This is a genomic window from Aromatoleum diolicum, from assembly GCF_012910955.1.
In the GTDB taxonomy this organism is placed as follows: Bacteria; Pseudomonadota; Gammaproteobacteria; order Burkholderiales; family Rhodocyclaceae; genus Aromatoleum; species Aromatoleum diolicum.
The window spans coordinates 1-56,651 of record NZ_WTVQ01000027.1; the positions used below are offsets into that span (position 1 = coordinate 1).

Below are 56,651 nucleotides of genomic sequence, written 5' to 3' on the forward strand. Positions count from 1 at the left end.
CGCAAGCGCCGCCACGACGCTGCCGACGACAAACAGCATCAAGCCGAAAACAATCACCGGCTTGCGCCCGAAGCGGTCCGATGCAGCACCGTAGGCGATCTGCAGAAACGCCTGCGTCAGTCCGTACGCACCAATCGCCAAGCCCACCAGGGTCAGGTTATCGCCGCCGGGAATCGTGTGGGCGTGCACCGCAAACACCGGCAGGATCAGGAACAGCCCGAGCATGCGCAAGGCGAAGATCGCTGCGAGGCTCGCGCCGGCCCGTTTCTCGGCGGACGTCATGGAATCGTGCTCGGGTCGGGACATAAGGGAAAGCAGCCAAGCAAATCGGAGATTCTAGCATCCACCGCCGGCCGGTTTGGCTTGCGTCGGCGAACTCTCGTATAGTGGCACGTTACCCCTTCGTCAACCCCGGCCCATGGACGAAATCCGCATTCGCGGCGCGCGCACCCACAACCTCAAGAACATCAGCCTCGACCTGCCGCGCAACCGGCTCACCGTGATCACCGGCCTGTCCGGCTCCGGCAAGTCCTCGCTAGCCTTCGACACCCTCTACGCCGAAGGCCAGCGGCGCTACGTCGAATCGCTGTCGGCCTACGCCCGCCAGTTCCTGCAGTTGATGGAAAAGCCGGATGTCGATCTGATCGAAGGCCTGTCACCTGCCATTTCCATCGAACAGAAGGCCACCAGCCACAATCCCCGTTCCACTGTCGGCACCATCACCGAAATCCACGACTACCTGCGCCTGCTCTACGCCCGCGCCGGCACGCCGCACTGCCCCGACCACCCCGAACATCCGCTCGAGGCGCAGACCGTCTCGCAGATGGTCGACCACGTCCTCGCCCTGCCCGAAGACACCCGCCTGATGATCCTCGCGCCGGTCGTCGCGCACCGCAAGGGCGAGCAGCACGACCTCTTCGCCGAACTGCGCGCCCAAGGCTTCGTGCGCGTGCGCGTCGATGGCCGGGTCGCCGAACTCGACACACTGCCCGCGCTCGAAAAGGGTCGTCGCCACACCGTCGAGGTCGTCATCGACCGCCTAAAGGTGCGCACCGACCAGCGTGGACGCATCGCCGAATCCTTCGAGACCGCCCTGACCCACGCCGATGGCCGCGCCATTGCCGTCGAGATGGACTCCGGCCACGAACACCTGTTCTCCGCCCGCTTCGCCTGCCCGGTGTGCAGCTACGCCCTGGCCGAACTCGAACCGCGCCTGTTTTCGTTCAACAATCCGGCCGGCGCCTGCCCGAAATGCGACGGTCTCGGCCAGGTCGACGTCTTCGACCCGATGCGCGTCGTCACGCACCCCGAACTGTCGCTCGCTGCCGGCGCCATCCGTGGCTGGGACCGGCGCAACCAGTTCTACTTCCAGATGCTCGCGAGTCTCGCCGATCACTACGACTTCGACACCGACACCCCGTTCGAAACCCTGCCGACCGACATACGCAACGTCGTCCTGCACGGCTCCGGGCGGCACAAGATCGCCTTCCGCTACCTGTCGGACAGCGGCCGCATGGTCGCCAAGGAACACCCGTTCGAAGGCATCATCCCCAACCTCGAACGCCGCTACCGCGAAACCGACTCCACCGCGGTACGCGAAGAACTCGCCAAATACCGCGCCACGCAGGCGTGTCCCGCTTGCCACGGCACACGCCTGCGCACCGAAGCGCGCCACGTGCTGATCGGCGAACGCTCGCTGCATGCCGTCAGTCGCATGCCGTTGGGCGAGTGCAAGGCCTTCTTCGACGACCTCGCACTAACGGGGCAGCGAGGCATGGTTGCGGCAAAGATCGTCAAGGAAATTTCCGACCGCATCAGCTTTCTCATTAATGTCGGCCTCGACTACCTCTCGCTCGACCGCTCCGCCGACACGCTCTCCGGCGGCGAAGCCCAGCGCATCCGCCTCGCCAGCCAGATCGGCTCCGGCCTCACCGGCGTCATGTACGTCCTCGACGAACCCTCGATCGGCCTGCACCAGCGCGACAACGATCGCTTGCTCGGCACCCTGCGCCAGTTGCGCGACCTCGGCAACACGGTCATCGTCGTCGAGCACGACGAAGATGCCATCCGCAGCGCCGACTACGTCGTCGACATGGGCCCCGGCGCTGGGGTGCACGGCGGCGAGATCGTCGCCCGCGGCACCCCTGCCGAGATCATTGCGAACGAAGCCTCGCTCACCGGCGCCTACCTCGCGGGCCGCCGCGCGATCGCCCTTCCGGCCCGGAGAAAGACCCCCGATGCGGAACGCCTGTTCAAACTCGGCGGCTGCAGCGGCAACAACCTCAAGAACGTCAACCTCGAACTCCCGGTCGGCCTGCTCACGTGTATCACCGGGGTATCCGGATCGGGCAAGTCGACCCTCATCAACGACACCCTCTACGCAATCGCGGCGAAGCACCTGTACGGTGCGAACGCCGAGCCAGCGCCCTACGCCGCTGTCGAAGGGCTCGATTTCTTCGACAAGGTGATCAACGTCGACCAAAGCCCGATCGGCCGCACGCCGCGCTCCAACCCGGCCACCTACACCGGCCTGCTCACCCCGGTGCGCGAACTCTTTGCCGGCGTTCCCGACGCGCGCGCCCGCGGCTACGGCCCCGGCCGCTTCTCGTTCAACGTCAAGGGCGGCCGCTGCGAAGCCTGCCAGGGCGACGGCATGATCAAGGTCGAAATGCACTTCCTGCCCGACATGTACGTCCCCTGCGACGTCTGCCATGGCAAACGCTACAACCGCGAAACCCTCGAAATCCGCTACAAGGGCAAGACCGTATTCGAAGTGCTCGACATGACGGTCGAAAACGCCCTGGAATTCTTCCGCGCCGTCCCCGCCGTCGCCCGCAAACTTGAAACGCTGACGGACGTCGGCCTCGGCTACATCCGCCTCGGACAGAGCGCCACCACGCTATCCGGCGGCGAAGCCCAGCGCGTCAAACTCGCGCTTGAACTCTCCAAACGCGACACCGGACGCACCCTATACATCCTCGACGAACCCACCACCGGCTTGCACTTCCGCGACATCGAACTGCTGCTCGGGGTCTTGCATCGTCTGCGTGACCACGGCAACACCATTGTCGTCATCGAACACAACCTCGACGTCATCAAGACCGCCGACTGGCTGGTCGACCTTGGCCCGGAAGGAGGCGGACGCGGCGGCGAAATCCTGTGCAGCGGCCCCCCTGAACGGATTGCAGCTTCCCCCGCCAGCCATACGGGCCGTTACCTCAAAAAGGCCCTCGACACCGCCCCGATACAGTGAAACAGGCAAGCGCCGCCGATCGCGCTTACAATTTGTAGCGGAGACGTCCTTGCAGTCCGGAAAACGCGGCCAGATCATCGCCGCCACGCCGAATACAGGAGAGCACCATGGCCGAAGTGCCCAGCGACATCCAGAGCGTCTTTCTCGATCGCATCGAGCGACGCGTCAAGATCCTTAAAACCCTGCTCGATGCCGGACTGGGCGTGTATCAGTCGGCCGAGGAACAGCAGCGCAGACGCGCCATTGATCAGGTCGTACGAATGACTGCGCGACAGAGCGAACTACCGCAGCTCAAGCCGGAAACCCTCGCAAAAGCCTATGACATCGTGGCAAGCCACCTTGAAGCCATGCAAAAGGTGCTGCCCCACGATGTGCAGTATCGCAACCGCGTCCGGAAGTCCTGGTAGGCGCTCGCGCCGCGGCGGGCCATACGCGCCCGCTTGCGAGCGGTTTGCCCGCCAGTCAACACCCTATCCCGGATAGCCGTCCGGGTTCTGAGATTGCCAGCGCCACGCGTCGCGGCACATCGCATCCAGATCGAAGTGCGGCATCCAGCCCAACACATTCTCCGCACTCGTCGGATCAGCCCAGCACGCCGCAATATCACCCTGCCGCCGCGCCACCACCCGATACGGGACCGCACGCCCCGAAGCCCGCTCGAACGCACGCGCGACGTCCAGCACGCTGTAACCGCGCCCCGTACCCAAATTCAGACAAGTCACCCCGGGCAGGTCGGCAATACGCTCGACCGCCCTGACGTGCCCTGCCGCCAGATCCACCACGTGAATGTAATCGCGGACCCCCGTCCCGTCCGGCGTCGGATAGTCCGCACCGAACACCTGCAACTGCGGCAAACGCCCGACCGCCACCTGGCTCACGAAAGGCATCAGGTTGTTCGGTATCCCGTGCGGATCCTCACCGATACGTCCGCTGGCGTGGGCCCCCACCGGGTTGAAATAGCGTAGCAACACCACACGCCAGCGCGGATCCGCTGCCGCCACATCGCGCAAGACCTGCTCGGCCATCAGCTTGGTCCAGCCATACGGATTTGTCGGCGCCGTCGGAAAATCCTCACGGATCGGCACGGTCGCCGGATCCCCATACACGGTCGCCGACGAACTGAAGACTAGCCCGAATACTCCGGCCGTCGCCATCACCGACGCCAGCGCGACCAACCCGCCGATATTATTGTCGTAATACGCAAGCGGCTGCTGCACCGACTCCCCGACAGCCTTGAGCGCTGCGAAATGAATCACCGCATCGACGCGGTGCGCCGCAAAAACCCGTGCGAGGGCGTCACGATCACGCACGTCCACCCGATGGAAACCCGCAAGCTTTCGCCCGGCGATCTCCTCAACCCGCGTCAGCGCCTCGACCTTGCTGTTGCAAAGATTATCAACCACGACGACGTCGTGCCCTCCGCCCAGCAACTCGACACAACTATGCGAACCGATGTAACCCGCCCCGCCGGTAACCATTACGGTGCTCAAGACCACCCCCCATGCGCCCGCTGCAGCGCAAAAAAATACGATGCTACCAGCAAAAAAAAATGGGCCGTAAAACGGCCCATTTCTGCTCATTCCGCGAACTTAAAACACCTTACGCGGCAGAAGCTTCCTTTACTTCGACAACTTCACCAGCGTCGTTCTCGGCCGGACGATCCACCAACTCGACCAACGCCATCGGAGCATTGTCGCCGTCGCGGAAACCGAACTTCAGAATACGCAGATAGCCCCCGTTACGGGCGGCGAAACGCGGACCGAGTTCATCGAACAGTTTGACCACCATGTCACGATCGCGCAGGCGGTTGAATGCCAGGCGACGATTCGACAGGCTGGGCTTCTTGCCCAGGGTGATCAGCGGCTCTACCACACGGCGCAGTTCCTTGGCCTTGGGCAGGGTCGTCTTGATGACTTCGTGACGCAGCAGCGAGTTGGCCATGTTGCGGAACATCGCCTGACGATGGCTGCTGGTACGGTTAAGCTTGCGAAGACCGTGGCGGTGACGCATTTTTATTCCTCACTCAACTGATACGTCTCAACCGAGCTTTTCCAGCCCGGCCGGCGGCCAGTTTTCCAGTTTCATGCCGAGCGTCAGCCCACGCGAGGCCAACACTTCCTTGATTTCATTCAGCGACTTGCGACCGAGGTTCGGAGTCTTCAGTAGTTCCGTTTCAGTACGCTGGATCAGGTCGCCAATGTAATAGATGTTCTCGGCCTTGAGACAGTTGGCCGAACGCACCGTCAGCTCGAGATCATCCACCGGGCGCAACAGAACCGGGTCAATGACCTGTGCCGCCGACTGCTCGACGACCGGCGCCGTTCCTTCCAGATCGGCGAACACCGACAACTGATCCATCAGCACGCGCGCCGCATAGCGGATCGCCTCTTCAGGATCCACGGCACCATTCGTCTCGATGTCGATCACCAGGCGATCCAGGTCGGTACGCTGCTCAACGCGCGCGCTCTCGACCAGGTAGCTCACCCGACGCACCGGGCTGAACGAAGCATCCAGAACGATGTGCCCGATGCTCTTCGTCTCGCCGGCAGCGGGACGGACGTTGCCAGGCACGTAGCCGCGACCTTCCTCAACCTTGATCTGCATGTCCAGCTTGCCACCCGGCGCAAGATGAGCGATGACGTGATCGGGATTGATGATCTCGACGTCGTGACCTACTTCGATGTCACGCGCCGTCACGACGCCATCACCGGACTTCGACAGCCGAAGCGTTGCCTCGCTGCGACTGTGGAGCTTGAGCACCACGCCCTTCAGATTCAGCAACAGGTCGACGATGTCCTCGCGCACACCGTCAAGCGTCGAGTACTCGTGCAGCACGCCCTCGATAGCGACTTCGGTCGGCGCATAACCGGGCAACGAGGAAAGGAGGATGCGCCGCAGCGCATTCCCCAGGGTATGACCGAAACCCCGTTCGAACGGCTCCATCGTCACGCGCGCCTGGACGGGCGACACGCTCTGGACGTCGATGATACGGGGTTTCAGCAGTGAATTGCTTTGCATCAGCAGTTCCTCGGATCTTTGAGTCTTCAGGCGAGCCTGTTAGCGGGAATACAGTTCGACGACCAGGCCTTCGTTGATCGTCGGCGGCAATTCCGCGCGCTGCGGGTAGGCCTTAAACACACCCTTGCCAGCCTTCGCATCGACTTCGATCCACTCGGGGAAGCCGCGGGACGCTGCCGCTTCGAGCGCCGCCTTGACGCGCAGATGACCACGCGAACGCTCGGTCAGCTCAACCACGTCACCCGGGCGCACGACGTACGACGGAATATTCACGCGCTTGCCATTGACCAGGATGCCGTTGTGGCGCACCAGCTGACGGGACTCGGCACGCGAAGCGCCGAAGCCCATGCGGTACACGACGGAGTCGAGACGACCTTCCAGCAGCTGCAGCAGGTTTTCACCCGTCTGCCCGCGGCGACGGTCGGCTTCGGCGTAGACCTTGCGGAACTGCGCCTCAAGCACGCCGTACAGGCGACGGATCTTTTGCTTTTCGCGCAACTGCACGCCATAGCCGGACAGACGCTGACCGGAACGCTGGCCGTGCTGGCCGGGGGCGTAAGCACGCCGTTCGACCGCACACTTGTCGGTGAAGCACTTCTCACCCTTCAGGAACAACTTTTCGCCCTCGCGACGGCACTGACGGCACTTGGGATCCAGATTACGAGCCACGTTTCAACTCCTTGTCAGATACGACGCTTCTTCGGCGGACGGCAGCCGTTATGCGGAATCGGCGTGATGTCGGTAATGCTGGAGATCTTCATACCCAGCGCATTGAGCGCGCGCACAGCCGACTCGCGACCGGGACCGGGTCCCTTGATGCGCACTTCCAGGTTCTTTACACCACACTCCTGAGCAGCCTTGCCGGCAGCTTCGGCAGCGACCTGCGCCGCGAACGGAGTGCTCTTGCGCGAACCCTTGAAGCCCGCGCCGCCAGAAGTAGCCCACGACAGGGCATTGCCCTGGCGATCGGTAATCGTGATGATCGTATTATTGAAGCTCGCATGCACGTGGGCGATACCCTCGGCCACGTTCTTCTTGACCTTCTTGCGAACTTTCGCAGCAGTTTTAGCCATTATGTATCCCTATCACTTCTTACCGGCGATGGCCTTGCGCGGACCCTTGCGGGTACGGGCATTGGTCCGGGTGCGCTGACCGCGCAGCGGCAGGCCGCGACGATGGCGGACACCGCGATAGCACCCGAGATCCATGAGGCGCTTGATGTTCATCGTCGTCTCACGACGCAGGTCACCCTCGACAACAAACCGCGCCACCTCATCACGCAAGCGCTCCATATCCGACTCGGTAAGATCCTTCACCTTGACGGAACGCAGAACGTTGGCGGCATCACAAATTTTCTGAGCACGCGAACGGCCAATTCCATAGATGGCGGTCAGCGCAATCTCGGCATGCTTGTGGTTGGGAATGTTTACCCCAGCAATACGGGCCATTCGATTACCCCAAAAAGCGAAACATTAAATAATAATCCCTGAGCGCCCTAAGATCAACCCTGGCGCTGCTTATGCCGCGGATCCGCGCAGATGACACGAACCACACCCTTGCGGCGAACGATCTTGCAGTTGCGGCAAAGCCGCTTTACCGAAGCCTGAACTCTCATGTTGTTGCTCCTGTTTCTTGATTACTTGGTCCGGAAAACTATCCGGGCCTTGGTCAGGTCGTAGGGCGTCAGTTGCACAGTGACCTTGTCACCAGGAAGGATGCGAATGTAATGCATGCGCATCTTTCCGGAGATGTACCCGAGGACCATGTGTCCGTTTTCAAGTCGGACGCGAAACGTTGCGTTGGGGAGATTTCTATAACCCCGCCCTGCATCTCGATTACGTCTTCCTTCGCCATAACTTACCTGATCGGAAGCCCTGCCCCCTTGAAGTTTGCCTTCTTCAGCAGGCTCTCATACTGATGGGACATCACGTAGGCCTGAACCTGTGCCATGAAGTCCATCGTCACCACCACGATGATCAGCAGCGACGTCCCACCAAAGTAGAACGGCACATTCCACTTGAGGATAAGGAACTCCGGCAGCAGGCACACCAAAGTGATATATACGGCGCCCACGAGTGTCAAACGCGTCAGGATCTTGTCGATATAGCGCGCCGTCTGATCTCCCGGACGGATTCCGGGCACGAACGCACCGCTCTTTTTCAGGTTATCCGCCGTCTCACGGGCATTGAACACCAGCGCCGTATAGAAGAAACAGAAAAACACGATCGCGGCCGCATACAGCATCACGTATATCGGCTGCCCTGGCGCCAGCGTCGACGAAATGTCACGCAGCCACGTCAGGCTTTCCGACGCCCCGAACCACTGCCCCAGCGTCGCTGGGAAGAGGATGATACTGGACGCGAAAATCGGCGGAATTACTCCAGCCATATTCAGCTTGAGCGGCAGGTGCGAGCTTTGTCCGCCGTAAATCTTGTTTCCGACCTGACGCTTCGCGTAATTGACCAAAATCTTCCGCTGCCCACGTTCGACAAACACGACGAATGCCGTCACCAGCACAACGAGGACACAGATCAGCAGGGCGGTGAAAGGATGCATCGCCCCCGTACGCACCAACTCGAACAGCCCTGCGATTGAACTCGGCAAGCCCGCCGCGATACCGGCAAAAATGATCAACGAAATGCCATTACCGATCCCGCGTTCCGTAATTTGCTCACCGAGCCACATCAGAAACATCGTGCCGGTGACCAGCGTCGCAACCGTTACGAAACGGAAAGTCAGCCCCGGATCGAGCACCAGGCCCGCCTGCCCTTCCAGCGCGATCGCAATACCGAGCGACTGAGCGAACGCCAACACCAGCGTCCCATAACGCGTATATTGGGTAATCTTGCGCCGCCCCGCCTCGCCTTCCTTCTTTAGCGCCTCGAGTTGCGGCACGGCGACGGTCATCAACTGCATGATGATCGACGCAGAGATGTACGGCATGATCCCCAGCGCAAAGATCGTGAAACGCGACAGCGCCCCGCCCGAAAACAGGTTGAAGACGCCGAGAATCCCTCCGGCCTGCGACTGGAACAGCTCCGCCAGACGCTCCGGATCGATTCCCGGGACCGGGATATGCGCCCCGATGCGATAGACGATCAGAGCGCCGACCAAGAACATCAGCCGACGCTTAAGATCGCCGAAGCGCCCGGGACTTCCCAACGTGGCAGCAGGATTGGCCACTGTCTTGTCCCTTGCTTACTCGGCGACCACGACCGAGCCGCCAGCGGCCTGAATGGCAGCCAACGCACCCTTCGTAGCACCAACGCCGCGCAGCGTGATCTTCCGTCCGATCGAACCGGACAACACAACCTTCGCCGCGAGCGCATCAGCCGGCACGACACCAGCCTGCATCAACACCAGGAGGTCGATCTCATCAACCGGAAGCTTGTCCAGCTCGGACAGACGGACTTCAACGTTGCGCGAACCGGTCAGGGACACGAAACCGCGCTTCGGCAGACGACGCTGGAGCGGCATCTGACCACCCTCGAAGCCAACCTTGTGGAAGCCGCCGGCACGGGACTTTTGCCCCTTGTGACCGCGCCCGCAGGTCTTGCCCAAGCCGCTACCGATTCCGCGCCCGACGCGCCTGGCCGCGAACTTGGCACCAACCGCAGGTTTAATCGTATTGAGTCGCATATCAACCCTCACACTTCAGCAGGTAGGACACCTTGTTGACCATCCCACGCACTTCAGGGGTATCCTGAATTTCGACAGTATGGTTCAGGCGGCGCAAACCGAGCCCGCGCACCGTTGCGCGATGCGACTGCTTGGTACCGATCACGCTTTTGACAAGCGTGACTTTGATCGTCTTCTCGGTCATTGCTTACCCCAGAATCTCTTCGACGCTCTTGCCACGCTTGGCGGCAATCTCGGCCGGCGTATTAACCGCCAGCAGGCCGTTCAGCGTTGCACGCACGACGTTATACGGATTCGACGAACCGATGCACTTGCACGTCACATCGGTCACACCCATCACTTCGAACACGGCGCGCATCGGCCCACCCGCGATGATGCCGGTGCCGCTCGGCGCCGGCTGCATCAGCACCGAAGATGCGCCATGCTTGCCGACAACCGAATGCTGGATCGTGCCGTTCTTGAGCGAAATTTTGACCAGCTTGCGCCGGGCCTCGTCCATCGCCTTCTGCACCGCCACCGGAACTTCACGGGACTTACCTTTGCCCATGCCGATCCCGCCATCGCCGTCGCCAACCACGGTCAGCGCGGCAAAGCCCAGAATCCGACCACCCTTCACAACCTTGGTGACGCGATTGATGGCAACCATCTTCTCGCGAAGGCCGTCGTCGCGCTCCTCGGAAGCTTGCGGGCGCTTGCTTTGTTGCTTAGCCATACGATTCCTCGCTTAGAACTTGAGTCCGCCTTCGCGGGCGGCCTCGGCCAGCGCCTTGACGCGACCGTGATACTGGAAGCCGGCGCGATCGAACGCGACGGACTCGATCCCTGCCGCTTTTGCGCGCTCGGCAATCAACTTGCCCACGACCTGTGCTGCCGCCTTGTTGCCACCATTGGCAACCTGCGAGCGCACATCCGCCTCGACCGTCGAGGCCGCAGCAAGCACCCGAGACCCGCAACCATCGATCACTTGGGCGTAGATGTGGGAGTTGGAACGGAACACGGTCAGACGAACCGCCTTCAGCTCCGCGATTTTGGCTCGGGTTTTACGAGCACGACGCAGACGAACCACTTTCTTGTTCATATCGAACCGCCCTTACTTCTTCTTGGTTTCCTTGAGCACAACCACTTCGTCCGAATAGCGGACGCCCTTGCCCTTGTAGGGCTCGGGTTCGCGGTATGCACGCACCTCGGCTGCCACCTGACCGACTTGCTGCTTGTCGATACCCTTGATGACGATTTCGGTCTGGGTCGGCGTTTCCACCTTCACACCGGCTGGCATCTGATGAACCACCGGATGCGAGAAACCGAGCGTCAGGTTGAGCTTGTCGCCTTGAGCCTGGGCGCGATATCCCACACCAACCAAGGTCAACTTGCGCTCAAACCCCTTGGTAACCCCCGTAACCATGTTGTTCACGAGAGCACGGACGGTACCGGACATCGCACGGCCATTCTCGACACCATCGACGGCGGAGAACACGAGCGACTCGCCGTCACGCTCGACAGCCACCGAATTGCCAATGAACTGCTTGACCGTTCCGAGCGGCCCCTTGACGGCCACTTCACCGGAAGCCACCGTGACCTCGACGCCCTGGGGGATTGCCACCGGATTCTTAGCTACACGAGACATGAAACCCCCTTATGCGACGTAACAAATGACTTCGCCGCCAACCCGCCCGGCACGTGCAGCCCGATCGGTCATGACACCGCGCGGAGTGGACACGATCGCCACGCCCAGCCCGTTCATGACACGCGGCAGGTCGCCGCTACCCTTGTAAACGCGCAACCCGGGACGACTCACGCGCTCAATGCGCTCGATCACCGGACGTCCGGCGTAATACTTCAGCGCCACATCCAGCTCCGGCTTGCCTTCCGCGTCGCGAACCGAGAAACCGTCAATATAACCTTCGTCCTGCAAAACCCTGGCGATCGCAACTTTCAGCTTCGAGCTCGGCATCGAGACGCTGAGCTTTTGGGCCTGCTGACCATTACGGATGCGGGTCAACATATCGGCGATAGGATCGGACATACTCATCTGATAATCTCCTTACCAACTCGCCTTGGTCATGCCCGGCACTTCGCCGCGGAATGCCAGGTCACGCAACTTGTTACGGCACAGCCCGAACTTGCGGAACACACCACGCGGACGCCCAGTCAGCGCACAGCGATTGCGCTCACGAACCGGACTTGCATTGCGCGGCAACTGCTGCAACTTAAGACGAGCAGCCATGCGCTCTTCTTCAGGCAACTTGAAATCGTTGATCTGAGCGATCAGCGCGGCACGCTTGGCGGCGAATTTCTCCACCGTCTTGCGACGCTTCTCTTCTCTATTGATCAGAGCCAGTTTTGCCATAACACCCTCAATTCTTGAACGGGAACTTGAACGCCGCGAGCAGAGCCCGAGCTTCCTGATCGTTTTTGGCGGTCGTCGTGATGCTGATGTTCATGCCCCGCAGCGCGTCGATCTTGTCATACTCGATCTCGGGGAAAATAATCTGCTCTTTGACGCCCAGGTTATAGTTGCCGCGACCGTCAAACCCCTTGCCGCCAATCCCGCGAAAATCGCGGATACGCGGCATCGCAATCGTCACCAGACGATCAAGAAATTCGAACATCTTCGCGCCGCGCAGCGTAACCATGCAGCCGATCGGATAGCCATCGCGAATCTTGAATCCCGCGATCGACTTGCGAGCCTTGGTCACAACCGGCTTCTGACCGGCAATCTTCTGCATGTCGCCAACGGCATGCTCGAGGATCTTCTTGTCACCAACCGCTTCGCCAACACCCATGTTCAGGGTAATCTTGGAGATGCGCGGCACCTCCATCACCGACTGGTACCCAAACTGCTTAAGCAACTCGGGAGCAATCGTTTCTTTGTAGTACTGCTGCAAGCGCGCCATTGCCACTCCTTACGCGTCGACCAGTTCGCCATTCGACTTGAAGAAGCGCACTTTGCGACCATCTTCAAGCACCCGAATACCCACGCGATCACCCTTCTGGGCGGCGGGATTGAACAAAGCGACGTTCGAAATATGGAGCGGCATTTCCTTCTCAACAATGCCACCCACCTCACCCTTGAGCGGATTCGGGCGTACGTGCTTTTTCACGCGATTCACACCCTCGACCACCAAGTGCTCATCACCAACCCGACTAAGCACCACACCGCGACGCCCGCGGTCCTTGCCTGCCAGGACGACAACCTCATCACCTTTGCGGATCTTGTTCATCTCGACAACTCCTTAGAGCACTTCAGGCGCCAGCGAGACGATCTTCATAAACCGCTCGGTACGCAGCTCGCGCGTCACCGGCCCAAAAATTCGGGTGCCGATAGGCTCAAGCTTGTTATTCAGCAACACGGCCGCATTGCCGTCAAACTTGACCAGCGAACCATCAGGGCGACGAACCCCCTTGGCAGTACGGACGACCACTGCGCTATAGATATCGCCTTTCTTGACGCGACCTCTCGGTGCGGCATCCTTGATAGTGACCTTGATGATGTCGCCAATACCCGCATAGCGACGCTTCGAACCACCAAGCACCTTGATGCACATCACCGAACGCGCGCCTGTATTGTCGGCAACGTCCAGAATGGACTGCATTTGAATCATGAATTTATCTCCAACTTGCCCCGCTACAGCGGTCAGTCTTGGAACCCGTTTGGGTAGGGAGCCCCGAAGAGCGAAAAGCAAAGATTGAAAATTATAACAGCTTGGCAGTAACCTGCCAAGCTGTCCGTTAGTTATCTGCTACGACTCAGATAACGCGAGCTTTCTCAAGGACCTTCGCGACCCGCCACGACTTGGTCTTCGAAATCGGACGACACTCTTCGATTTCAACCAAATCACCGGCGGCCGCGACACCCGTTTCCACGTGAGCGTGGTACTTCGCCGAGCGCGTGATCACCTTGCCGTACAACTCGTGTTTTACGCGACGCTCCACAAGCACGGTAACCGTGTTCTGCATTTTGTCGCTAACAACACGGCCGACGAGCGCCCGCCTGACCTTTTCGATTTGTTCGCTCATTTCTGCCCTGCCTTTTCCCGAAGAAGGGTACGCACGCGCGCGATGTCGCGGCGCACCTTTCCGAGTTGGCTCGTATTGCCAAGCTGCTGCGTTGCCAGTTGCATGCGCAGCGAGAACTGCGCCTTCAGCAGCTCGAGCAACTCTTGATTCAATTCACCGGCGCTCTTGGCGCGGAGTTCACTCGCTTTCATGTTTACCCCAGTTGACGGTGAACAAAAACGGTCTCCAGCGGCAGCTTCGCGGCAGCGAGCCGGAACGCTTCGCGCGCCAGCGCTTCGTCGACACCATCCATCTCATACAGAACCTTGCCCGGCTGGATCTCGGCGACCCAGTACTCCGGGTTGCCCTTACCGTTACCCATCCGTACTTCGGCAGGCTTCTTGGAGATCGGCTTGTCCGGGAAGATCCGGATCCAGATCCGACCGCCACGCTTGATGTGACGGGTCATAGCACGCCGCGCAGACTCGATCTGACGAGCCGTCAGTCGACCACGACCGATAGCCTTGAGCCCGAACTCGCCGAAGCTGACCTTCGCACCGCGCGTTGCCACGCCGGTGTTCCGGCCCTTCTGCTCCTTACGATACTTCCTTCTCGACGGCTGCAGCATCGTCTACTCCCGCTTTCCTGGTCCGTTTTCCGGCATCGGCTTGATCGGCACCGGCACGACGAGCCGGGCGCTTCGCGCCCCGGTTGTCACCGGCATCATTACGTGGCGCGCGACGTCCGCGACGCGCCTCGTTTTCATTCTCCACGACGGCCGGACGCTCATTCCGACCGAGCATCTCACCCTTATAAACCCACACCTTGATACCGATGATGCCGTAGGTCGTACTGGCCTCCGAAACACCATAGTCGATATCCGCGCGCAGGGTATGAAGCGGAACACGACCTTCGCGATACCACTCGGTACGGGCAATTTCCGCGCCATTCAAACGACCGGCGCTCATGATTTTGATACCTTGCGCACCCAGGCGCATCGCGTTCTGCATCGCGCGTTTCATCGCGCGACGGAACATGATGCGCTTTTCAAGCTGTTGCGCGATCGAATCAGCAATCAGCTTGGCATCGATTTCAGGCTTGCGAACTTCCTCGATATTGACGTGCACTGGCACGCCCATGATCTTTTGCAGTTCGCGCTTCAGCAGCTCAATGTCTTCGCCCTTCTTGCCGATCACAACGCCGGGACGGGCGCTGAACAGCGTGATGCGGGCGTTCTTCGCAGGGCGCTCGATGATGATGCGTCCGACCGAAGCGTGCGCGAGCTTCTTCTTCAGGAACTCGCGAACCTTGATATCCTCAAGCAACATCTTGGAGTAATCACGGCTCGGAGCGAACCAACGCGAACTCCAGTCACGAGTGACCGCTAGACGGAATCCGGTCGGATGAATTTTCTGACCCATATATACCCCTTATTCCCCGACGGTCACGTAGATGTGGCAGGTCGGCTTCAGGATGCGGTTACCCCGCCCCTTGGCCCGCGCGGTAAAGCGCTTCAGCGACGTCCCTTCCTCGACGTAGATCGTCTTGACCTTCAGGGTATCGATGTCTGCGCCATCATTGTGCTCGGCGTTGGCGATCGCCGACTCGACTACTTTGCGGATGATCTGCGCGCCCTTCTTCGGCGAGAAGGCGAGAATGTTGAGTGCCTGATCAACCGGCCTGCCCCGCACCTGGTCCGCAACCAGCCGACCCTTCTGGGCCGACAGGCGAACGCCGCGGAGAATTGCTCTGGTTTCCATGATGACTCCTTACCTCTTCGCCTTCTTGCTCGCAGCATGACCCTTGAACGTACGGGTCAGCGCGAACTCGCCGAGCTTGTGACCAACCATGTTTTCGGACACAAACACCGGAACGTGCTGGCGGCCGTTGTGGACCGCAATCGTCAGGCCGACAAAATCCGGAAGCACCGTCGAACGGCGCGACCACGTCTTGATCGGGCGCTTGTCATTGCTCACCCGGACGGCGTCGACCTTTTTCAGCAGGTGCGCGTCGACAAACGGGCCTTTTTTAATAGAACGTGCCATCTGTTACCCCTTAACGCTTGTGACGACGCTGCACGATCATGGTGTCGGTGCGCTTGTTGCTGCGCGTGCGATAACCCTTCGCCGGCTGACCCCACGGGCTGCGCGGCACGCCGCCCTCACCGGTGCGGCCTTCACCGCCGCCGTGCGGGTGATCAACCGGGTTCATAGCCACGCCGCGAACGGTCGGACGAATGCCACGCCAGCGGTTCGCACCAGCCTTGCCGATCTTGCGCAGACCATGCTCTTCGTTGCCTACGACGCCGATTGCGGCACGGCACTCGACATGCACCCGACGCACTTCACCGGAACGCAGACGGATCTGCGCGTACGCACCTTCGCGCGCCAGCAGCTGCACGGAGGTACCGGCGGCGCGCGCGATCTGCGCACCCTTGCCAGGCATCATTTCGACGCAGTGGATCGTCGAGCCGACAGGAATATTGCGAATGGGTAGCACGTTACCCGGCTTGATCGGCGCCTCCGCGCCGCTCATCACGGGCTGACCAACCTCGAGGCCCTTCGGCGCGATGATGTATGCACGCTCGCCGTCGGCGTAACAGATGAGGGCGATGTTCGCCGAACGGTTCGGGTCGTACTCGATACGCTCGACGCGCGCCACGATGCCGTCCTTGTTGCGACGAAAATCAACCAAGCGGTAGTGCTGCTTGTGACCGCCACCCTGGTGGCGAACGGTAATGTGACCGTTATTGTTACGGCCGGCATTCTTCGACTGCTTTTCGACCAGAGCGGCATGCGGGCGCCCTTTGTACAGGTCCGCATTGACCACCTTGACCATCGCGCGACGACCGGCGGATGTAGGCTTGAGTTTTACCAGTGCCATGACTTTTACTCCCCGGCCGCGAAGTTGATTTCCTGGCCCGGCTTCAGGCACACGAAAGCCTTCTTCCAGTCCTTGCGACGACCGGTCATCTTCCCGAAGCGCTTGACCTTGCCCTTGACGTTGGCAATCTGCACCGACTTGACTTCAACCTTGAACAGCAGCTCGACTGCCGCCTTCACTTCGGGTTTCGTCGCTGTCGACACGACCTTGAACACAACTTGCTCGTTCTTGTCGGCGACGTAAGTCGCCTTTTCGGAGATCTGGGGCGCGAGCAGCACCTGCATCAGACGCTCTTGGCTGAATCCGCTCATTGCCAGGCCTCCTCCATCTTCGCAAGGGCACCCTTGGTGACAATCACCTTGTCATAGTGCACCAGCGACACCGGATCCGCCTCGCTCACTTCCAGCACCAGCACACGATGCAGGTTACGCGAGGACAGGAACAGGTTTTCATCGAACTCATCGGTAATCACCAGCACCGAGTCAAGCCCCATACCCTTGAGCTTCTGCGACAGAAGCTTGGTCTTGGGCGCCTCGATACTGAAATTCTCGACAACAGCAAGACGGTCTTCGCGCGCAAGCTGCGACAGGATCGACGCCACACCGGCGCGATACATCTTGCGGTTCAGCTTCTGCGAAAAATTTTCTTCGGGCGAGTTCGGGAAAATCCGACCACCCCCGCGCCACAGCGGGCTGGATGCCATACCGGCACGCGCGCGCCCGGTACCTTTCTGGCGCCACGGCTTGCGCGTCGACTTGGCAACTTCGGAGCGCCCCTTCTGCGCACGATTGCCCGAGCGGGCATTCGCCATATATGCAACGACGACCTGATGAATCAGCGCCTCGTTGTAGTCACGCCCGAAAAGCGCATCAGACGCCTGCAGCGTTGAAGCCTGCACGCCCTGATCATTCAATAGTTTAAGTTCCATCATGCCCTCGCTCAGCCACGGGCCTTGACCGCCGGACGGACGATCACGTCGCCGCCCTTCGAACCAGGCACAGCCCCCTTGATCAGGAGCAACTGACGCTCAACATCGACACGCACCACCTCAAGACTCTGGGTCGTGCGGGTAACGTTGCCGTATTGGCCAGCCATTTTCTTGCCAGGAAACACCCGCCCGGGGTCCTGCGCCATACCGATCGAACCCGGCGAATTGTGCGACACCGAGTTACCGTGAGAGGCACGGTTCGACGAGAAATTGTGCCGCTTGATTACCCCGGAGAAACCTTTACCAATCGACGTACCGGTGACATCCACCTTCTGACCGACAGCAAAGAGGTCGACACCGATTACGTCGCCAGCCTTGAGACTGGACAACTGGACAGGCTCGACACTGAATTCACGGAGTGTATGACCGGCTTCAACGCCGGCCTTGGCGAGATGACCGGCGAGCGGCTTACCAACGCGACTCGCACGGCGCTTGCCAAAAGCCACCTGAACGGCGGCATAGCCGTCGCTTTCAGGCGTCTTGACTTGGGTCACGCGATTATTGGACACGTCAAGCACAGTCACCGGAACGCTACGGCCGTCCTCGGCGAAAATGCGAGTCATGCCAACCTTGCGCCCTACAAGGCCTAGACTCATTTTCTTCTCCTGATCCCCGGTTACGATTGACCGGGCCCTATCACGTAATTACGCCAAAAGACGCAAAGGCCGGATTATACCGGCCCTTTTCAAAATTCCGCAAGAGTTGCGGACTTATTGCAGCTTGATTTCGACGTCCACGCCCGCCGGAAGGTCGAGCTTCATCAGCGCATCGACTGTTTTGTCAGTCGGGTCGATGATATCCATCAGCCGTTGATGGGTCCGGATTTCGAACTGGTCGCGCGACGCCTTGTTGACGTGCGGCGAACGCAGAAGGTCGAAACGCTCGATGCGCGTCGGCAGCGGAACCGGTCCACGGACCACTGCGCCGGTGCGCTTGGCGGTATCGACAATCTCAAGTGCCGACTGATCGATCAGACGATAGTCGAACGCCTTCAGACGGATGCGAATCTTCTGGTTTTGCATTTTTTAATCCTGAAAGAGCAAAAACCCCGGAGCTAGACACCCCGGGGACTAATCCGAGCGATTACTCGATGATTTTGGCAACGACACCGGCGCCGACGGTACGACCGCCTTCGCGGATCGCGAAACGCAGACCTTCTTCCATGGCGATCGGCGCCATCAGCTTGACGGTGATCGACACGTTGTCACCCGGCATGACCATCTCGGTACCTTCCGGTAGCGCGATCGAACCAGTCACGTCGGTCGTACGGAAATAGAACTGCGGACGATAGTTGTTGAAGAACGGCGTATGGCGACCACCCTCTTCTTTCGACAGCACATACACTTCGCCGGTGAAGTGGGTGTGCGGCTTGATCGAACCCGGCTTGCACAGCACCTGACCACGCTCGACATCTTCACGCTTGGTGCCGCGCAGCAGCACGCCAACGTTGTCGCCCGCCTGACCCTGATCGAGCAGCTTGCGGAACATTTCGACGCCGGTGCAGATGGTCTTGACCGTGGGCTTGATGCCCACGATTTCGACTTCTTCACCAACCTTGACGATGCCGCGCTCAACCCGACCCGTAACCACGGTGCCGCGGCCGGAGATCGAGAACACGTCTTCGATCGGCAGCAGGAAGGGCTTGTCGATCGCGCGCTCCGGCGTCGGGATGTAGCTGTCGAGCGCCTCGGCCAGTTTCATGATGGCGCCTTCGCCGAGCTCGCCCTTGTCGCCTTCGATCGCTTTCAGCGCGGAACCCTTGACGATGGGAATGTCGTCGCCCGGGAAGTCGTACTTCGACAACAACTCACGCACTTCCATCTCGACGAGCTCAAGCAGCTCCTCGTCGTCGACCATGTCGCACTTGTTCATGAAGACGATGATGTACGGCACGCCAACCTGACGCGCCAGCAGGATGTGCTCGCGCGTCTGCGGCATCGGGCCGTCAGCAGCCGACACCACCAGGATCGCGCCGTCCATCTGCGCCGCACCGGTAATCATGTTCTTCACGTAGTCGGCGTGACCCGGGCAATCCACGTGCGCGTAGTGACGCGCAGCCGTTTCGTACTCGACGTGCGCGGTGTTGATCGTGATGCCGCGCGCCTTTTCTTCCGGCGCCGCGTCGATCTGGTCGTAGGCCTTCGCCTCGCCGCCGAATTTCGACGACAGAATCGTCGTGATCGCTGCCGTCAGGGTCGTCTTGCCATGGTCAACGTGGCCGATCGTCCCAACGTTTACGTGCGGTTTCGTCCGCTCAAACTTACCCTTAGCCATTGTGTGAATCCTCGCTTCAGTTCATTACTTGCTACGATTATTGATCACTGCTTCCGCGACGCTCTTGGGCGCTTCGGAATAGTGCTTGAATTCCATCGAGTACGTTGCCCGCCCTTGCGACAGCGAACGCAACTGCGTGGCGTAGCCAAACATTTCGGCCAGCGGCACCTCAGCCTTGATCGCCTTCGTACCGCCGGCGATGTCATCCATACCGAGAACGATTCCGCGACGACCGGACAGATCACCCATGACGTTACCCATGTAATCTTCGGGCGTCTCGACCTCCACCGCCATCATCGGCTCGAGCAGAACAGGACTAGCCTTGCGCATAGCGTCCTTGAACGCCATTGATGCAGCCATCTTGAACGCATTCTCGTTCGAGTCGACGTCGTGATACGAACCGTCGAACAGAGTGACCTTCACATCGACCACCGGGAAGCCGGCGAGCACGCCGTTCGGCAGCGTCTCCTGCAAGCCCTTGTCAACCGCCGGAATGTACTCGCGGGGCACGACGCCGCCCTTGATCGCGTCCACAAACTCATAGCCCTTGCCCGCTTCGTTCGGCTCGAGCTTGATCCACACATGACCGAATTGTCCACGGCCGCCGGACTGCTTGACGAATTTGCCTTCCTGCTCGACAGCCTTGCGAATCGCCTCACGATACGCAACCTGCGGAGCGCCGACCGTAGCCTCGACGTTGAACTCACGACGCATGCGGTCAACCAGAATCTCAAGGTGCAACTCACCCATACCCGAGATGATGGTCTGACCGGACTCTTCGTCCGAACGAACGCGGAAAGACGGATCCTCAGCAGCCAGACGACCCAGCGCGATACCCATCTTTTCCTGGTCGCCCTTCGTCTTGGGCTCCACTGCAACGTGAATCACCGGCTCGGGAAAAATCATGCGCTCAAGGATGATCGGCGCCGAGGGATCGCACAGCGTCTCACCCGTGGTCACTTCCTTCAAACCCACACACGCCGCGATATCGCCTGCGAGCACTTCCTTGATCTCCTGACGCTCGTTGGCGTGCATCTGCAGAATCCGGCCAATGCGCTCCTTCTTGCCCTTAACCGAGTTCAACACAGTTTCGCCCGAGGCCAGCACACCGGAATACACGCGCACGAAAGTCAGCTGCCCCACGAACGGGTCAGTCATAAGCTTAAATGCCAGCGCCGCAAACTTCTCCGAATCGTCCGCCTTCCGGAAAACCGGCTTCTCGTAATCATCGGTACCCGAAACAGGCGGAATATCGACCGGAGACGGCAGCAATTCGATGACGGCGTCAAGCATACGCTGCACGCCCTTGTTCTTGAAGGCCGTACCGCAGAGCATCGGCTGAATTTCACACGCGATGGTACGGGCGCGCAGACCCGCGACGATCTTCTCGGCCGACAGATCGCCGTTCTCGAGATACTCGTTCATCAGATCTTCGCTTGCTTCGGCCGCCGCCTCAACCATCTTTTCGCGCCACTCGTCGGCGGTTGCCTTTAGCTCGGCCGGAATCTCGCGATAGTCGAACTTCATTCCCTGAGATGCCTCATCCCAGTAGATAGCCTTCATACGAACCAGATCCACGACACCGGCGAACAACTCCTCGGCACCGATCGGAATCACGATCGGCACGGGGTTCGCCTTGAGACGCGTCTTCATCTGCTCAACGACCTTGAAGAAGTTCGCGCCCTGACGGTCCATTTTGTTCACGAACGCGAGACGCGGAACCTTGTACTTGGTCGCCTGACGCCACACGGTCTCAGACTGCGGCTGCACACCACCGACCGCGCAGTACACCATGCAAGCACCATCGAGAACACGCATCGAGCGCTCGACTTCAATCGTGAAGTCCACGTGCCCCGGAGTATCGATGATATTGAAGCGATGCTCAGGATAGGAAAGATCCATACCCTTCCAGAAGCAGGTCGTTGCAGCCGAGGTAATCGTGATACCCCGCTCCTGCTCCTGCTCCATCCAGTCCATGGTCGCAGCGCCATCATGAACCTCACCGATCTTGTGGTTCACGCCGGTGTAAAAAAGAATGCGCTCGGTCGTCGTTGTCTTGCCGGCGTCGATGTGAGCCGAGATACCGATATTGCGGTAACGCTCAATAGGAGTCTTGCGAGCCACGGTTTTTCCTGCCTTTCAGAATTCGCGCCAAGGCGCGAAAGTCCAAGTGTCTTGTTACAAAACAATCGAGCCCTTGCAAGGGCCCGATTAACCACCGCCTGAAAACCTCAGAAGCGGTAGTGGGAGAAGGCCTTGTTCGCCTCGGCCATGCGATGCACTTCTTCGCGCTTCTTCATGGCAGATCCGCGCCCTTCAGCCGCCTCGAGCAACTCGCCAGCCAGGCGCTGCGCCATCGACTTCTCGGCACGCTTGCGAGCCGCCTCGCGCAGCCAACGCATCGACAGCGCCATACGACGCGACGGGCGCACTTCGACCGGAACCTGATAGTTCGCACCGCCGACGCGGCGGCTCTTCACTTCCACAACCGGCTTGACGTTGGCGACCGCCGACGAGAAAACCTCGAGCGGATCCTTCCCTGCCTTGCCGGAGATGTGCGCGAACGCACCGTAAACAATGCGCTCAGCAACCGACTTCTTGCCTGCCTGCATGATCACGTTAATGAACTTGGAAACATCCTGCGAACCGAATTTCGGATCCGGCAGAATTTCACGCTTGGGTACTTCGCGACGACGTGGCATGTAAACCTCTAGCTATTTCTGAATGCCGACAATTAGGCTTTCTTCGGGCGCTTGGCGCCGTACTTGGAGCGGGACTGCTTGCGGTCCTTGACGCCCTGCAAGTCAAGCGAGCCACGCACGATGTGATAACGGACACCCGGCAAGTCCTTTACCCGGCCACCGCGAATCAGGACCACCGAGTGCTCCTGAAGGTTGTGACCTTCACCACCGATATAAGAGATAACCTCGAAACCGTTGGTCAGACGAACCTTGGCCACTTTACGCAGCGCCGAGTTCGGCTTCTTCGGGGTCGTTGTATAGACACGGGTGCACACGCCACGCTTCTGCGGGCAGGCATCAAGCGCCGGCACTTTGCTTTTGACCACTGCAAGTTGCCGCGGCTTGCGGACGAGCTGATTAATTGTTGGCATAGCTTGAGAATTTTCCATTATACCGGGGCGACGCAACAGGACGCCCCGGGCGGTTGATTCCGGCTGCGACTGACTACGATTGGTCAGTCCACAAAAAGAGGCCGGATGTTATCCCGACAAGCCGGCAAAAGTCAACCGGCCTGCACATCTTGCGACACGCCGTCGGGCACTTCCGACGGTTGTTCCTGCATTGCCGCCCACGCGTGCTCGGCGGCAAGATCTTCGCCCGCCGACTGTGCGCGGCGGTTGCGGTGATACGCCATACCCGTACCGGCGGGAATCAGTCGGCCGACGATGACGTTTTCCTTGAGGCCGCGCAATTCGTCGCGCTTGCCCATGATCGCCGCTTCGGTCAGTACCCGCGTCGTCTCCTGGAAAGAAGCCGCGGAGATAAACGAGTCCGTTGACAGCGAAGCCTTGGTGATACCGAGGAGCACGTTCTGGTACTGCGCGGCCAGTTTTCCCTCCCCCTCGATGCGATCGTTCTCGTCCAGCACTTCCGAACGCTCGACCTGTTCCTCGCGAATGAAACGGCTATCCCCGGAGTCATTGATGACTACTCGGCGCAACATTTGGCGGACGATCACTTCGATGTGCTTGTCGTTGATCTTCACACCCTGCAAGCGGTAGACATCCTGAACTTCGTCGATGATGTAGCGGGCCAGTGCCTCGATACCCTGCAGGCGCAAGATGTCGTGAGGATCTGCCGGGCCATCCACAATCAGTTCGCCCTTATTGACGACCTGACCATCATGGACCATAACATGCTTGTCCTTCGGAATCAGGAACTCGTGAGCGGTGCCATCGGCCTCGGTAATCACCAGGCGCTGCTTGCCTTTCGTGTCCTTGCCGAACGACACGGTGCCCGTGAATTCGGCGAGCACGCCGGCGTCCTTCGGCGGACGGGCTTCGAAGAGTTCCGCAACACGCGGCAGACCGCCGGTAATGTCGCGGGTTTTCGCCGACTCCTGCGGAATGCGCGCGAGGATGTCACCGACACCGATCGCCTGACCGTCCTTTACGGTAATCAGCGACCCAACCTGGAAGGTGATTGCCACCGAGTGATCGGTGCCGGCGATCTTGACTTCTTCGCCGCTCTCGTCGAGCAGCTTGACCTGTGGGCGCACACCCTTGGTCGACGCACCGCTGCTGCGGCGCTTTCCGTCGATGACGACCAGAGTCGACAGGCCGGTTACCTCGTCGATCTGCTTGGCAACCGTCGCGCCTTCCTCGACGTTCTCGAACTTCACCGTACCCGAATACTCGGTAACGATCGGCCGGGTATGCGGATCCCACGTCGCAAGCATTACGCCCGCCTTGATGGGCGCACCATCGTCAACCAGCAGCGTCGCACCGTAGGGCAGCTTGTGACGCTCGCGCTCACGCCCCATGTCGTCGGCAACGACAATCTCCGCCGAGCGGGCGATGATGACCTTTTCACCCTTGACGTTGGAGACGTAGCGCATGTTCCCTGCAAAACGCACGGTGCCTGACGACTTCGACTCGACACCACTCGCCGCCGCTGCCCGGGATGCCGCGCCACCGACGTGGAACGTCCGCATGGTCAGCTGGGTACCCGGCTCACCGATCGACTGTGCGGCGATGACGCCAACCGCTTCACCGACGTTGACCAGGGAACCACGTCCCAAGTCGCGACCGTAACACTTGCCGCACAAGCCGTAACGGGTCTCGCAGGTGAGTGCTGTACGCACCTTGACTTCGTCAATGCCGAGGCTCTCGATCAGGTCAACCGCATCCTCGTCGAGCAAAGAGCCGGCTTCAATGACTGTTTCCTGCGAATCGGGATTGACGACATCCTCGGCACTCACGCGACCGAGAATCCGTTCGCGCAGCGCCTCAATGACCTCACCCCCCTCGATCAGGGCCTTCATGACGAAGCCGCCACGAGTGCCGCAATCGTCTTCAGTGACGACAAGATCCTGCGTCACATCCACCAGACGACGGGTCAGATAACCGGAGTTCGCCGTCTTCAGTGCCGTGTCCGCCAGACCCTTACGTGCGCCGTGCGTCGAGATGAAGTACTGCAGAACGTTCAGGCCTTCGCGGAAGTTCGTCGTAATCGGCGTTTCGATAATCGAGCCGTCCGGCTTCGCCATTAGACCGCGCATCCCGGCAAGCTGACGGATCTGTGCGGCCGAACCGCGCGCGCCCGAGTCGGCCATCATGTAGATGGAGTTGAACGACTCCTGCTTGACCGTCTCGCCATTGCGGTTGACGACGTCTTCCTGGCCGAGCTGGTCCATCATCGCCTTCGCGACTTGATCACCTGCACGCCCCCAGATATCGACGACCTTGTTGTAGCGTTCGCCGTCGGTCACGAGGCCCGAAGTGTACTGACGCGCGATCTCTTTGACTTCCTGCTCGGCGGCATGGATCAGTGTGTCCTTCTGCTTGGGCACCAGCATGTCCTTGACCGCGATCGAGATACCGGCACGGGTCGCCAGACGGAAACCGAATTGCATCAGCTTATCCGCGAAGACAACCGTTTCCTTCAGACCGCAGCGACGGAAGGAGGCGTTGATGAGCCTCGAGATTTCCTTCTTCTTCAACGGCTTGTCGATGACGCTGAAGGGCAGGCCAGGAGGCAGGATTTCGGACAGGATCGCACGGCCGGCTGTGGTGTTGTAACGCGATACCTTCTCGCGCCGCTCGCCGTCGGCACCAACCTCGACTTCCTTCAGACGCACCGACACACGGGCGTGAAGCGACAGCTGCTTCGACTCGTAGGCACGCTTCAATTCACCGACATCGGAGAATGCCATGCCTTCGCCAACGACATTCACGCCTTCGCGCGTCGCGTAATAAAGGCCGAGTACGATGTCCTGCGACGGGACGATGATCGGCTCACCGTTAGCGGGCGACAGCACGTTGTTCGATGCAAGCATCAGCGTGCGCGCTTCCATCTGCGCTTCCAGCGACAGCGGAACGTGCACGGCCATCTGGTCGCCGTCGAAGTCGGCGTTGAACGCGACGCAGACCAGCGGATGCAGTTGGATCGCCTTGCCTTCGATCAGCACAGGTTCGAAGGCCTGTATACCGAGACGGTGCAGCGTCGGCGCGCGGTTCAGCATCACCGGATGCTCGCGAATGACTTCTTCCAGGATGTCCCACACCACGGGCTCCTGGCTCTCGACCATCTTCTTCGCCTGCTTGATGGTCGTCGCCAACCCCATCAGTTCGAGCTTGTTGAAGATGAAGGGCTTAAACAGCTCAAGCGCCATCAGCTTCGGCAGGCCGCACTGGTGCAGCTTGAGTTGCGGACCGACCACGATGACCGAACGGCCAGAGTAGTCGACGCGCTTGCCCAGCAGATTCTGACGGAAGCGGCCGCCCTTGCCCTTGATCATGTCTGCGAGAGACTTCAGCGGACGCTTGTTCGCACCGGTCATCGCCTTGCCGCGGCGGCCGTTATCGAGCAGCGAATCGACCGACTCCTGCAGCATGCGCTTCTCATTGCGCACGATGATTTCGGGCGCCTTGAGCTCAAGCAGCCGCTTGAGTCGGTTGTTACGGTTGATGACGCGACGGTACAGATCGTTCAGATCGGAAGTCGCGAAGCGACCGCCATCCAGCGGCACCAGCGGGCGCAGATCGGGCGGCAGCACCGGCAGCACTTCGAGGATCATCCACTCGGGCTTGATGCCCGACTGCTGGAAGGCCTCAAGCACCTTCAGACGCTTGGAGTACTTCTTGATCTTCGCTTCGGAATTGGTGGTTTCGAGATCGCCGCGCAGTTTCTCGATTTCGAGCTGGATGTCGAGAGTGCGCAGCAGACCGCGAATACCTTCGGCGCCCATCAGCGCGTCGAAGTCATCGCCATACTCTTCCACCTTCGCGAGATAGTCATCCTCGGTGAGCAGCTGGGCACGATTGAGCGGGGTCATGCCCGGCTCGACAACCACGAATGCCTCAAAGTACAGCACGCGTTCGATATCGCGCAGCGTCATGTCGAGCACCATGCCGAGGCGGCTCGGCAAGCTCTTCAGGAACCAGATATGGGCGGTCGGACTGGCCAGTTCGATGTGCGCCATGCGCTCGCGGCGCACTTTCGAAAGGGTGACTTCGACACCGCACTTTTCGCAGATCACACCACGGTGCTTGAGGCGCTTGTACTTACCGCACAAGCACTCATAGTCCTTTACCGGCCCGAAGATTTTGGCGCAGAACAGACCGTCACGCTCGGGCTTGAAGGTGCGGTAGTTGATGGTTTCGGGCTTCTTGACTTCACCATACGACCACGAGCGGATCTTGTCCGGCGACGCGAGGCCGATGGTAATCGCGTCGAACTGGTCTTCGTTCGGCAGGGTTTGCTTGAACAGGTCAGCGAGCAGGCTTTTCATGTATCACTCCATCCGGGGGTGCGTTGTGGGCATACACCCGGTTCAGTAGCTGTCCAGATCGATGTCGATGGCAAGGGAGCGGATTTCCTTTACCAGCACGTTGAAGGACTCGGGCATGCCCGCGTCGATCTTGTGCTCGCCCTTGACGATGCTTTCGTACACCTTGGTCCGGCCGGTCACGTCATCCGACTTGACGGTCAGCATTTCCTGCAGCGTGTAGGCCGCGCCGTAAGCCTCGAGCGCCCAGACTTCCATTTCGCCGAAGCGCTGGCCACCGAACTGCGCCTTGCCGCCCAGCGGCTGCTGGGTCACGAGCGAGTACGGACCGGTGGAACGCGCATGCATCTTGTCGTCGACCAGGTGATGCAGCTTCAACACGTGTTTGTAGCCAACGGTGACCTGGCGGTCGAAGGCCTCACCCGTGCGTCCGTCGTAAAGAGTGACCTGACCACCGGAGGAAATGCCCGCGAGTGCGAACATCGCCTCGATTTCCTCTTCCTTCGCCCCGTCGAACACCGGCGTGGCGAACGGTACACCCTTGACCAGGTTCGAGGCGAGTTCGATAACTTCCTTGTCCTCGAGGCCGTCGATTTGCTCAGGCTTACCGTTATCGTTATAGATGTGCGTGAGCAGGCTGCGGACTTCCGCCGCAGTTGCATCGGCGCGCAACATCGCCCCGATCTTGTTGCCGAGTGCTTTGGCCGCCCAGCCCAGGTGGGTTTCGAGAATCTGACCGATGTTCATCCGCGACGGCACGCCGAGCGGGTTCAGCACGATATCGACCGGCGTGCCGTCTTCCATGTGCGGCATGTCTTCGACCGGCACGATCCGCGAAACGACACCCTTGTTACCGTGACGACCGGCCATCTTGTCACCAGGCTGCAGGCGGCGCTTCACGGCCAGATAGACCTTGACCATCTTCTGCACGCCCGGGGGCAACTCGTCACCCTGGGTGAGCTTCTTCTTCTTGATCTCGAAGGCTTGCTCGAAGTCCTTGCGGGTCTTCTCCAGACCTTCACGGATCGCTTCAAGCTGCGCCGCAAGCTCCTCGTCCGCCATGCGGATGTCGAACCAGTGATAGAACTCGAGCGAATCTAGGTATTCGCCGGTAATCGGCGTGCCCTTCACGAGCTTCTTCGGCCCGCCGTTGGCCTTCTGGCCAGAAATCAGGCGACGGATACGCGCGAACGCATCGCGTTCGACGATGCGCATCTGATCGGCGAGGTCGGTCTTGAAGCTGCGCAGCATGTCGTCGATGATGCTCTGCGCACGTTTGTCACGCTCGATGCCTTCGCGCGTGAACACCTGGACGTCGATCACCGTGCCATTCATGCCCGACGGCACGCGCAGCGAGGTGTCCTTTACGTCGGAGGCCTTCTCGCCAAAAATCGCACGCAGCAGCTTCTCTTCCGGGGTCAACTGGGTTTCGCCCTTCGGCGTGACCTTGCCGACCAGCACATCGCCGGCGTCTACTTCGGCGCCGATATACACGATGCCGGATTCGTCGAGGCGCGACAGCTGCGCTTCGCCGAGCGACGCGATGTCGCGGGTGATTTCCTCGGGTCCAAGCTTGGTATCACGTGCAACAACCGTCAGCTCCTCGATGTGGATCGAAGTGAAACGGTCTTCGGCAACGACGCGCTCGGAGATGAGGATCGAATCCTCGAAGTTGTAGCCGTTCCACGGCATGAACGCGACCAGCATGTTCTGGCCAAGTGCCAGTTCGCCGAGGTCGGTCGAGGCGCCGTCGGCGATGACATCGCCCTTGCCGATGAGGTCGCCGACCCTGACGATCGGACGCTGGTTGATATTCGTGTTCTGGTTCGAACGCGTGTATTTGATCATGTTGTAGATGTCCACGCCGACTTCGCCCGCGAGGGTTTCATCGTCGTTAACACGCACCACGATCCGGTTCGCATCGACGTAGTCAACCATGCCACCGCGCATCGCCTGAACCGCCGTACCCGAGTCAACCGCAACGGTGCGTTCGATACCGGTGCCGACCAGCGGCTTTTCGGGCCGCAGGCACGGAACCGCCTGGCGCTGCATGTTCGCGCCCATCAACGCGCGGTTTGCGTCGTCGTGTTCAAGGAACGGGATCAGCGAGGCCGCGACCGACACGATCTGGCCCGGCGCGACGTCCATGTACTGAACCTGGTCCGCGGTCGACAGGGCGAATTCACCTTTGTGGCGGCAGGACACGAGGTCGCCCAGCAACGTGCCGTCTTCGCCGATTTCAGCGTTCGCCTGGGCGATCACGTACTGCCCCTCCTCAATCGCGGAGAGGAAATCGATCTGGTCGGTGACCGTACCGTCGACCACCTTGCGGTACGGCGTTTCCAGGAAGCCGTGGCGGTTCGTCTGCGCGTACACCGCGAGCGAGTTGATCAGACCGATGTTCGGACCTTCAGGGGTCTCAATCGGGCATACACGACCGTAATGCGTCGGATGCACGTCGCGAACCTCAAATCCGGCGCGCTCGCGCGTCAGACCACCCGGGCCGAGGGCCGAGACACGACGCTTGTGCGTGATCTCGGACAGCGGATTGGTCTGGTCCATGAACTGCGACAGCTGGCTGGAGCCGAAGAATTCCTTGATCGCCGCGGAGATCGGCTTCGCGTTGATCAGGTCGTGCGGCATCAGGTTGTCGGATTCGGCCTGTGACAGGCGCTCCTTCACCGCGCGCTCGACGCGCACCAGACCGGCACGGAACTGGTTTTCGGCCAACTCACCGACCGAACGCACACGACGGTTGCCGAGGTGGTCGATATCGTCGATTTCGCCGCGGCCATTACGCAGTTCGACGAGCACGCCGATCACCGCAAGGATGTCCTCGTTCGACAGTGTCGCCGGGCCTTCCTCGCCACGCTGGCCGACGCTTGCGTAAAAGCGCTTGAGCCAGGCCGGCGCCTTGTCCTCGATCTTCTCGGGGTACGCACGACGATTGAATTTCATACGGCCGACCGACGACAGGTCGTAGCGCTCTTCGGCGTAGAACAGCCCCTGGAACAGGGCCTCGACGGCCTCTTCGGTGGGCGGCTCGCCCGGGCGCATCATGCGGTAGATCGCGACACGCGCAGCCCACTGATCAGCCGTCTCGTCGATGCGCAAGGTCTGCGAGATGTAGGGGCCGCGATCGAGGTCATTGACGTAGAGCGTCAGCAGGTCTTTGACGCCGGCGTCGCGCAGCTTGCCAAGCAGATCCTCAGTGATCTCGTCGTTAGCACGCGCGACGATCTCGCCGGTCTCGGCGTCTACGACGTTGCGTGCCACAATACGTCCCAGCAGGAAATCGTCGGGAACGCTGATCGTCTTGACGCCAGCCTGATCAAGGTCGCGAATATGCTTGGCCGTGATGCGCTTGTCGCGCGCCACGATCACGTTGCCGGTGGCGTCAGTGATGTCGAACTTCGCTACGTCACCGCGCAGCCGGTCGGGAACCACTTCGAATGCAATGTCGTTAGCACCGAGGTGGAACGCATCGAAGTCGTGGAAAGTTTCCAGAATCTGCTCGGGCGTCATGCCGATCGCGCGCAGCAGGATCGTCGCAGGCATCTTGCGGCGACGGTCAACCCGGAAGAACAGGCAGTCCTTCGGATCAAATTCGAAATCGAGCCACGAACCGCGGTAGGGGATGATGCGCGCCGAGAACAGCAGCTTGCCAGAGGAGTGGGTCTTGCCGCGATCGTGCTCGAAGAACACGCCCGGGGAACGGTGCAACTGCGAAACGATGACCCGTTCGGTGCCGTTGATCACAAATGAACCTGTGGACGTCATGAGCGGAATTTCGCCCATGTAGACTTCCTGCTCCTTGACTTCCTTCACCGTCTCCTTGGGCGCATCGCGATCAAGGATCACCAGCCGCACACGCGCACGCAGCGGCGAGGCGAAGGTAAGCCCGCGCTGCTGGCATTCCTTTACGTCGAACGCGGGTTCGCCGAGCATGAACTGGACGAACTCCAGCCGCGCGTTACCACTATGGCTGACAATCGGGAAAATCGACGTGAACGCGGCCTGGAGGCCTTGGTTCAAGCGCGTCAGCGGCGGAGTTTCCGCCTGCAGGAAAGCCGCGAAGGATTCGATCTGGGTGGCAAGGAGGAAAGGGACGTTCAGCACTGCCGCGCGTTTGGCGAAGCTCTTGCGGATACGTTTCTTTTCGGTGTAGGAATACGCCATGGATGCTCCGGGTAGAGGTCGGACGTCAAAGAGACAGAACACAGCGCCCCGTCAGATACGGGCCAGGCGAGACTTTTTTGGACAAGCTCACTCGCACTGGGTTCTGGCTTCTTGGCGTTAGAAAGCAAGAAAGGGCCGGCGCTCCGAAGAGCGCCAGCCCCGAAAAACCACCGGGTATTACTTGATCTCGACCTTCGCGCCGGCGTCTTCCAGCTGCTTCTTGATCGCTTCCGCGTCGGCCTTCGAGATGCCTTCCTTGACGGGCTTCGGCGCGCCGTCAACCAGGTCCTTGGCTTCTTTCAGACCCAGGCCGGTCGCTGCACGCACAACCTTGATCGCCTCGACCTTCTTCTCGCCGGCGGCGAGCAGGATCACGTCGAATTCGGTCTTCTCTTCAACGACCGCAGCAGCGGCGCCGGCGCCCGGGGCGGCCACGGCCATCGAGGCAGCGGATACGCCGAACTTCTCTTCGAACGCCTTGACCAGGTCGTTCAGGTCCATCACCGTCATCGCGCCAACGGCTTCGAGGATGTCTTCTTTGCTGATTGCCATCTTAAATCACTCCTAAATCGAAAACTTTGCAGAAAACGGTCAGGCGGCAGCCGCTTCTTCCTCGCGCTTCTTCGCGAGGGCAGCCAGCGTGCAAGCGAAGCCGGAAACCGGCGCCTGCATCACACCCAGCAGCATGGCGAGCAACTGTTCGCGACCCGGGATGGACGCGAGGGCCTGCAGAGCGGCCTTGTCGAGCGTCTTGCCCGAAAAGGAACCGGCCTTCAGCACCAGCTTGTCGTTACCCTTGGCGAAGTCATTGAGCACCTTGGCTGCAGCAACCGGATCTTCCGAGATGCCGTAAATCAGCGGACCAACCAGCTGGTCCGACAACCCGGCAAACGGGGTTTCGGCGATCGCGCGGCGCACCAGGGTGTTTTTCAACACGCGCAGGTAAACGCCAGATTCGCGGGCCTTCGCACGCAGCACAGTGAGATCACCCACTTCAATGCCGCGATACTCGGCCACCGCGATGGTCTGAGCGTTGGCCACTCGTGCCGACACCTCTGCCACTACGGCTTTCTTGTCATCGAGATTGAGACCCACGGGCCTTTCCTCCTTTCAAGTCCACACGCGAACCGCAAACTGCGATTCGCACCCACGGCGACCTGGATCAGGAGCGCGGCTGACGAATCAGCCAAAATCCTGTTCTGGGCACACCGTCTGCGCAGGCCATCCTAGGACGCTTAAGCGTTCACCGAAGTGAACGCACCTGCGGTCTTTGACGATCCGCTCCGAGACCGAAGCCCCGGAGCGTCCCAAAGTTCTTGTTCAGCCTTTTCAGGCTGCGTTGATGCTCGACGGCTCGACGCGAACGCCCGAACCCATGGTGCTCGACACCGCGACGCGGCGCAGGTAAACACCCTTCGACGCGGCAGGCTTGGCCTTCACCAGCGCCTCGACCAAGGCACCAAGGTTCTGCTGCAGCGATTCGACGGAGAACGAAGCACGGCCGATCGTGGCATGCACGATACCGGCCTTGTCGGTGCGGTACTGAACCTGACCAGCCTTGGCATTCTTGACCGCGGTAGTGACATCCATGGTCACGGTACCGACCTTCGGGTTCGGCATCAGACCGCGCGGACCGAGGATCTGACCGAGCTGACCGACGACGCGCATGGCGTCCGGCGTGGCGATGCAGAGGTCGAAATCGATCGTACCGCCCTTCACCTGTTCGGCGAGATCCTCAAAGCCGACGACGTCAGCGCCAGCCGCACGCGCGGCTTCAGCCTTGTCGCCCTGGGCGAACACCGCGACGCGCACGCTCTTGCCAGTACCGGCAGGCAACACCACGGAACCACGCACGACCTGGTCGGACTTGCGCGCATCGACGCCAAGATTGACGGCGATATCGACCGATTCGTCAAATTTGGCGGTTGCACATTCCTTCACCAGGGCAAGTGCATCGGCGATCGGATAGACACGGTTGCGGTCAACCTTGGCGCGCAGCGCCTGAACACGCTTCGAAAGCTTGGCCATGATTACAGACCCTCCACGGTAATGCCCATGCTGCGAGCGGAACCGGCGATGGTGCGCACGGCAGCCTCCATGTCGCCAGCGGTCAGATCAGGCATCTTGGCCGTGGCAATTTCTTCAACCTGGGCACGGGTGATCGAGCCGACCTTGTCGGTATGCGGCTTTGGCGAACCCTTCGTGATCTTGGCGGCCTTCTTGATCAGAATGGTCGCCGGCGGGGTCTTCATGATGAACGTGAAGCTCTTGTCCGCGTACGCAGTGATCACCACGGGAATCGGCAGACCGGGCTCGAGGCCCTGGGTCTTGGCGTTGAACGCCTTGCAGAATTCCATGATGTTCAGACCGCGCTGACCCAGCGCCGGGCCGATCGGGGGGCTGGGGTTGGCCTTACCAGCTGGCACTTGCAGCTTGATATAGCCGGTGATTTTCTTCGCCATTGCGAATAGCTCCTGTTTTGAGTACAAGCGCGCCGGCAGCGCCGGCGCTCCTCGCTTTAGTCCGCCTTACGCGGACATTTACGGGCCGTCTGGCCCACCTTCATCAGGTTTTTTCGACCTGACTGAAATCGAGTTCAACCGGCGTAGCGCGACCGAAGATGGTCACCATCACACGCAACTTGCTCTTGTCGTAATTGACGTCTTCCACCGAACCGTGAAAATCGGTGAACGGACCTTCCTTGACGCGCACGACTTCGCCCATTTCCCACAGCACCTTGGGACGCGGCTTATCGACGCCTTCCTGCATCTGCTGCATGATCTTTTCGACTTCCTTTTCGGAAATCGGGGTGGGTTTATTGGCCGTTCCGCCGACAAAACCCGTGACCTTCGGCGTCGACTTGACCAGATGCCAGGACTCGTCATTCATGTCCATTTCGACGAGCACATAGCCAGGAAAGAACTTCCGCTCGGAAATGCTTTTCTGACCACTTTTCATTTCAATAACTTCTTCGACGGGCACGAGAATCTGCCCGAATGAATCCTGCATTCCGGCACGCGCGACCCGCTCGATCAGCGCGCGTTGGACAGACTTCTCGAAGCCCGAATAGGCATGCACCACGTACCAGCGCTTCGTCATGATTACTTCCACCCCAGAACGAGGTCATAAAGGACCCACTCGAGGCTTTTATCGGTCAGCCACAAAAAAATCGCCATCACCACCGCGAAGACGAACACCATGCCGGTTGTCTGGACCGTTTCCTTGCGCGAAGGCCACACGACTTTCTTGGCCTCGGTAATCGACTCGCGCGCGAACTCGGCAAAACGGCGACCAGGCTCCGATTGCCAAGCGACCGCTACGCCAGCCGCAACACCAGCCAGGACGGACAGCACGCGCAGCACCAACGCCTGCTCCGAAAGCAGGTAGAAGCCGACCACACCGGCCGCAACCAGGGCGAGAGCCAGCGCAAACTTCAACTTATCGGCCATCGAGATATGAATATCCGGAAAGGAGTGGCAGGGGCAGAGGGAATCGAACCCCCAACCTTCGGTTTTGGAGACCGACGCTCTGCCAATTGAGCTATACCCCTGCAGCAGAGACTACAAGGCGCCCCGTATGAACAGGGCGCCTGCCGATCAAGCAATTGCTACGACAGCAAGCAATTACTCGATGATTTTGGCGACGACACCGGCGCCGACGGTACGACCGCCTTCGCGGATCGCGAAACGCAGACCTTCTTCCATGGCGATCGGCGCCATCAGCTTGACGGTGATCGACACGTTGTCGCCCGGCATGACCATCTCGGTACCTTCCGGCAGCGCGATCGAACCGGTCACGTCGGTCGTACGGAAATAGAACTGCGGACGATAGTTGTTGAAGAACGGCGTATGGCGACCACCCTCTTCTTTCGACAGCACATACACTTCGCCGGTGAAGTGGGTGTGCGGCTTGATCGAACCCGGCTTGCACAGCACCTGACCACGCTCGACATCTTCACGCTTGGTGCCGCGCAGCAGCACGCCAACGTTGTCGCCCGCCTGACCCTGATCGAGCAGCTTGCGGAACATTTCGACGCCGGTGCAGATGGTCTTGACCGTGGGCTTGATGCCGACGATTTCGACTTCTTCACCAACCTTGACGATGCCACGCTCAACCCGGCCCGTAACCACGGTGCCGCGGCCCGAGATCGAGAACACGTCTTCGATCGGCAGCAGGAAGGGCTTGTCGATCGCGCGCTCCGGCGTCGGGATGTAGCTGTCGAGCGCCTCGGCCAGTTTCATGATGGCGCCTTCGCCGAGCTCGCCCTTGTCGCCCTCGATCGCCTTCAGCGCCGATCCCTTGACGATGGGAATGTCATCACCCGGGAAGTCGTACTTCGACAGCAGCTCACGCACTTCCATCTCGACGAGCTCAAGCAGCTCTTCGTCGTCGACCATGTCGCACTTGTTCATGAAGACGATGATGTACGGCACGCCAACCTGACGCGCCAGCAGGATGTGCTCGCGCGTCTGCGGCATCGGGCCATCAGCCGCCGACACCACCAGGATCGCGCCGTCCATCTGCGCCGCACCCGTAATCATGTTCTTCACGTAGTCGGCGTGACCCGGGCAATCCACGTGCGCGTAGTGACGCGCAGCCGTTTCGTACTCGACGTGCGCGGTGTTGATCGTGATGCCGCGCGCCTTTTCTTCCGGCGCCGCGTCGATCTGGTCGTAGGCCTTCGCCTCGCCGCCGAACTTCGACGACAGAATCGTCGTGATCGCTGCCGTCAGGGTCGTCTTGCCATGGTCAACGTGGCCGATCGTCCCAACGTTTACGTGCGGTTTCGTCCGCTCAAACTTACCCTTAGCCATGCCGACACCTCTTAAACAGATTCACAAAACCGGACCGATGACAGATCGACCACAACGACAACACAGACGTGAAAGCCGTGGTGCCCATGACGTGGATTGAACACGTGGCCTCTCCCTTACCAAGGGAGTGCTCTACCACTGAGCTACATGGGCTCCGTAAAAACCAATGCGCCGCCAAGCTTGGAGCGGGTGAAGGGAATCGAACCCTCGTCATAAGCTTGGAAGGCTTCTGCTCTACCATTGAGCTACACCCGCATACAACGCAGACGAAACGCTTTACACCCGCCACCGATTCAGAAACACAAGAACCAGCAGCAAAAACTTGGTGGAGGGGGAAGGATTCGAACCTTCGAAGGCAGTGCCGTCAGATTTACAGTCTGATCCCTTTGGCCACTCGGGAACCCCTCCAAACGGAAGACGCGGACTATAGAGGACGTTTTATAGCGTGTCAAACTTTTTTTGCGCTTTTTTGTCGTGACGCGAGAAGATCGCGCAGCTGTCTAGTTGAAGACATGTTGACGCTTGCGGAGAAGTGGCACCGGAACGGTGCTGGATTGGATCAACGCGCGGCGAAGGGCAATAATGGACCTATGATGATTGCCATCCGCACTTGGAGTCCGAGGTGATGAACACCCTTTCCGCGGCCGTGCGCCGACCGCTGCCCCAGTCTTTTGCCGAGACATTACGTGCGCGCTTCGGCGAGCGTTTTTCGACCGCCGACGCGGTGCGTACGCACCACGGGCACGATGAATCGCATTTTCCGGATGCACTGCCCGATGCGGTGGTATGGCCGCACTGCACCGCAGAGGTCGTGGAGGTTGTGAAGGCGTGCACGGCGCACCGCGTGCCGATCGTACCGTTCGGCGTCGGAAGCTCGCTGGAGGGGCATATTCTGGCGCTTTACGGCGGCATCAGCGTCGATTTTTCCGAGATGAACAAGGTGCTCGCGATTCATGGGGACGACATGGACGCCGTGATCCAGCCGGGCATCACGCGCAAGCAGCTCAATGCGGCGCTGCACGGCAGCGGACTGTTCTTTCCGGTCGACCCGGGCGCGGATGCGAGCCTCGGGGGCATGGCATCGACCCGCGCTTCCGGCACCAACGCGGTGCGCTACGGCACGATGCGCGACAACGTGCTGGCGATGGAGGTGGTGCTGGCCGACGGGCGCGTAATTCGTACCGGCGGTCGGGCACGCAAGTCGTCGGCGGGATACGACCTGACCCGGCTGATGATCGGTTCCGAAGGTACGCTTGGACTGATCACGGAGTTGACGGTGCGGCTGCATCCGCTGCCCGAGGCAGTATCCGCCGCGGTGTGCGCGTTTCCCGACGTCGACAACGCGGTACGCACGGTGATCCAGACGATACAGCTGGGCATTCCGGTGGCGCGTATCGAACTGCTCGACACCCTGACCGTGCAGGCGATCAATCGCTACAGCAAGACGACGCTGCGCGAATCCCCGATGCTGTTCTTCGAGTTCCACGGTTCGCCCGCTAGCGTCGCGGAGCAGGCGCAGACGGTGCAGGAGATCGCGCGAGATAATGGCGGCCAGGATTTCGACTGGGCGACGCGGCCGGAAGACCGCAGCCGGTTGTGGGCCGCACGCCACGACGTGTATTTCGCGTCGATCAACCTGCGGCCTGGCTGCCGTGGCGTGACCACCGATGTGTGCGTACCGATCTCGCGCCTGGCGGACTGCATCGCCGGCGCGCGCGAGGACATCGCCGCGAGCGGGTTCATCGCGCCGATTGTGGGCCATGTCGGCGACGGCAATTTCCATACGGTGATTCTTGTTGATCCGGACGATCCGGATGAAATCGAGCGCGCGGAGGCGCTCAACCGAAAGATCGTGGCACGCGCGCTGGCGATGGATGGCACGTGCACCGGGGAGCACGGGATCGGTTTCGGCAAGCAGGATTTCCTCATTACCGAACACGGCCGCGACGCGGTGGATGCGATGCGGGCATTGAAGCTGGCGCTCGATCCGGACAACCTGATGAATCCGGGCAAGATCGTGCCGGCCGAGTGACCCGGACGGCTGGATCGTTTGGGGTATCGAAGCATTGAATAGCACGGGCGGGCTGGCTAGGCTGATGTGAGCCGTAGTGGTTTGCCCGCGCGGTGATCCGGAAACGCATTCTTGCGCAAGGAGTCCCCCATGGCGGAAGCCGATCCCCTGCCCGGTGCATCTGCACACAGCGTCAGCCTGGAGGACAAGTACACGCTGACGTCCGGCCGCGTGTATCTCACCGGTTATCAGGCGCTGGTGCGCCTGCTGATGATCCAGAAGGAACGCGATGCTGCGGCGGGGCTCAACACCGCCGGCTTCGTATCCGGCTACCGCGGCTCGCCGCTGGGCGGACTCGATCAGACGCTGTGGAAGGCGAAGAAGCATCTCGCGAGCCATGACATCGTGTTTCAGCCCGGCGTCAATGAGGATCTCGCGGCGACAGCCGTGTGGGGCAGCCAGCAGGTGAATCTTTCGCCCCACGCGAAATATGATGGCGTGTTCGCGATGTGGTACGGCAAGGGTCCGGGCGTCGATCGCAGCGGCGACGTGTTCCGCCACGGCAATGCCGCGGGGACGTCCAAGCATGGCGGCGTGCTGGTGATCGCGGGCGACGATCATGCGGCCAAGTCGTCGACACTGCCGCACCAGACGGATCACTTCTTCAAGGCGATGATGATGCCCGTGCTGGCGCCGGCGGGCGTGCAGGAGTACATCGACTTCGGTGTGCATGGCTATGCGCTGTCGCGCTATTCGGGTTGCTGGGTAGCGTTCAAGGCGCTTGCCGACACGGTGGAGACTTCGGCATCGGTAGACGTCGATCCGTTGCGCGTGCAGGTGGAGATCCCGACCGATTTTGCGATCCCCGCGGACGGCCTCAACCTCCGCTGGCCGGACCCGCCGCTGGTGCAGGAAAAGCGCCTGCTGCACTTCAAGCTGTATGCGGCGCTGGCGTACTGCCGTGCCAACAATCTCAACCGGATCGTCATTGACTCGCCGGCGCCGCGGCTGGGCATCATCACCTGTGGCAAGTCGTATCTGGATGTGCGCCAGGCCTTTGACGACCTGGGGATCGACGATGCGCTCGCCGCCGAGATCGGCATCCGGCTGTACAAGGTCGGCCTGGTGTGGCCGCTCGAAGCGGAGGGTGTGCGCCGCTTCGCCGAGGGCCTGGACGAGATACTGGTAATCGAGGAAAAGCGCCAGTTGCTCGAATACCAGCTGAAGGAGGAGCTCTACAACTGGAGGGAGGACGTACGTCCGCGGGTGGTCGGCAAGTTCGACGAAAAGGGCGAATGGGCGATGATCCCGCAAAAAGGCGGGGGCGTCGATCACGGGGAATGGCTCTTGCCGGCGGCCGGCGAGCTGACGCCGGCGATGATCGCGCGGGTGATTGCATCGCGCATCGGGCGCTTTTTCATGTCAGCACGCATCGAGGCACGGCTCGCCTTTCTCGAGGACAAGGAGAAATCGCTGTCCGAGCGCTTTTTCGCGATCGACCGTGTGCCAACCTTCTGCTCGGGCTGTCCGCACAACACTTCGACCAACGTTCCCGAAGGCAGTCGTGCGTTGGCGGGCATCGGCTGCCACTACATGGCGACGTGGATGCCCGAGCGGCGCACCGGCACCTTCACGCAAATGGGCGGCGAAGGTGTGCCCTGGGTCGGGCAGGCACCGTTCACTACCGAAGAGCACATCTTCGCGAATCTTGGCGACGGTACCTACTTCCACTCGGGCCTGCTGGCGATCCGCCAGGCGGTGGCGGCGAAGGTCAACATCACCTACAAAATCCTATACAACGACGCGGCCGCCATGACCGGGGGGCAACCAGTCGACGGCGAGCTCAGCGTGCCCATCGTGGTCCGCCAACTCCAGGCCGAAGGGGTCAATCACATCGTTGTCGTCACGGACGGCACGGCACGCAACTACGGGCCGTCGGACCTTCCCCACGTGTCGATCCGGCATCGCGACGAGCTCGATGCGATTCAGCGCGATCTGCGCGCCTCGCCCGGGGTGACGGCACTGATCTACGACCAGACGTGCGCCGCCGAGAAGCGTCGGCGCAGGAAGCGCGGGACCTATCCCGACCCGGCACGCCGCGTGTTCATCAACGAGGCGGTGTGCGAGGGCTGCGGCGACTGCGGAGTCCAGTCGAACTGCATGTCGATCATGCCCGTGGAGACGGAATTCGGACGCAAGCGGCAGATCGATCAGTCGTCGTGCAACAAGGACTATTCCTGCCTCAACGGTTTCTGCCCGAGCTTTATCACGATCGAGGGCGGCAGGCTGCGCAAGCGCGGCGCACGCGATGCGGACGAGTCGCTGTTCGCCACATTGCCGATACCGGTGCTGCCGGCCACGGATCGGCCATTCGGCATCATGGTGACCGGGGTCGGCGGTACCGGCGTGGTAACCATCGGCGCACTGATCGGCATGGCCGCACACCTCGACGGCAAGGGCGTGACGGTCCTCGACATGACCGGGCTGGCGCAGAAGGGCGGCTCGGTGTTCAGCCATATCCGCATCGCCGACCGGCCCGACGATCTGCATGCGGTGCGGATTGCCGCGGGCGAGGCGCAGGCGGTGATCGGCGGCGATGTTGTCGTGACGGCGAGCGTCGAGGCACTGGCGAAAATGGCGGCGGGACGCACGCACGCCGTGGTGAACCGCGCCGAGACGCCAACTTCCGAATTTACCCATGACCCGGACTGGGCGTTTCCGCTCGACAAGATGGAGGGCGCGATCCGTGACGCAGTCGGCGACACCCCGCAGACGCACACGGCAGACTTTATCGACGCGCAGCAGATCGCGACCAGTCTGATGGGGGACGCCATTGCAACCAACCCGTTCCTGCTTGGTTACGCGTGGCAGAAGGGCATGGTGCCGGTGACGCTCGACGCGCTGCTGCAGGCGATCGAGCTGAATGCGGTGGCCGTCGAGATGAACAAGAAGGCCTTCCTGTGGGGACGTCGTGCCGCCTTCGACCCCGAGGCGGTCGCGCGCCTTGCCGAACCCGCCGAAGTCGTGCCGATCCGGCCGAAGACTCTGGACGAACTGATTGCGACGCGCGTCGAGGTGCTTACTGCTTACCAGGATGCCGCCTATGCGAGCCGCTACCGCCTTCTCGTCGAAAGGGTCCGCGACGCCGAAATCCGCGTCAACGGTAGTGGCGGCGCGACCCGGTTGACCGAGGCGGTGGCTCACAATTACTTCAAGCTGCTGGCGTACAAGGACGAGTACGAGGTCGCCCGGCTGTACACCGACCCGGCATTCTGGGAGCGTGTCAACGCCACCTTCGAGGGGGACTTCGAAGTGCGGTTCCATCTCGCGCCGCCGCTGCTCGCCCGCCCCGATCCGGTGACCGGAAAGCTGCGCAAGAAAGCTTTCGGGCCGGGCATGCTGAGGGCGTTCCGCTGGCTGGCGAAATTCAGGCAGCTGCGCGGCACGACCTGGGACATCTTCGGGCGCAGTGCGGAGCGCCAGGCGGAACGCGCGCTGATCGCGCAGTATGAGCGCGACGTCGCGGAAGTGCTCGAAACCGTGTCCTTCCTGCGCCTGCCGCAGGCGATCGAGATCGCGAACCTACCCGAACATATCCGCGGTTTTGGTCACGTCAAGGAACACAACATGAAGCTGGTCGCCGCACGGCGCGAACAGCTGATGACCGCCTGGCGCAAGCCCACAGCCCCGAGACGCAAGGAGAAGGCGCGCGCGGCATGAGCGGGATGCGCTGATCGCGTGGTGACGTAAGCAACGCTGTGCGATAGGCGTCCGGCACGCAGCAGCCCAGGGTGCGCCGCGTTTCGGGTGAGGTGTCCGCCCGCGCCGACGAGCCGCGAAATGCAGTGCACCGCAGGCAGGTTGGCGCGGTCCGGCCCTTCCTCCCGGCGAGCAATCCTCAGGCGCCACTGCGGGCACCGGGTTATGATCCCTGTCTCCCGCACGTCCTGCCTCGCACGTCCTGCCCGCATGCCCCCCGCGCTCAAAGCCCTTCTCGCCCAGCTTGTCGGCTGGACTGTCGCCATCGCACTGGCGGGCGGCGGGCTGTTGCCGGCCGGCGTGTGGCCGATCGCAGGCGTGCAGCTCGTCACCGCCACCGCAACCGCGGCCGCATTGCGAAGCGCGCGCTGGTGGCTGCCGATCCACCTCGGCTTTGCACCGCTACTGATCCTTGCCGGCAGACTCGATATCGCGCCCGGCTGGTACCTCGCCGCGTTCGCACTGCTGCTGGCCGTGTACTGGACCAGCTTCCGCACCCAGGTGCCGCTGTACCTGTCGAGCCGGGCGACCGTTGCCGCCGTTGCGGCGCTATTGCCGACTGGGCGCCCGGTGCGGCTGCTCGACCTCGGCAGCGGCACCGGATCGCTGCTGCGACCGCTGGCACGCCTGCGTCCCGACTGCCACTTTCACGGCATTGAAGCGGCGCCGGCACCATGGCTGATCAGTTGGCTGCTGGCGCTCGGACGGGGCAACATCGTCATCCGGCGTGGGGACTTTTTCGCACCGGCGTGGTCAGAGTTCGACGTGATCTACGCTTTCCTGTCGCCGATTCCGATGACCGAGGTCTGGGCCAAGGCGCAACAGGAACTCAAGCCCGGCGGCCTGCTTGTCAGCAACAGTTTTCCGGTTTCCGGCCGTAAACCCGAACGTATCGTCGAAGTCGCCGACCGGCGCGCGACGAAGCTTTACATGTATCGAGTCGGTGGCACGCGACCACGGGCGAAATAGCGGCAATTACGGGCGCTTTTTCGCCCCTTGCGCACCACCGCCGGCCACGATAATGAAATTGTGCGGCGATGAGGCCGCGACCTGAGGAACACCGGCATGGCTGAAATCATCTGTGTCATCGGCAACAAGGGTGGAACGGGCAAGACCACCCTTTCGCACATGCTCGCGCAAGGCCTGGGCCTGCTCGGGCAACGCTCGGCGTGCGTGCTGACCGATACATCGCGCGAACCCCTGAGTCCGGCAGGGCGCCGTTACATCACCGCAGACGCGCGCACACGCGAGGCGCTGACCAAGGTGGTCGAGAAACTGCGCTCGCTCGAGGACTGGATCGGCGTTATCGACGGCGGTGGCAACCGCACCGAAATGGATCGCAAACTGTATGCGCTGTCCGACATCGTGCTGCTACCGTTCCGCGAGTCGCACGAGGACATCCGCACGGTGGTGCGCGATCTCGAGATGTTTCCGCGTGCCTACGCCGTTCCCACCCAGTGGCCGACCAATGCCTGGCAGCGCGATGCCGCCGACCGTGGCGTCGCGCAGATGATGGGAGCGTACCGCCACCGCATCCTGAACCCGGTATGCGCGCTGTCGGCGTCGAAGCTGCTGCTGCAAAAGCAGGTTCCCGAGCAGCTGCCTACCGCGCTCGCGAACGCATGCCGTGCGCTGGCGCGTCAGGTGCTGGAAATCATGGATATCGATCATGCGGAGCCGGTCGCCAGCACCTACGATGAGGAGAGCGACCAGCTGGGCGGGCGTCTGTCACCTGCCGACATGCCGATGCGCCTGCAGGCCAGCCGCCGCTCGCACTGAGCGGGGCTGCCAGGGCCGTGAAGGTTTACAGACGCGGGCCGTGACGGGCGATGACGATCAGCGCCTGCGCACGGCTGGTGACATTGAGCGCACGGAAAATCGCCGACATATGTACCTTGACGGTGCCTTCCGACAGTCCCAATAGATCGGCGATCTCGCGATTGGTCTTGCCCTGCGCGAGCAGTTCCATCACACGCGTCTGACCTGCGGTCAGACCGAAGCGCTCGCTGACCGGCGCGCCGGAGCGCTTCGGCGGCACGTCCGGGCCGTTGTCCGGCGCGTAGATTCCGCCGTCGAGCACACAGCGCACGGCTTCTCGCAGTACATCGCCGGAACTCGCCTTGGACACGAAACCCGACGCGCCGCCCTTCATCGCGCGACGGATGGAAGCGGAATCGTCAAGAGCGGAAACCACAATCGTCGGCACATCCGGGAAACGCTTTGCCAATACGCCAAGCAGGGAAAACCCGTTCAGGTCGGGCAGCATCAGGTCGATGACAGCCAGATCCCAGTCGGTGCTCGTCTCCAGCTTGGCGAGCGCCTCTTCCGACCCCTTGGCCTCCACGCACTCCACCCCCGGCTCAAGGCGGGCAAGTGTTTGCGCCATGGCTTCACGGACAAGTGCATGATCTTCGACGATGAGAATCTTGGTCACACGGAACTCCGAAAGACGGCAGGCCAAAAGCTGGCAGGATAGCACGCGACACTTGTCACAAAACGTATCATACGGATGATCCCGGCCCCTCGGGAAAGGGGGGAAAATGCCCCGGTTCTATCCGGACATCGAATTCGCCCCGCCAAGGACGAAGGCAGCGCGTTTGTCACCCGAACGCACCACAAATTATCATCCCAGCGATGCGCATATCACTTCAGCATCATGCGAAACGGCACCGGGCAGATTATCCTGCCCGGATGACGTACCGTTTCATTCCCTGCGAAACAATCGCACGCCCGCGCACGAAGTGGTGGCCGCGCGTGATTCCGATCGGCGGCACGCCGGTTGCTGTGCCGCAGCACCGCTCCTTCTGACGCGCTGATGCCACGCGGTACAAGCGCCATGCGCCTGCTCCTGCTGCTGTTGTTCACGGCTCTGGTAACGGGCGGAGAGGCGTTCGCCGGTCCGCGGGTGCTGGTGGTCACCAGCGAGCGCAGCGGTGCGCATGAGGAAACCCTCGGCGCACTGCGCAGCGCGCTCAGCCCCGACATATCCGCCAACGACATCGAAATTGTCGAAACCCGACAACTCGATAATGACATGGCCGCCGAAGCACGCATCATCGTGACCATCGGCACCCAGGCTGCCAAAGCCGTCGGCACGCGCAGTCCGAAACAGCCGGTGCTCAACACATTGTTGCCGCGCGACGCCTACGAATCCCTGCAGGCGACGCTTCCGGGCCAGCGCTCGTCGGCGATCTTCCTCGACCAACCGGTGCAGCGGCAGATCGCCCTCCTTGCCATAGCGCTGCCGGACAGGGCGACGCTTGCGCTGCTGACGGGCCCTGCCACGGAAGAGCTGGCACGCAGGCTGGCATACGCCGCACGCGAGCGGCAACTGCGCGTCAACATCGAACACGTCGCGTCGAATGCCGAGATCTACCCGGCACTGGAGCGACTCCTGGCCGAACCAACCATGCTGCTGGCACTTCCCGACAGCACGGTGTTCAACAGTTACACGATCCAGAACGTGCTCCTGACCAGCTACCGCAATCGTTCACCGCTGATCGGTTTTTCCCCGGCGTATGTGCGGGCCGGAGCGCTATTGGCACTGTATTCGACGCCGGCGCAGATCGCCCGGCAGGCAGCGGAGGCCGTGCGCAGCGTGCTGTCCGGCGGAGGCTTGCCGCCCCCCCAGTCTCCGCGCGAGTTCGAGGTGGCGACCAACCCGAATGTCGCGCGCTCGCTCGGCATCGAACTCGAGTCGGGGGAAAGGATTGTTGCGCGCATGCGCTTGCGCGAAAGTCAGCGCGAGGCGAAACCGTGATCGACAGCTGGGGAGTCCGTGCACGCGTGATGCTGGTCGCCGTGCTGCCGATGCTGGTACTGGCGATCGTCCTGACGGCCTTTTACACCCGCTCGCGCGTTGCCGACCATGAAGAAGCCTACCGTGCACGCGGTCAGGCGTTTGCGCGTCAGCTCGCTGCGGCGAGCGAATACGCACTGTTCTCCGGCAACCGCGACTCACTGCAGCGACTGGCGGCGGCGATGCTCGCGGAAGACGACGTAACCGGCGTGATGATCGTCGACCAAAACGGCGAGTACCTGGCACGCAGCGGCAATCTCGACATTGCGCTTCCGCCCCCGGCACCGCCGATTGAAGCCTCACGCCTGTTCAGCTCACCGCACACCTTGCGGCTCATCGAGCCTGTCGTCCCCAGTACGCTGGAGCTCGACGACGGCCTGTCGGGGATTTCGCTCGGCTTCGGCCCCGCAAGCAAGCCGCCACCGATGCTCGGCGCAGTCGTCGTGGACATCTCGCGCGCGCGGCTCGACGCGCACCGCCGCGGCTTGCTGCTAACCAGCAGTGTGGCCATCGTGCTCGTGCTTATCGGCAGCATGGTGCTTGCCAATTACATGAGCCGTGGCGTGACGGCACCCATCCGCCAGGTTGCGACTGCCGTCGAGCGCATCGGGCGCGGGCAGTTCTCTGCGCGTGTGCCGGCCATCGGTGGGGGGTCGCTGCGCACGCTGGCCGACGGGGTAAACGAGATGGCCGCGCAGCTGGCGAGCGCGCACGAAGACATGAGCCGGCAAATTACCGATGCCACCGCGGAACTGCGCGCGCGCAAGGACGAGGCCGAGCGCGCTACGCTCTCCAAGTCACGCTTTCTTGCGGCGGCGAGCCACGATCTGCGCCAGCCGATGCACGCGCTCGGGCTCTTCATCGCCGAGCTATCCCAACACTCCCACCCCCCCACCGTACGTCGCCTGGTCGAGCGCATCGCGGCCTCGGCGGGGGCGATGGAGAATCTGCTCGACAGCCTGCTCGACATCTCCCGCCTCGACGCCGACGTGGTTCACCCGAACATCCGGCCGTTTGCGCTGCAGCCCTTGCTTGACCGCATCGCAGCCGACGAGCGCCCGGGCGCGGACGCGCGCGACCTGGAACTCAAGGCGCGCCCCACCGACGCCTGGATCAACAGCGACCCGGTGCTGTTCGAGCGGATTCTCGGCAATCTGGTGGGCAATGCCGTGCGTTACACGCGCAGGGGCCGGGTGCTCGTCGCCTGTCGGCGTCGCGGCAACAAGCTGCGTATCGAGGTGCGCGACAACGGTGTGGGCATCGCGCCCGAATCGCACGAAGCGATCTTTCAGGAATTCGTGCAGCTGCATAACCCCGAACGCTCGCGCGACAAGGGGCTCGGGCTTGGCTTGCCGATCGTGCGCCGGCTCACCGAGTTGCTCGGCCACCACCTCACGCTGCGATCCTGCGCCGGGCACGGTTCGGTATTCGCGGTCGAGGTCCCGCTCGCGGAGCCGGTCGAAGAAGGCAGCACGGCGGACACGGCACGCCCTCCCGGCGATCTCGGTGGCCTGCGCGTCGCACTGATCGACGACGACCCCCTCGCCCGCGGCAGCATGCAGAGTCTGCTCAGTTCCTGGGGTTGCGAGGTCACCGCCGCCGGCGACATGGACGCCTTGGTCGATGCCGTGAATCGTGGATCATCGCCGCCTCAACTGATCATCAGCGACTTCCGGCTTGACGGATCGTGCAACGGCATCGAGGTGATCCGCAGCCTGCGCGCCTGGCAAGGCGAGACGATACCGGCCGTGCTGATCACCGGCGATACGGCCGCCGAGACCCTGCGGCTGGCACAAAGTGAAGGCCTGCCGCTGCTGCACAAGCCGGTCCGCCCTGCGCGCCTGCGCGCGCTGCTCAACCGGCTTCCCGGCCAGTCGGACTGAGCGCCCCTCCTCCGGCAGCCAAACACGCCGTCGCGCGGGCCGCTGGAGTATGATCAAAATATTAATCACATACGCCGGGAGAAAGCGATGTCGAACGAAAAAACCGCCCAGGATCCGCTCGAGTTTGTGCGTGGAATGTGGAGCAACATGGGTTTCTCGCTGCCCGGCATGGTTGCCCCGACGCTGGACATCGACGAACTGGACAAGCGTATCGCCGATATGAAAGCGGTGGAGAACTGGCTCAAGATGAATCTCAGCATGCTGCAGATGACCACGCAGGGGCTGGAGATGCAGCGCGCTGCCATTGCGGCGGTCCAGGCGATGAGCCAGCATGCGCGCGAGTCGGGAGCCAAGGCGGAGGCGCCCGATCAGCCCAACCCGTTCGCATCGGCTGCGCTGTGGCCGTGGAACATGATGGGCGGACAGGCAGCAGGCCCGCAGAAGGCCGAAGGCGCCGCCACGACACCGGACCAGCGGACACCTGCTGCATCCGCAGCACGCAAGGCCGCGGCCGAGAAAAAGTAGGTCTCGCGCAGGCGCACGGCGCACAGGGGGCACGCGAGCCCCTGTCGAACCGACTACGCGGCAATCGGCGCGAGGTGGCCCAATCGGGCAGGCCCCGCTTATAGAAGATGCAGCCAGAATGTGAGTGATGGCACCGCGAGCAGCGTGGTGGCGGAGATCAGCCAGGCGACGCCAGGCCCATCGCCCCCCATGCGCATCGCAAGGATGTAAGCGGAACTGGCACTCGGCAGCGCCGCAAACAGCACCAGCGTGTCGAAGGCGATACCCTCGAGCCCCAGCGTGCGGCCGAGCAGCCAAGCCATGGCGGGCAGCGCAAGCAGTTTCACGGTGACGATCCAAGCCGATCCGGTCCAGCGCCCGCCGATGTTTCCCCAGCGCAGCGCGGCACCGACCGCGAGCAGCCCCAGGGCCACGGCCGCGTCGGCGAGACGCTTGAGAAACGACTGAACAGGTACCGGGATTTCCAGCCCGACGAGGTTGAACACCAGCCCGGCAAGCGTGGCGAGCACCAGCGGATTGCGCGACAGCTCGCGCAGCAGACTGCCCTGCCCATGACGCGCCATCATGCCCACGGCCATGACGTTGGCGAAGGGCACCATCGCCCCACACAGCCCGCCCATCAGCGCGACACCGGCGGCGCCGTGCAATTTGCCGGCGATGGCGATGCCGATGTATGTATTGAAGCGATATGCGCACTGGAGGCGCGAGGCAAAGCCCATCGCGTCGAGCCCCATCAGGCCTCGCCCGAGCCAGCCGAGCGCAAATCCCGCCACCATCGTGCCGAGACCGGCGAGGAACAGCGGCAGGGCGCGGCCCGGATCGATATCGGCGCTCGCCAGAGCGTTGAACAGCAGCGCGGGGAAGAGAACGAAATACACAAGCCTCTCGACACCGGTCCAGAAGGCGTCACCGTCGACCAGGTGACGGCGAAGGACGGTGCCGAGAAGGATCAGTGAGAAGTCGGGAAGGAGCAGGAGAAGGCTTTGCATCGGCGAAGCTTAACCTGCGTGCGGGGGCGCCGCGAGCGGGGCGAGGCTTGGCGACGACCTCCCCCGATGCCTTGCCATGTCCAGATGGCGTGCGGCCGACGGCGCGGCGTCAGCCCCTCAGATCACCCCGGCGGCGCGCAAGCTCTCGATGTCGCTGATGTTGATGCCGAGCTCCGACAACACGCGATCGCTGTCGGCCCCCGCTGCGGGGGCCGGCGTGAAGGGTGCGGGATCGAAATCCGACAGGCGCACCGGCGGGGCAAATTGGCGCACACCGGCGACTTCGGTGACCATGCCACGCGCGGTCAGGTGTGGGTTTTCGAGGCTCTCCTCGAGGCGCAACACCGGCGTGACGCAGCAGTCGACGGGGTCGAACACTGCAATCCACTGCTGTTGCGTGCGACTGCGGAAGATTTCTGCGACATCGGCACGCGCACACTTGCCCGCTTCGCCGCCAGCCAGATGCGCGGCCTTGAGGTCCGGCCGGCCGAGCGTGTCGCAGACGAGGAACCAGAATTTCTCTTCCAGCGCGCCGACCGCCATGTGACGCCCGTCGGCGGTCTCATACACGCCGTAGCACGGCACGCCGCCGCTGAGCAGATCCTCGCCACGCGGCCGCACGCCGCCATTGGCCAGCACTTCGGCGAGCGGGAAGATCGCATGCGCCAACGCGGCGTCGGTCATCGCGACATCGACGTGGCGCCCGCGTCCGCTGGCGCGCGCATCGATGACGGCGACGAGCAGCCCGAACAGCGCCGACAGCGTGCCGCCGAGCAGGTCGCCGATCTGCAGGTTTGGAATCACCGGCGCGCCCCCGGCGGCACCGATCTGTTCGAGCACGCCGGCGTAGCCGATGTAGTTGATATCGTGCCCGGCGCGCAGCGCGTAGGGGCCGCTCTGGCCATAGCCGGAGATGCTGCAGAAGACGACTTTCGGGTTGGTCGCGGCGAGCGTGTCGTAGCCGAGGCCCAGCTTGTCCATCACGCCGGGACGAAACCCTTCGACGACGACGTCGGCCGTGGCAACGAGCTTGAGAAACAGTTCGCGCCCTTCGGCCTGCTTGAGGTCGATGCGGATGCTCTTTTTGCCGCGATTGACGATCTGGTAAAAATAGCTGGTATCGCCATGCATCGCGCCCATCGTGCGCGCATAGTCGCCGGCGCCGGTGTCTTCGATCTTGATGACTTCGGCGCCGTAATCGGCGAGGTGCTGGGTCGCGAGCGGGCCGGGCAGCAGGCGCGTGAGATCGAGGACCCGCAGGCCGTCGAGGGGTTTCGGTCGCATCGCGATGGTTTGCTCCTTATTCGTACTTGCGGATGTCGTCGATGACCTTGCCGTCGTTGGCGAGACTGCCGGGGGCGCAGAACGTCACCTCGCCGCGCAGCTTGGTCAGCTCGCGGATGCTGGCGGCGATCGCGCCGGCAAGGGCCTCTCCGGACTCGCTGATTTCGCAGTGCAAGGTCATGCGGTCGTTCAAGTCGGGATTGTCGACCACGAGGCGAGCCTTTTTCAACTCCGGGTGACGCTTGACGACATCGGCGATCTGGCCCGGATGCACGAACATGCCCTTGACCTTGGTCGTCTGGTCGGCACGCCCCATCCAGCCTTTGATGCGCAGGTTGCTGCGGCCGCAGGGGGAGATGCCGGGCAGCAGCGCGGACAGGTCACCGGTGCCGAAGCGGATCAGCGGGTAGTCGGGGTTGAAGCTCGTGATGACGACTTCGCCGACTTCGCCGGGGGCGACGGGATCGCCGGTGCCGGGGCGGACGATCTCGAGGATGATGTCCTCGTCGAGCACCATGCCCTCGCGGGCCGGCGTCTCGTAGGCGATCAGGCCGATGTCGGCGGTGGCGTAAGCTTGTGCGGCGGCGATGCCGCGTGCGGCAAAGGCATCACGCACGCTGGGCGGAAAGGCTTCGCCGGAGACGAAAGCCTTGGTGAAGGTTTGCCTGACCCCGAGTTCGTCGGCCTTGTCGAGAATGATGCGCAGGAAGGATGGCGTGCCGACATAGGCGTTGGGCTGCAGGTCGGCCAGGGCTGCGACCTGCTGCTCGGTCTGGCCGACACCGGCGGGGAACACGGTGCAGCCGAGCGCGTGCGCGGCGGTTTCCATCATCGAGCCGGCCGGCGTGAAGTGGTAGGAGAAGGTGTTATGCACGAGGTCGCCTTCGCGAAAGCCGGCGGCAAACAGCGCGCGGGCGAGGCGATAGTAGTCCGGGCGCGCGCCTTCGGGTTCGTACAGTGGCCCTGGCGACGCAAACACGCGGCGGCAGCCGGCCCCCCAGCGTGCGGTGGAAAAGCCGCCGAACGGGCGGGCGGCCTTCTGATGTTCGAGCAATTCGGACTTGCGGGTCACCGGCAGACGGGCGAGCACCTCGCGACTGGTCACCGCGGCCGGTTCCACCCCCTCCAGCAGTCGGGCGAAGGCCGGCGCGTTCGCCTTGGCATGGGCGATCTGGGCTGGCAGACGCGCCATCAGCTCGCGTTCGCGCTCGGCGGGGTCACGGGTTTCTCTGGCGTCGTAGAAGGTCATCGCAAAGTCCTTGATGCAATAAATCCGGGCAGGTGAAGGCAGGTGCGGCTGGCGTTGCGGATCGGTGGCGCCGTGTTCACCGGCACGCGGCAGCCCCCATCCGGGGGTGTTTCGTGCCGAGGCGTCCGCCGCGCGCCAACGAGGCGCGGATCACCCCCGGATGGGGGCGGGCAGTCCCGCGAAAAGCTGTTTCGCCTGAACCACCCGGTTAAACGGGGACTACGACAGCCAGCGCTTGCGGCGGCGGTAGTGCTTCACGTCGCGGAAGCTCTTGCGTCCTTCACCCGACAGGCCGAGGTAAAACTCCTTGACGTCCTCGTTGTCCGCCAGCCCCTTGGCCTCGCCTTCCATCACGATGCGGCCGTTTTCCAGGATGTAGCCGTAATCGGCATAGCGCAGCGCGACCATGGTGTTCTGTTCCGCGAGCAGGAAGCTGACCTGCTCCTTGGTGTTCAGATCCTTCACGATCTCGAAGATCTCCTCGACGATCTGCGGTGCCAGCCCCATCGACGGCTCGTCGAGCAGGATCATCTCGGGCTTCGCCATCAGCGCGCGGCCGATGGCGCACATCTGCTGCTCGCCGCCGGACGTGTAGCCGGCTTGCGAGGTACGCCGCTGCTTCAGGCGCGGGAAATAGTGATAGACCTTTTCGAGGCTTTCCTTCAGTGCGCTGCGCGAAATCGAACGCGTATAGGCGCCGGTCAGCAGGTTTTCCTCGATCGTCAGGTGGCCAAAGCAGTGACGCCCTTCCATCACCTGGATGACGCCGCGCTTGACGAGTTCGTTGGGCGTCATCTGGTCGACGCGTGCGCCCTTGAACTCGATGTTTCCCTTGGTCACGTCGCCGCGCTCGGCATGCAGCAGGTTCGAGATCGATTTCAGCGTCGTCGATTTGCCCGCGCCGTTCGCGCCCAGCAGCGCGACGATCTTGCCTTTCGGCACCTGCAGGGACACGCCCTTCAGCACGAGAATGACGTGATCGTAGATCACTTCGACGTTGTTGATGCTGAGGTAGGGCTGTGCCGCCGGCGCGGCAGTGGTAGTGGCTGTATTCATATGTTTGCTCGGTTTTCGCCTCTTGTCTCCGTCCCACCTCCCCGGAAATACCGGGAGTGGGTCTGCCGGACGCACTGCGATGCGTCCGGCAGACCTCCCCGCGGATGGGGAAGCCTGCATGGGGCGCGAAGCTCGCGCCCCCGCTTGCGCGCTTACATTTCCTTCGTGCAGTCGCGCGGCGTGATGCCCTTTTCCTTCGCGTAGGCAGCGGCCGATTCCTCGATCATCGGACGCACGACAGACTTGTCGCCCTCGATCCAGTCGGTCACGACCTTCCACTTCGTGCCGTCCCATTGCTGGAACTTCACCTTGCCACCGCCTTCGTGGTCGGCGCAGGTGATCTTGAGGTCGGGCATGAAGCCCGCGGCGCCCAGCGCGGTCAGGCGCTTGTTGTCGAGGTCCAGGTTCTCGAAGCCCCAGCGCACCTGCTCGCCGGTCAGCGACTTGCCCTTGCCATATTTCTCCTGGGCCTTGCGGATCGCCTCGACGGTGATGATGCCGTGCACCACGCCACGGTTATAGAGCACGGTACCGACGCGTTCCTTGTCTTCCATGTTGCCCTTGTTCTTGGTGTAGACGTGCTTCTTGATGTCCTGCACGACCGGGTAGTTCGCGCCGGCAACATTGAAGCCCGCCGCCGTGTAGCCCTTTGCAGCGTCGCCGGCGGGGATCGTGTCCTCCTCGGAGCCGGACCACCACACGCCGACGACCTTCTCGCGCGGGTAGCCGGTCTTGGCCGCGGTACGCAGCGCCGTCGCGTTCATCACGCCCCAGCCCCACAGGATCACGTAGTCGGGTTTCATCTGGCGGATCTGCAGCCACTGCGCCTGCTGCTCGTTGCCCGGGTTGGCGACGGCGAGCTTCTCCACCGTGAAGCCATGCTTGGCCGCCAGCTTGTCGAGGATCGCGTGCGACTCCTTGCCGTAGGCCGAATCGTGGTACAGCAGGCCGATCTTCTTGCCCTTGAGCTTGTCCATCCCGCCTTCTTTCGTGCCGAGATAGTTGATGATCGCCGACGCCTGCGTCCAGTATGTCGATATCATCGGGAAGACCCACGGAAAGACGCGGCCGTCGGCAGCGTCGGTGCGGCCGTAGCCGATCGTCACCATCGGGATCTTGTCCTGCGCGACCTTCTCCAGCACCGAGTAAGTGATGCCGGTCGACAGCGGCTGGAACACCGTGTTACCGGTCGCCCCCTTGGTCTTCAGGCGCTCGTAGCACTCGACGCCGCGCGCGTTGTTGTACTCGGTCTCGCATTCCTCCCAGGTCAGCTTGACGCCGTTGATGCCGCCGTCACGCTCGTTGACCATCGCCATGTAGTCGATCCAGCCGCCATACAGCGAGGCGCCATTGGAACCGAACGGACCGACGCGGTAGCTCGGCAGCCCGATGAACTGCTCCGAAGCGGCGACCGCGTAGCCGGTGGCGAGCAGGCCTGCGATGGTCGCGCCGATGAGTGCGGTGTGCTTGAGTTTCATGTTGTCTCCTCCTCTTGTGTGTATGGTGCTGCGTTTTACCTTGACTGCCAGCCGGCGTCGCAACACCGGCAAAAAGGTTCAATGAGGATCAGTGCGGGAAAGGCCACAGCCGCATCTTTTCCTTGCCGATCTGCCACAGGCGGGCGAGCCCATGTGGTTCGACGATGAGGAAGAAGATGATCAGGCCGCCGAAAATGATTAGTTCGAGGTTCGAGCCGAGCCCGGCCGGCATCGATCCGGCGAACAGCGCGTGCATCGCGACGTTCAGGAAGATCGGCAGCAGCACGATGAAGGCCGCGCCGAGGAAAGAGCCCATGATCGAGCCGACCCCGCCGATGATGATCATGAACAGGATCTTGAACGACAGGTCGAGGTTGAAGCCCTCCGGCTCGACGGTGCCGAGGTAGGTGTAGGCATACAAGGCGCCAGCCACGCCGCAGTAGAACGAGGACACGGCGAACGCCGTCAGTTTCGCGCGCATCGGGCGGATGCCGATCACTTCGGCTGCCACGTCCATGTCGCGCACCGCCATCCAGCCGCGCCCGGTGGTGCTGCGCACCAGGTTCTTGGCGACGAGCGCCAGCACCGCAACGATCGCGAGCGTCAGCAGATACTTCAACACCGGCGTATCGAACGCGAAACCGAGGATCTCGACGTGCTGCGCGGTAATCACGCCCGACGACGAGTTGTTCGAGAACCACGGGAATTTCACCAGCGCCCAGACAATGAAGAACTGCGCCGCGAGCGTCGCCACCGCGAGGTAGAAGCCCTTGATGCGCAGACTCGGCAAGCCGAACGCAACACCGACCGCCGCCGCACACAGGCCACCGAGCAGCAGCGCGACAATGAAGGGCATGCCGTCGATGCGCAGTATGAAGTTGTACGCACCGAAGGCGCCGACTGCCATGAAGGCCGCCGAGCCGAGCGAAAGCTGGCCGGCGTAGCCGGTGAGGATGTTGAGTCCGATCGCCGCCAGCGAGAAGATCAGCACCGGGATCAGGATCGCCTGCAGCCAGTACTCGCTGGCGATGAGCGGCAGGACGACGAAGAAGAAGCCGAGAATCGCGATGAACCCGAGCTTGTCCTGGCGGATCGGGAAGATCTGCTGATCTTCCTGGTAACTGGCCTTGAACTGGCCCGCTTCACGGTAAAGCATGCGTTGTCTCCGTTTTCTTTGTAATGGTGCCGCCGCAGCCCTGGGGAAATTTCCCGCCCCTTTTCACGGGGCCGCGGCGGGCATGATGCGCAAGCGTTCTTGTGTGTTCAGACCCGGTCGATATGCCGTTCGCCGAACAGCCCTTCCGGCCGCACCAGCAGGAAGGCAAGCGCCAGCACATACGGGAACCAGCCCTCGATGCCGCCGCCGACGAAGGGGCCGATAAACACTTCGGCGAGCTTCTCGGAGGCGCCGATGATCAGCCCGCCGACAATCGCCCCCGGCACCGAGGTGAAGCCGCCGAGGATCAGCACCGGCAGCGCCTTCAGCGCGGTGAAGGTCAGCGCGAACTGCACGCCGCTGCGGGCGCCCCAGATCAGGCCCGCCACCAGCGCGACGAAACCCGCCACCGCCCACACGATCGCCCAGATGTGCTGCAGCGGAATGCCGATCGACAAAGCGGCCTGATGGTCGTCGGCCACCGCACGCAGCGCCCGGCCGACCTTGGTGTATTGGAAGAACAGCGCCAGCGATGCAACCAGCGCACCGGCGATCGTCGCGGCGAAGAGGTCGAACTTCGATACCAGGATGTCGGCGCTCTCCATGATCCATTCGACCGGTTCGTCGGCGATGCCGAGATCCAGACCGCGCACGTTCGCCCCCCAGATACCCTGGGCGATGCCTTCGATAAGGAAGGTCAGGCCGATGGTCGCCATGAACAGCGTGATGTGCGGCTGATTCACCAGCGGCCGCAGCACGATCTTCTCGGTCAGGATGCCCAGCACCACCATCGACGCCAGCGCCAGCACGAAGGCGAGCCAGAACACGAAATTGCCGTCGGCTTCGAGTCCGGTCCAGCCGGGCAGCACCTCGCGGAAGCCGACGAAAGTCAGCGCGGCGAAGAACACCATCGCCCCCTGGGCAAAATTGAACACGCCGGACGCCTTG

General features: G+C 62.0%; 60 protein-coding genes, 4 tRNA genes and 1 pseudogene (1 of these 65 running past the window's edge). 9 read left to right on the top strand and 56 right to left on the bottom strand.

Annotated elements, in window-relative coordinates; translation table 11 throughout:
• On the bottom strand, positions 1-282 hold a 282-nt coding region (locus tag GPA25_RS15365), incomplete at its 3' end, for an MFS transporter (RefSeq protein WP_169261296.1).
• Between the two features lie 136 nt (positions 283-418).
• Here GPA25_RS15365 and uvrA point away from each other — a divergent pair.
• Both uvrA and GPA25_RS15375 read left to right on the top strand, forming a co-directional pair.
• Positions 419-3,253: an excinuclease ABC subunit UvrA gene (gene uvrA, locus GPA25_RS15370; RefSeq protein ID WP_169261297.1), complete on the top strand. Its 2,835-nt coding sequence runs from the start codon at positions 419-421 to the stop codon at positions 3,251-3,253.
• 107 nt (positions 3,254-3,360) lie between these two features.
• The gene (locus GPA25_RS15375) at positions 3,361-3,660 is read left to right on the top strand and encodes a hypothetical protein (protein ID WP_169261298.1); all 300 of its coding nucleotides are present in this window, start codon (positions 3,361-3,363) and stop codon (positions 3,658-3,660) included.
• A gap of 63 nt (positions 3,661-3,723) precedes the next feature.
• On the opposite strand, the gene galE is transcribed toward GPA25_RS15375, so the two are convergent.
• The 47 genes and pseudogenes from galE to GPA25_RS15610 all read right to left on the bottom strand — a co-directional run bounded on the left by galE (position 3,724) and on the right by GPA25_RS15610 (position 36,922).
• Positions 3,724-4,743 carry a UDP-glucose 4-epimerase GalE gene (galE, locus tag GPA25_RS15380; protein ID WP_169261299.1) on the bottom strand — a complete coding sequence of 340 codons (1,020 nt, stop codon included), beginning with the start codon at positions 4,741-4,743 and terminating at the stop codon, positions 3,724-3,726.
• 109 nt (positions 4,744-4,852) lie between these two features.
• A complete protein-coding gene (rplQ, locus tag GPA25_RS15385) occupies positions 4,853-5,263 on the bottom strand; it encodes a 50S ribosomal protein L17 (RefSeq protein WP_169261300.1) in 411 nt (136 codons plus the stop codon).
• 27 nt (positions 5,264-5,290) lie between these two features.
• The gene (locus GPA25_RS15390) at positions 5,291-6,271 is read right to left on the bottom strand and encodes a DNA-directed RNA polymerase subunit alpha (RefSeq protein ID WP_169261301.1); all 981 of its coding nucleotides are present in this window, start codon (positions 6,269-6,271) and stop codon (positions 5,291-5,293) included.
• A 39-nt stretch (positions 6,272-6,310) separates the two neighbouring features.
• Complete coding sequence (gene rpsD / locus GPA25_RS15395; RefSeq protein ID WP_169261302.1) at positions 6,311-6,940, bottom strand: 30S ribosomal protein S4; 630 nt, start codon at positions 6,938-6,940, stop codon at positions 6,311-6,313.
• A gap of 14 nt (positions 6,941-6,954) precedes the next feature.
• Entirely contained in the window at positions 6,955-7,344 is a 390-nt protein-coding gene (gene rpsK, locus GPA25_RS15400; RefSeq protein ID WP_011237995.1) for a 30S ribosomal protein S11, read from the bottom strand.
• Positions 7,345-7,356: 12 nt separating this feature from the next.
• Positions 7,357-7,719: a 30S ribosomal protein S13 gene (gene rpsM, locus GPA25_RS15405; RefSeq protein ID WP_169261303.1), complete on the bottom strand. Its 363-nt coding sequence runs from the start codon at positions 7,717-7,719 to the stop codon at positions 7,357-7,359.
• A gap of 53 nt (positions 7,720-7,772) precedes the next feature.
• The gene (gene rpmJ, locus GPA25_RS15410; RefSeq protein ID WP_076603157.1) at positions 7,773-7,886 is read right to left on the bottom strand and encodes a 50S ribosomal protein L36; all 114 of its coding nucleotides are present in this window, start codon (positions 7,884-7,886) and stop codon (positions 7,773-7,775) included.
• A gap of 21 nt (positions 7,887-7,907) precedes the next feature.
• Positions 7,908-8,125: pseudogene (infA, locus tag GPA25_RS15415) on the bottom strand (translation initiation factor IF-1).
• A 3-nt stretch (positions 8,126-8,128) separates the two neighbouring features.
• The gene (secY, locus tag GPA25_RS15420) at positions 8,129-9,454 is read right to left on the bottom strand and encodes a preprotein translocase subunit SecY (protein WP_169261304.1); all 1,326 of its coding nucleotides are present in this window, start codon (positions 9,452-9,454) and stop codon (positions 8,129-8,131) included.
• 15 nt (positions 9,455-9,469) lie between these two features.
• Positions 9,470-9,910: a 50S ribosomal protein L15 gene (gene rplO, locus GPA25_RS15425; protein ID WP_169261305.1), complete on the bottom strand. Its 441-nt coding sequence runs from the start codon at positions 9,908-9,910 to the stop codon at positions 9,470-9,472.
• A 1-nt stretch (position 9,911) separates the two neighbouring features.
• Positions 9,912-10,094: a 50S ribosomal protein L30 gene (gene rpmD, locus GPA25_RS15430; protein ID WP_169261306.1), complete on the bottom strand. Its 183-nt coding sequence runs from the start codon at positions 10,092-10,094 to the stop codon at positions 9,912-9,914.
• Between the two features lie 3 nt (positions 10,095-10,097).
• Complete coding sequence (gene rpsE, locus GPA25_RS15435) at positions 10,098-10,622, bottom strand: 30S ribosomal protein S5 (RefSeq protein WP_169261307.1); 525 nt, start codon at positions 10,620-10,622, stop codon at positions 10,098-10,100.
• Between the two features lie 12 nt (positions 10,623-10,634).
• Positions 10,635-10,988 carry a 50S ribosomal protein L18 gene (gene rplR, locus GPA25_RS15440; protein ID WP_169261308.1) on the bottom strand — a complete coding sequence of 118 codons (354 nt, stop codon included), beginning with the start codon at positions 10,986-10,988 and terminating at the stop codon, positions 10,635-10,637.
• Between the two features lie 12 nt (positions 10,989-11,000).
• Positions 11,001-11,534 (bottom strand): 50S ribosomal protein L6, encoded by a 534-nt coding sequence (gene rplF / locus GPA25_RS15445; protein WP_169261309.1) that lies wholly within the window; start codon positions 11,532-11,534, stop codon positions 11,001-11,003.
• A gap of 9 nt (positions 11,535-11,543) precedes the next feature.
• Positions 11,544-11,939: a 30S ribosomal protein S8 gene (gene rpsH / locus GPA25_RS15450; RefSeq protein ID WP_169261310.1), complete on the bottom strand. Its 396-nt coding sequence runs from the start codon at positions 11,937-11,939 to the stop codon at positions 11,544-11,546.
• A 12-nt stretch (positions 11,940-11,951) separates the two neighbouring features.
• A complete protein-coding gene (gene rpsN, locus GPA25_RS15455) occupies positions 11,952-12,257 on the bottom strand; it encodes a 30S ribosomal protein S14 (protein WP_121430162.1) in 306 nt (101 codons plus the stop codon).
• Between the two features lie 7 nt (positions 12,258-12,264).
• Positions 12,265-12,804, bottom strand: a complete 540-nt coding sequence (gene rplE / locus GPA25_RS15460; protein WP_169261311.1) for a 50S ribosomal protein L5 — start codon at positions 12,802-12,804, stop codon at positions 12,265-12,267.
• 9 nt (positions 12,805-12,813) lie between these two features.
• On the bottom strand, positions 12,814-13,131 hold the full coding sequence (gene rplX / locus GPA25_RS15465; RefSeq protein WP_169261312.1) for a 50S ribosomal protein L24: 318 nt from the start codon (positions 13,129-13,131) through the stop codon (positions 12,814-12,816).
• 12 nt (positions 13,132-13,143) lie between these two features.
• Entirely contained in the window at positions 13,144-13,512 is a 369-nt protein-coding gene (rplN, locus tag GPA25_RS15470) for a 50S ribosomal protein L14 (protein WP_169261313.1), read from the bottom strand.
• 145 nt (positions 13,513-13,657) lie between these two features.
• The gene (rpsQ, locus tag GPA25_RS15475) at positions 13,658-13,927 is read right to left on the bottom strand and encodes a 30S ribosomal protein S17 (protein WP_169261314.1); all 270 of its coding nucleotides are present in this window, start codon (positions 13,925-13,927) and stop codon (positions 13,658-13,660) included.
• Positions 13,924-14,118, bottom strand: a complete 195-nt coding sequence (gene rpmC / locus GPA25_RS15480; RefSeq protein ID WP_121430166.1) for a 50S ribosomal protein L29 — start codon at positions 14,116-14,118, stop codon at positions 13,924-13,926. Before rpmC ends, rpsQ begins: the two co-directional genes overlap by 4 nt.
• A gap of 2 nt (positions 14,119-14,120) precedes the next feature.
• The gene (gene rplP / locus GPA25_RS15485) at positions 14,121-14,534 is read right to left on the bottom strand and encodes a 50S ribosomal protein L16 (RefSeq protein WP_169261315.1); all 414 of its coding nucleotides are present in this window, start codon (positions 14,532-14,534) and stop codon (positions 14,121-14,123) included.
• The gene (rpsC, locus tag GPA25_RS15490; RefSeq protein WP_169261316.1) at positions 14,503-15,327 is read right to left on the bottom strand and encodes a 30S ribosomal protein S3; all 825 of its coding nucleotides are present in this window, start codon (positions 15,325-15,327) and stop codon (positions 14,503-14,505) included. Before rpsC ends, rplP begins: the two co-directional genes overlap by 32 nt.
• Positions 15,328-15,336: 9 nt before the next feature.
• Complete coding sequence (gene rplV, locus GPA25_RS15495) at positions 15,337-15,666, bottom strand: 50S ribosomal protein L22 (RefSeq protein ID WP_169261317.1); 330 nt, start codon at positions 15,664-15,666, stop codon at positions 15,337-15,339.
• 9 nt (positions 15,667-15,675) lie between these two features.
• Complete coding sequence (gene rpsS / locus GPA25_RS15500; protein WP_018987826.1) at positions 15,676-15,951, bottom strand: 30S ribosomal protein S19; 276 nt, start codon at positions 15,949-15,951, stop codon at positions 15,676-15,678.
• A gap of 10 nt (positions 15,952-15,961) precedes the next feature.
• Entirely contained in the window at positions 15,962-16,789 is an 828-nt protein-coding gene (gene rplB / locus GPA25_RS15505; RefSeq protein WP_169261318.1) for a 50S ribosomal protein L2, read from the bottom strand.
• Positions 16,790-16,794: 5 nt separating this feature from the next.
• Positions 16,795-17,100: a 50S ribosomal protein L23 gene (rplW, locus tag GPA25_RS15510; RefSeq protein ID WP_169261319.1), complete on the bottom strand. Its 306-nt coding sequence runs from the start codon at positions 17,098-17,100 to the stop codon at positions 16,795-16,797.
• Positions 17,097-17,717, bottom strand: a complete 621-nt coding sequence (gene rplD / locus GPA25_RS15515) for a 50S ribosomal protein L4 (RefSeq protein WP_169261348.1) — start codon at positions 17,715-17,717, stop codon at positions 17,097-17,099. The genes rplW and rplD overlap by 4 nt, the downstream gene beginning before the upstream one ends.
• Before the next feature lie 11 nt (positions 17,718-17,728).
• Complete coding sequence (gene rplC / locus GPA25_RS15520; protein WP_169261320.1) at positions 17,729-18,373, bottom strand: 50S ribosomal protein L3; 645 nt, start codon at positions 18,371-18,373, stop codon at positions 17,729-17,731.
• A 114-nt stretch (positions 18,374-18,487) separates the two neighbouring features.
• Positions 18,488-18,799, bottom strand: a complete 312-nt coding sequence (gene rpsJ / locus GPA25_RS15525) for a 30S ribosomal protein S10 (RefSeq protein WP_011237971.1) — start codon at positions 18,797-18,799, stop codon at positions 18,488-18,490.
• 61 nt (positions 18,800-18,860) lie between these two features.
• On the bottom strand, positions 18,861-20,051 hold the full coding sequence (gene tuf, locus GPA25_RS15530; protein WP_169261321.1) for an elongation factor Tu: 1,191 nt from the start codon (positions 20,049-20,051) through the stop codon (positions 18,861-18,863).
• Between the two features lie 24 nt (positions 20,052-20,075).
• Entirely contained in the window at positions 20,076-22,175 is a 2,100-nt protein-coding gene (gene fusA, locus GPA25_RS15535; RefSeq protein WP_169261322.1) for an elongation factor G, read from the bottom strand.
• A gap of 107 nt (positions 22,176-22,282) precedes the next feature.
• On the bottom strand, positions 22,283-22,753 hold the full coding sequence (gene rpsG, locus GPA25_RS15540) for a 30S ribosomal protein S7 (RefSeq protein ID WP_169261323.1): 471 nt from the start codon (positions 22,751-22,753) through the stop codon (positions 22,283-22,285).
• A gap of 32 nt (positions 22,754-22,785) precedes the next feature.
• Positions 22,786-23,163, bottom strand: coding sequence for a 30S ribosomal protein S12 (rpsL, locus tag GPA25_RS15545; RefSeq protein ID WP_169197318.1), 378 nt, complete (start codon positions 23,161-23,163; stop codon positions 22,786-22,788).
• Between the two features lie 131 nt (positions 23,164-23,294).
• Positions 23,295-27,524, bottom strand: a complete 4,230-nt coding sequence (gene rpoC / locus GPA25_RS15550; protein WP_169261324.1) for a DNA-directed RNA polymerase subunit beta' — start codon at positions 27,522-27,524, stop codon at positions 23,295-23,297.
• Positions 27,525-27,566: 42 nt separating this feature from the next.
• On the bottom strand, positions 27,567-31,700 hold the full coding sequence (gene rpoB, locus GPA25_RS15555; protein ID WP_169261325.1) for a DNA-directed RNA polymerase subunit beta: 4,134 nt from the start codon (positions 31,698-31,700) through the stop codon (positions 27,567-27,569).
• 177 nt (positions 31,701-31,877) lie between these two features.
• A complete protein-coding gene (gene rplL / locus GPA25_RS15560) occupies positions 31,878-32,252 on the bottom strand; it encodes a 50S ribosomal protein L7/L12 (protein ID WP_169261326.1) in 375 nt (124 codons plus the stop codon).
• Positions 32,253-32,291: 39 nt separating this feature from the next.
• On the bottom strand, positions 32,292-32,795 hold the full coding sequence (gene rplJ / locus GPA25_RS15565) for a 50S ribosomal protein L10 (protein WP_169261327.1): 504 nt from the start codon (positions 32,793-32,795) through the stop codon (positions 32,292-32,294).
• 234 nt (positions 32,796-33,029) lie between these two features.
• Entirely contained in the window at positions 33,030-33,728 is a 699-nt protein-coding gene (rplA, locus tag GPA25_RS15570) for a 50S ribosomal protein L1 (RefSeq protein ID WP_169261328.1), read from the bottom strand.
• 2 nt (positions 33,729-33,730) lie between these two features.
• A complete protein-coding gene (gene rplK, locus GPA25_RS15575; protein WP_169261329.1) occupies positions 33,731-34,162 on the bottom strand; it encodes a 50S ribosomal protein L11 in 432 nt (143 codons plus the stop codon).
• 103 nt (positions 34,163-34,265) lie between these two features.
• Positions 34,266-34,799, bottom strand: a complete 534-nt coding sequence (gene nusG / locus GPA25_RS15580) for a transcription termination/antitermination protein NusG (RefSeq protein WP_169261330.1) — start codon at positions 34,797-34,799, stop codon at positions 34,266-34,268.
• 2 nt (positions 34,800-34,801) lie between these two features.
• A complete protein-coding gene (gene secE / locus GPA25_RS15585) occupies positions 34,802-35,149 on the bottom strand; it encodes a preprotein translocase subunit SecE (protein ID WP_169261331.1) in 348 nt (115 codons plus the stop codon).
• 25 nt (positions 35,150-35,174) lie between these two features.
• Positions 35,175-35,250: transfer RNA gene (locus tag GPA25_RS15590), tRNA-Trp, on the bottom strand.
• A 73-nt stretch (positions 35,251-35,323) separates the two neighbouring features.
• Positions 35,324-36,514, bottom strand: coding sequence for an elongation factor Tu (gene tuf / locus GPA25_RS15595; RefSeq protein ID WP_169261321.1), 1,191 nt, complete (start codon positions 36,512-36,514; stop codon positions 35,324-35,326).
• Between the two features lie 78 nt (positions 36,515-36,592).
• Positions 36,593-36,667: transfer RNA gene (locus GPA25_RS15600), tRNA-Thr, on the bottom strand.
• 28 nt (positions 36,668-36,695) lie between these two features.
• Positions 36,696-36,769 (bottom strand) — tRNA-Gly (locus GPA25_RS15605).
• 68 nt (positions 36,770-36,837) lie between these two features.
• Positions 36,838-36,922: transfer RNA gene (locus tag GPA25_RS15610), tRNA-Tyr, on the bottom strand.
• A gap of 217 nt (positions 36,923-37,139) precedes the next feature.
• Between GPA25_RS15610 and GPA25_RS15615 the strand changes: the two genes are divergently transcribed.
• The 4 genes from GPA25_RS15615 to GPA25_RS15630 all read left to right on the top strand — a co-directional run bounded on the left by GPA25_RS15615 (position 37,140) and on the right by GPA25_RS15630 (position 44,063).
• Positions 37,140-38,546 (top strand): FAD-binding oxidoreductase, encoded by a 1,407-nt coding sequence (locus GPA25_RS15615; RefSeq protein WP_169261332.1) that lies wholly within the window; start codon positions 37,140-37,142, stop codon positions 38,544-38,546.
• Positions 38,547-38,675: 129 nt separating this feature from the next.
• The gene (locus tag GPA25_RS15620) at positions 38,676-42,245 is read left to right on the top strand and encodes an indolepyruvate ferredoxin oxidoreductase family protein (RefSeq protein ID WP_169261333.1); all 3,570 of its coding nucleotides are present in this window, start codon (positions 38,676-38,678) and stop codon (positions 42,243-42,245) included.
• A gap of 249 nt (positions 42,246-42,494) precedes the next feature.
• Positions 42,495-43,253, top strand: a complete 759-nt coding sequence (locus GPA25_RS15625) for a class I SAM-dependent methyltransferase (RefSeq protein ID WP_169261334.1) — start codon at positions 42,495-42,497, stop codon at positions 43,251-43,253.
• A 96-nt stretch (positions 43,254-43,349) separates the two neighbouring features.
• A complete protein-coding gene (locus GPA25_RS15630) occupies positions 43,350-44,063 on the top strand; it encodes a nucleotide-binding protein (protein ID WP_169261335.1) in 714 nt (237 codons plus the stop codon).
• A gap of 25 nt (positions 44,064-44,088) precedes the next feature.
• Here the strand turns inward: GPA25_RS15630 and GPA25_RS15635 are convergent, their stop codons facing one another.
• A complete protein-coding gene (locus GPA25_RS15635) occupies positions 44,089-44,718 on the bottom strand; it encodes a response regulator (protein WP_169261336.1) in 630 nt (209 codons plus the stop codon).
• A 402-nt stretch (positions 44,719-45,120) separates the two neighbouring features.
• Here GPA25_RS15635 and GPA25_RS15640 point away from each other — a divergent pair, with 402 nt between their 5' ends.
• The 3 genes from GPA25_RS15640 (at position 45,121) to GPA25_RS15650 (ending at position 48,491) form a co-directional block, all read left to right on the top strand.
• Complete coding sequence (locus GPA25_RS15640; RefSeq protein WP_246265744.1) at positions 45,121-46,044, top strand: ABC transporter substrate-binding protein; 924 nt, start codon at positions 45,121-45,123, stop codon at positions 46,042-46,044.
• Positions 46,041-47,966, top strand: coding sequence for an ATP-binding response regulator (locus GPA25_RS15645; RefSeq protein ID WP_343034960.1), 1,926 nt, complete (start codon positions 46,041-46,043; stop codon positions 47,964-47,966). Before GPA25_RS15640 ends, GPA25_RS15645 begins: the two co-directional genes overlap by 4 nt.
• Positions 47,967-48,053: 87 nt before the next feature.
• Positions 48,054-48,491: a PhaM family polyhydroxyalkanoate granule multifunctional regulatory protein gene (locus tag GPA25_RS15650; RefSeq protein ID WP_169261338.1), complete on the top strand. Its 438-nt coding sequence runs from the start codon at positions 48,054-48,056 to the stop codon at positions 48,489-48,491.
• 98 nt (positions 48,492-48,589) lie between these two features.
• On the opposite strand, the gene GPA25_RS15655 is transcribed toward GPA25_RS15650, so the two are convergent.
• The 7 genes from GPA25_RS15655 to GPA25_RS15685 all read right to left on the bottom strand — a co-directional run.
• Positions 48,590-49,480, bottom strand: coding sequence for an AEC family transporter (locus tag GPA25_RS15655; RefSeq protein ID WP_169261339.1), 891 nt, complete (start codon positions 49,478-49,480; stop codon positions 48,590-48,592).
• A 117-nt stretch (positions 49,481-49,597) separates the two neighbouring features.
• A complete protein-coding gene (locus GPA25_RS15660; RefSeq protein ID WP_169261340.1) occupies positions 49,598-50,764 on the bottom strand; it encodes a CaiB/BaiF CoA transferase family protein in 1,167 nt (388 codons plus the stop codon).
• A gap of 16 nt (positions 50,765-50,780) precedes the next feature.
• Entirely contained in the window at positions 50,781-52,013 is a 1,233-nt protein-coding gene (locus GPA25_RS15665; RefSeq protein ID WP_169261341.1) for a phenylacetate--CoA ligase family protein, read from the bottom strand.
• Between the two features lie 219 nt (positions 52,014-52,232).
• On the bottom strand, positions 52,233-53,069 hold the full coding sequence (locus GPA25_RS15670; protein ID WP_169261342.1) for an ABC transporter ATP-binding protein: 837 nt from the start codon (positions 53,067-53,069) through the stop codon (positions 52,233-52,235).
• 152 nt (positions 53,070-53,221) lie between these two features.
• On the bottom strand, positions 53,222-54,547 hold the full coding sequence (locus tag GPA25_RS15675; RefSeq protein WP_169261343.1) for an ABC transporter substrate-binding protein: 1,326 nt from the start codon (positions 54,545-54,547) through the stop codon (positions 53,222-53,224).
• Positions 54,548-54,635: 88 nt separating this feature from the next.
• Positions 54,636-55,703, bottom strand: coding sequence for a branched-chain amino acid ABC transporter permease (locus GPA25_RS15680; protein ID WP_169261344.1), 1,068 nt, complete (start codon positions 55,701-55,703; stop codon positions 54,636-54,638).
• A gap of 107 nt (positions 55,704-55,810) precedes the next feature.
• Positions 55,811-56,651, bottom strand: partial view of a branched-chain amino acid ABC transporter permease gene (locus GPA25_RS15685; protein WP_169261345.1) — the 3' portion only. The gene runs 86 nt beyond the window's last position; the window shows 841 of its 927 coding nt (coding positions 87-927); the start codon falls outside the window, past its right edge; it ends in the stop codon at positions 55,811-55,813.

Bases quoted from the DNA above. Each gene is read 5' to 3' on its own strand.
- rplL (WP_169261326.1), bottom strand. From the start codon at position 32,252: ATGGCAATCAGCAAAGAAGACATCCTCGAAGCCGTTGGCGCGATGACG.
- rpsG (WP_169261323.1), bottom strand. From the start codon at position 22,753: ATGCCACGTCGTCGCGAAGTACCCAAGCGTGAAATTCTGCCGGATCCG.
- rpoB (WP_169261325.1), bottom strand. From the start codon at position 31,700: ATGGCGTATTCCTACACCGAAAAGAAACGTATCCGCAAGAGCTTCGCC.
- rplE (WP_169261311.1), bottom strand. From the start codon at position 12,804: ATGGCGCGCTTGCAGCAGTACTACAAAGAAACGATTGCTCCCGAGTTG.
- GPA25_RS15660 (WP_169261340.1), bottom strand. From the start codon at position 50,764: ATGCGACCGAAACCCCTCGACGGCCTGCGGGTCCTCGATCTCACGCGC.
- GPA25_RS15665 (WP_169261341.1), bottom strand. From the start codon at position 52,013: ATGACCTTCTACGACGCCAGAGAAACCCGTGACCCCGCCGAGCGCGAA.
- rpsJ (WP_011237971.1), bottom strand. From the start codon at position 18,799: ATGCAAAACCAGAAGATTCGCATCCGTCTGAAGGCGTTCGACTATCGT.
- nusG (WP_169261330.1), bottom strand. From the start codon at position 34,799: ATGACGAAGCGCTGGTACGTGGTGCATGCCTATTCGGGCTTCGAGAAG.
- rpmD (WP_169261306.1), bottom strand. From the start codon at position 10,094: ATGACCGAGAAGACGATCAAAGTCACGCTTGTCAAAAGCGTGATCGGT.
- GPA25_RS15390 (WP_169261301.1), bottom strand. From the start codon at position 6,271: ATGCAAAGCAATTCACTGCTGAAACCCCGTATCATCGACGTCCAGAGC.
- rpoC (WP_169261324.1), bottom strand. From the start codon at position 27,524: ATGAAAAGCCTGCTCGCTGACCTGTTCAAGCAAACCCTGCCGAACGAA.
- GPA25_RS15650 (WP_169261338.1), top strand. From the start codon at position 48,054: ATGTCGAACGAAAAAACCGCCCAGGATCCGCTCGAGTTTGTGCGTGGA.
- rplA (WP_169261328.1), bottom strand. From the start codon at position 33,728: ATGGCCAAGCTTTCGAAGCGTGTTCAGGCGCTGCGCGCCAAGGTTGAC.
- rplC (WP_169261320.1), bottom strand. From the start codon at position 18,373: ATGAGTCTAGGCCTTGTAGGGCGCAAGGTTGGCATGACTCGCATTTTC.
- rpmC (WP_121430166.1), bottom strand. From the start codon at position 14,118: ATGAAAGCGAGTGAACTCCGCGCCAAGAGCGCCGGTGAATTGAATCAA.
- rplN (WP_169261313.1), bottom strand. From the start codon at position 13,512: ATGATTCAAATGCAGTCCATTCTGGACGTTGCCGACAATACAGGCGCG.
- secE (WP_169261331.1), bottom strand. From the start codon at position 35,149: ATGGCCGATAAGTTGAAGTTTGCGCTGGCTCTCGCCCTGGTTGCGGCC.
- GPA25_RS15620 (WP_169261333.1), top strand. From the start codon at position 38,676: ATGGCGGAAGCCGATCCCCTGCCCGGTGCATCTGCACACAGCGTCAGC.
- tuf (WP_169261321.1), bottom strand. From the start codon at position 36,514: ATGGCTAAGGGTAAGTTTGAGCGGACGAAACCGCACGTAAACGTTGGG.
- rplO (WP_169261305.1), bottom strand. From the start codon at position 9,910: ATGCGACTCAATACGATTAAACCTGCGGTTGGTGCCAAGTTCGCGGCC.
- tuf (WP_169261321.1), bottom strand. From the start codon at position 20,051: ATGGCTAAGGGTAAGTTTGAGCGGACGAAACCGCACGTAAACGTTGGG.
- rplF (WP_169261309.1), bottom strand. From the start codon at position 11,534: ATGTCTCGTGTAGCTAAGAATCCGGTGGCAATCCCCCAGGGCGTCGAG.
- rplB (WP_169261318.1), bottom strand. From the start codon at position 16,789: ATGGCACTGGTAAAACTCAAGCCTACATCCGCCGGTCGTCGCGCGATG.
- rpsS (WP_018987826.1), bottom strand. From the start codon at position 15,951: ATGGCACGTTCTATTAAAAAAGGCCCGTTTGTCGACGCGCACCTGCTG.
- GPA25_RS15615 (WP_169261332.1), top strand. From the start codon at position 37,140: ATGAACACCCTTTCCGCGGCCGTGCGCCGACCGCTGCCCCAGTCTTTT.
- rpsH (WP_169261310.1), bottom strand. From the start codon at position 11,939: ATGAGTATGTCCGATCCTATCGCCGATATGTTGACCCGCATCCGTAAT.
- GPA25_RS15655 (WP_169261339.1), bottom strand. From the start codon at position 49,480: ATGCAAAGCCTTCTCCTGCTCCTTCCCGACTTCTCACTGATCCTTCTC.
- rpsC (WP_169261316.1), bottom strand. From the start codon at position 15,327: ATGGGTCAGAAAATTCATCCGACCGGATTCCGTCTAGCGGTCACTCGT.
- GPA25_RS15680 (WP_169261344.1), bottom strand. From the start codon at position 55,703: ATGCTTTACCGTGAAGCGGGCCAGTTCAAGGCCAGTTACCAGGAAGAT.
- rpmJ (WP_076603157.1), bottom strand. From the start codon at position 7,886: ATGAGAGTTCAGGCTTCGGTAAAGCGGCTTTGCCGCAACTGCAAGATC.
- rplK (WP_169261329.1), bottom strand. From the start codon at position 34,162: ATGGCGAAGAAAATCACCGGCTATATCAAGCTGCAAGTGCCAGCTGGT.
- GPA25_RS15670 (WP_169261342.1), bottom strand. From the start codon at position 53,069: ATGAATACAGCCACTACCACTGCCGCGCCGGCGGCACAGCCCTACCTC.
- rpsN (WP_121430162.1), bottom strand. From the start codon at position 12,257: ATGGCAAAACTGGCTCTGATCAATAGAGAAGAGAAGCGTCGCAAGACG.
- rplV (WP_169261317.1), bottom strand. From the start codon at position 15,666: ATGGAAACCAGAGCAATTCTCCGCGGCGTTCGCCTGTCGGCCCAGAAG.
- rpsK (WP_011237995.1), bottom strand. From the start codon at position 7,344: ATGGCTAAAACTGCTGCGAAAGTTCGCAAGAAGGTCAAGAAGAACGTG.
- rplX (WP_169261312.1), bottom strand. From the start codon at position 13,131: ATGAACAAGATCCGCAAAGGTGATGAGGTTGTCGTCCTGGCAGGCAAG.
- GPA25_RS15675 (WP_169261343.1), bottom strand. From the start codon at position 54,547: ATGAAACTCAAGCACACCGCACTCATCGGCGCGACCATCGCAGGCCTG.
- GPA25_RS15375 (WP_169261298.1), top strand. From the start codon at position 3,361: ATGGCCGAAGTGCCCAGCGACATCCAGAGCGTCTTTCTCGATCGCATC.
- rpsM (WP_169261303.1), bottom strand. From the start codon at position 7,719: ATGGCCCGTATTGCTGGGGTAAACATTCCCAACCACAAGCATGCCGAG.
- uvrA (WP_169261297.1), top strand. From the start codon at position 419: ATGGACGAAATCCGCATTCGCGGCGCGCGCACCCACAACCTCAAGAAC.
- rpsQ (WP_169261314.1), bottom strand. From the start codon at position 13,927: ATGAGCGAACAAATCGAAAAGGTCAGGCGGGCGCTCGTCGGCCGTGTT.
- rpsE (WP_169261307.1), bottom strand. From the start codon at position 10,622: ATGGCTAAGCAACAAAGCAAGCGCCCGCAAGCTTCCGAGGAGCGCGAC.
- rpsL (WP_169197318.1), bottom strand. From the start codon at position 23,163: ATGCCAACAATTAATCAGCTCGTCCGCAAGCCGCGGCAACTTGCAGTG.
- rplR (WP_169261308.1), bottom strand. From the start codon at position 10,988: ATGAACAAGAAAGTGGTTCGTCTGCGTCGTGCTCGTAAAACCCGAGCC.
- GPA25_RS15640 (WP_246265744.1), top strand. From the start codon at position 45,121: ATGCGCCTGCTCCTGCTGCTGTTGTTCACGGCTCTGGTAACGGGCGGA.
- rplW (WP_169261319.1), bottom strand. From the start codon at position 17,100: ATGAGCGGATTCAGCCAAGAGCGTCTGATGCAGGTGCTGCTCGCGCCC.
- rplD (WP_169261348.1), bottom strand. From the start codon at position 17,717: ATGGAACTTAAACTATTGAATGATCAGGGCGTGCAGGCTTCAACGCTG.
- GPA25_RS15630 (WP_169261335.1), top strand. From the start codon at position 43,350: ATGGCTGAAATCATCTGTGTCATCGGCAACAAGGGTGGAACGGGCAAG.
- rplQ (WP_169261300.1), bottom strand. From the start codon at position 5,263: ATGCGTCACCGCCACGGTCTTCGCAAGCTTAACCGTACCAGCAGCCAT.
- GPA25_RS15625 (WP_169261334.1), top strand. From the start codon at position 42,495: ATGCCCCCCGCGCTCAAAGCCCTTCTCGCCCAGCTTGTCGGCTGGACT.
- rplP (WP_169261315.1), bottom strand. From the start codon at position 14,534: ATGCTGCAGCCGTCGAGAAGGAAGTATCGTAAGGAGCAGAAGGGCCGG.